54 protein-coding genes and 1 pseudogene (1 of these 55 only partly in view) are annotated in these 56,130 nt (G+C 56.8%); 33 read left to right on the top strand and 22 right to left on the bottom strand.

All coding sequences use genetic code 11. From position 1 onward, the window contains the following. Positions 1-160 precede the first annotated feature (160 nt). Entirely contained in the window at positions 161-766 is a 606-nt protein-coding gene (locus GVJ63_RS00005) for a hypothetical protein (protein ID WP_010670695.1), read from the bottom strand. A gap of 694 nt (positions 767-1,460) precedes the next feature. Here GVJ63_RS00005 and GVJ63_RS00010 point away from each other — a divergent pair. Beyond that, entirely contained in the window at positions 1,461-3,101 is a 1,641-nt protein-coding gene (locus tag GVJ63_RS00010) for a methyl-accepting chemotaxis protein (protein ID WP_159226244.1), read from the top strand. 131 nt (positions 3,102-3,232) lie between these two features. Here GVJ63_RS00010 and GVJ63_RS00015 read toward each other — a convergent pair whose 3' ends face one another. From GVJ63_RS00015 to GVJ63_RS00025, 3 genes are read right to left on the bottom strand one after another with little or no spacing between them, the layout of a single operon-like run. After that, positions 3,233-4,093 carry an SMP-30/gluconolactonase/LRE family protein gene (locus tag GVJ63_RS00015; protein ID WP_159226245.1) on the bottom strand — a complete coding sequence of 287 codons (861 nt, stop codon included), beginning with the start codon at positions 4,091-4,093 and terminating at the stop codon, positions 3,233-3,235. Between the two features lie 57 nt (positions 4,094-4,150). Beyond that, positions 4,151-4,618, bottom strand: coding sequence for a DMT family transporter (locus GVJ63_RS00020; RefSeq protein ID WP_010259088.1), 468 nt, complete (start codon positions 4,616-4,618; stop codon positions 4,151-4,153). A gap of 14 nt (positions 4,619-4,632) precedes the next feature. Then, the gene (locus GVJ63_RS00025; RefSeq protein ID WP_010259087.1) at positions 4,633-6,030 is read right to left on the bottom strand and encodes an amidohydrolase family protein; all 1,398 of its coding nucleotides are present in this window, start codon (positions 6,028-6,030) and stop codon (positions 4,633-4,635) included. A 130-nt stretch (positions 6,031-6,160) separates the two neighbouring features. On the opposite strand from GVJ63_RS00025, the gene GVJ63_RS00030 reads away from it, so the two are divergent. Next, entirely contained in the window at positions 6,161-7,078 is a 918-nt protein-coding gene (locus tag GVJ63_RS00030) for a LysR family transcriptional regulator (RefSeq protein WP_010259086.1), read from the top strand. Between the two features lie 94 nt (positions 7,079-7,172). On the opposite strand, the gene GVJ63_RS00035 is transcribed toward GVJ63_RS00030, so the two are convergent. Next, complete coding sequence (locus GVJ63_RS00035; protein WP_029519302.1) at positions 7,173-8,363, bottom strand: MFS transporter; 1,191 nt, start codon at positions 8,361-8,363, stop codon at positions 7,173-7,175. Between the two features lie 87 nt (positions 8,364-8,450). Between GVJ63_RS00035 and GVJ63_RS00040 the strand changes: the two genes are divergently transcribed. The 7 genes and pseudogenes from GVJ63_RS00040 (at position 8,451) to idi (ending at position 14,744) form a co-directional block, all read left to right on the top strand. Continuing rightward, positions 8,451-9,245, top strand: coding sequence for a helix-turn-helix domain-containing protein (locus tag GVJ63_RS00040; protein WP_010259082.1), 795 nt, complete (start codon positions 8,451-8,453; stop codon positions 9,243-9,245). A 154-nt stretch (positions 9,246-9,399) separates the two neighbouring features. Further along, positions 9,400-9,630 (top strand): EexN family lipoprotein, encoded by a 231-nt coding sequence (locus GVJ63_RS00045; protein WP_159226246.1) that lies wholly within the window; start codon positions 9,400-9,402, stop codon positions 9,628-9,630. A gap of 222 nt (positions 9,631-9,852) precedes the next feature. Then, a pseudogene (locus GVJ63_RS00050) lies at positions 9,853-10,298 on the top strand (DUF2778 domain-containing protein). A gap of 2 nt (positions 10,299-10,300) precedes the next feature. Continuing rightward, on the top strand, positions 10,301-10,528 hold the full coding sequence (locus GVJ63_RS00055; protein WP_010254235.1) for a hypothetical protein: 228 nt from the start codon (positions 10,301-10,303) through the stop codon (positions 10,526-10,528). A 330-nt stretch (positions 10,529-10,858) separates the two neighbouring features. Continuing rightward, complete coding sequence (locus GVJ63_RS00060; protein ID WP_159226247.1) at positions 10,859-11,968, top strand: suppressor of fused domain protein; 1,110 nt, start codon at positions 10,859-10,861, stop codon at positions 11,966-11,968. A gap of 191 nt (positions 11,969-12,159) precedes the next feature. Further along, a complete protein-coding gene (locus GVJ63_RS00065; RefSeq protein ID WP_022625996.1) occupies positions 12,160-14,055 on the top strand; it encodes a methyl-accepting chemotaxis protein in 1,896 nt (631 codons plus the stop codon). A 146-nt stretch (positions 14,056-14,201) separates the two neighbouring features. After that, positions 14,202-14,744, top strand: coding sequence for an isopentenyl-diphosphate Delta-isomerase (idi, locus tag GVJ63_RS00070; protein WP_010254245.1), 543 nt, complete (start codon positions 14,202-14,204; stop codon positions 14,742-14,744). Positions 14,745-14,880: 136 nt separating this feature from the next. On the opposite strand, the gene nadS is transcribed toward idi, so the two are convergent. The 3 genes from nadS to GVJ63_RS00085 all read right to left on the bottom strand — a co-directional run bounded on the left by nadS (position 14,881) and on the right by GVJ63_RS00085 (position 17,138). Beyond that, positions 14,881-15,174: a NadS family protein gene (gene nadS / locus GVJ63_RS00075; protein ID WP_010669711.1), complete on the bottom strand. Its 294-nt coding sequence runs from the start codon at positions 15,172-15,174 to the stop codon at positions 14,881-14,883. Next, positions 15,174-15,485, bottom strand: a complete 312-nt coding sequence (locus GVJ63_RS00080; RefSeq protein WP_010669712.1) for a type II toxin-antitoxin system RelE/ParE family toxin — start codon at positions 15,483-15,485, stop codon at positions 15,174-15,176. The genes nadS and GVJ63_RS00080 overlap by 1 nt, the downstream gene beginning before the upstream one ends. Positions 15,486-15,662: 177 nt before the next feature. Beyond that, positions 15,663-17,138 (bottom strand): MFS transporter, encoded by a 1,476-nt coding sequence (locus tag GVJ63_RS00085; RefSeq protein ID WP_159226248.1) that lies wholly within the window; start codon positions 17,136-17,138, stop codon positions 15,663-15,665. Positions 17,139-17,444: 306 nt separating this feature from the next. Here GVJ63_RS00085 and GVJ63_RS00090 point away from each other — a divergent pair, with 306 nt between their 5' ends. Genes GVJ63_RS00090 through GVJ63_RS00105 form a run of 4 tightly spaced genes read left to right on the top strand, consistent with a single transcriptional unit; the run spans position 17,445 to position 21,194 of the window. After that, a complete protein-coding gene (locus GVJ63_RS00090) occupies positions 17,445-18,356 on the top strand; it encodes an ABC transporter substrate-binding protein (protein ID WP_062758107.1) in 912 nt (303 codons plus the stop codon). Positions 18,357-18,359: 3 nt separating this feature from the next. Then, positions 18,360-19,535, top strand: a complete 1,176-nt coding sequence (locus GVJ63_RS00095) for an ABC transporter permease (protein ID WP_159226249.1) — start codon at positions 18,360-18,362, stop codon at positions 19,533-19,535. After that, positions 19,528-20,475, top strand: a complete 948-nt coding sequence (locus GVJ63_RS00100) for an ABC transporter ATP-binding protein (RefSeq protein ID WP_132498871.1) — start codon at positions 19,528-19,530, stop codon at positions 20,473-20,475. Before GVJ63_RS00095 ends, GVJ63_RS00100 begins: the two co-directional genes overlap by 8 nt. Beyond that, on the top strand, positions 20,463-21,194 hold the full coding sequence (locus tag GVJ63_RS00105; protein WP_159226250.1) for an ABC transporter permease: 732 nt from the start codon (positions 20,463-20,465) through the stop codon (positions 21,192-21,194). The genes GVJ63_RS00100 and GVJ63_RS00105 overlap by 13 nt, the downstream gene beginning before the upstream one ends. 175 nt (positions 21,195-21,369) lie before the next feature. Here the strand turns inward: GVJ63_RS00105 and GVJ63_RS00110 are convergent, their stop codons facing one another. Next, a complete protein-coding gene (locus GVJ63_RS00110) occupies positions 21,370-22,104 on the bottom strand; it encodes a MerR family transcriptional regulator (protein WP_010254274.1) in 735 nt (244 codons plus the stop codon). A 149-nt stretch (positions 22,105-22,253) separates the two neighbouring features. Here GVJ63_RS00110 and GVJ63_RS00115 point away from each other — a divergent pair, with 149 nt between their 5' ends. From GVJ63_RS00115 to ybiB, 4 genes are all read left to right on the top strand, one after another. Beyond that, entirely contained in the window at positions 22,254-22,817 is a 564-nt protein-coding gene (locus GVJ63_RS00115; protein ID WP_010254278.1) for a helix-turn-helix domain-containing protein, read from the top strand. After that, complete coding sequence (locus tag GVJ63_RS00120; protein WP_010254281.1) at positions 22,814-23,332, top strand: GNAT family N-acetyltransferase; 519 nt, start codon at positions 22,814-22,816, stop codon at positions 23,330-23,332. Before GVJ63_RS00115 ends, GVJ63_RS00120 begins: the two co-directional genes overlap by 4 nt. Positions 23,333-23,523: 191 nt before the next feature. After that, the gene (gene dinG / locus GVJ63_RS00125) at positions 23,524-25,692 is read left to right on the top strand and encodes an ATP-dependent DNA helicase DinG (RefSeq protein WP_159226251.1); all 2,169 of its coding nucleotides are present in this window, start codon (positions 23,524-23,526) and stop codon (positions 25,690-25,692) included. Between the two features lie 26 nt (positions 25,693-25,718). Beyond that, positions 25,719-26,687: a DNA-binding protein YbiB gene (ybiB, locus tag GVJ63_RS00130; protein WP_010254284.1), complete on the top strand. Its 969-nt coding sequence runs from the start codon at positions 25,719-25,721 to the stop codon at positions 26,685-26,687. Position 26,688: 1 nt separating this feature from the next. Here ybiB and GVJ63_RS00135 read toward each other — a convergent pair whose 3' ends face one another. The 3 genes from GVJ63_RS00135 to hutH (GVJ63_RS00145) form a co-directional block, all read right to left on the bottom strand. Continuing rightward, entirely contained in the window at positions 26,689-27,846 is a 1,158-nt protein-coding gene (locus GVJ63_RS00135) for a M20 aminoacylase family protein (RefSeq protein WP_010254287.1), read from the bottom strand. A 200-nt stretch (positions 27,847-28,046) separates the two neighbouring features. Beyond that, positions 28,047-29,732, bottom strand: coding sequence for a urocanate hydratase (gene hutU, locus GVJ63_RS00140; RefSeq protein ID WP_010254290.1), 1,686 nt, complete (start codon positions 29,730-29,732; stop codon positions 28,047-28,049). Between the two features lie 15 nt (positions 29,733-29,747). Next, a complete protein-coding gene (gene hutH, locus GVJ63_RS00145) occupies positions 29,748-31,298 on the bottom strand; it encodes a histidine ammonia-lyase (RefSeq protein WP_159226252.1) in 1,551 nt (516 codons plus the stop codon). 326 nt (positions 31,299-31,624) lie between these two features. Between hutH (GVJ63_RS00145) and hutC the strand changes: the two genes are divergently transcribed. Further along, a complete protein-coding gene (gene hutC / locus GVJ63_RS00150; RefSeq protein WP_010254300.1) occupies positions 31,625-32,380 on the top strand; it encodes a histidine utilization repressor in 756 nt (251 codons plus the stop codon). Here hutC and GVJ63_RS00155 read toward each other — a convergent pair. Together GVJ63_RS00155 and GVJ63_RS00160 are read right to left on the bottom strand one after the other, a co-directional pair. Further along, a complete protein-coding gene (locus GVJ63_RS00155; RefSeq protein ID WP_159226253.1) occupies positions 32,364-32,906 on the bottom strand; it encodes a HutD family protein in 543 nt (180 codons plus the stop codon). The two genes, hutC and GVJ63_RS00155, sit on opposite strands and share 17 nt — an antisense overlap. After that, positions 32,903-34,258, bottom strand: a complete 1,356-nt coding sequence (locus GVJ63_RS00160; protein ID WP_159226254.1) for a formimidoylglutamate deiminase — start codon at positions 34,256-34,258, stop codon at positions 32,903-32,905. Before GVJ63_RS00160 ends, GVJ63_RS00155 begins: the two co-directional genes overlap by 4 nt. Before the next feature lie 81 nt (positions 34,259-34,339). On the opposite strand from GVJ63_RS00160, the gene hutI reads away from it, so the two are divergent. Both hutI and hutG read left to right on the top strand, forming a co-directional pair. Continuing rightward, a complete protein-coding gene (gene hutI, locus GVJ63_RS00165; protein ID WP_031293039.1) occupies positions 34,340-35,557 on the top strand; it encodes an imidazolonepropionase in 1,218 nt (405 codons plus the stop codon). After that, positions 35,554-36,345 (top strand): N-formylglutamate deformylase, encoded by a 792-nt coding sequence (gene hutG / locus GVJ63_RS00170; RefSeq protein ID WP_159226255.1) that lies wholly within the window; start codon positions 35,554-35,556, stop codon positions 36,343-36,345. Before hutI ends, hutG begins: the two co-directional genes overlap by 4 nt. Here the strand turns inward: hutG and GVJ63_RS22455 are convergent. Then, positions 36,332-36,466, bottom strand: coding sequence for a hypothetical protein (locus tag GVJ63_RS22455; protein ID WP_255456246.1), 135 nt, complete (start codon positions 36,464-36,466; stop codon positions 36,332-36,334). The two genes, hutG and GVJ63_RS22455, sit on opposite strands and share 14 nt — an antisense overlap. A gap of 194 nt (positions 36,467-36,660) precedes the next feature. On the opposite strand from GVJ63_RS22455, the gene GVJ63_RS00175 reads away from it, so the two are divergent. From GVJ63_RS00175 to hutH (GVJ63_RS00195), 5 genes are read left to right on the top strand one after another with little or no spacing between them, the layout of a single operon-like run. After that, entirely contained in the window at positions 36,661-37,509 is an 849-nt protein-coding gene (locus GVJ63_RS00175) for a transporter substrate-binding domain-containing protein (protein ID WP_010669726.1), read from the top strand. A gap of 12 nt (positions 37,510-37,521) precedes the next feature. Then, positions 37,522-38,241 carry an ABC transporter permease gene (locus GVJ63_RS00180; protein ID WP_159226256.1) on the top strand — a complete coding sequence of 240 codons (720 nt, stop codon included), beginning with the start codon at positions 37,522-37,524 and terminating at the stop codon, positions 38,239-38,241. A gap of 8 nt (positions 38,242-38,249) precedes the next feature. After that, positions 38,250-38,981, top strand: coding sequence for an ABC transporter permease (locus GVJ63_RS00185; RefSeq protein WP_010254311.1), 732 nt, complete (start codon positions 38,250-38,252; stop codon positions 38,979-38,981). A 2-nt stretch (positions 38,982-38,983) separates the two neighbouring features. Further along, complete coding sequence (locus GVJ63_RS00190; protein WP_022625980.1) at positions 38,984-39,778, top strand: ABC transporter ATP-binding protein; 795 nt, start codon at positions 38,984-38,986, stop codon at positions 39,776-39,778. Beyond that, entirely contained in the window at positions 39,775-41,292 is a 1,518-nt protein-coding gene (hutH, locus tag GVJ63_RS00195) for a histidine ammonia-lyase (RefSeq protein ID WP_159226257.1), read from the top strand. Before GVJ63_RS00190 ends, hutH (GVJ63_RS00195) begins: the two co-directional genes overlap by 4 nt. A 3-nt stretch (positions 41,293-41,295) precedes the next feature. Here the strand turns inward: hutH (GVJ63_RS00195) and GVJ63_RS00200 are convergent, their stop codons facing one another. Beyond that, on the bottom strand, positions 41,296-41,928 hold the full coding sequence (locus tag GVJ63_RS00200; protein WP_089414434.1) for a flavin reductase family protein: 633 nt from the start codon (positions 41,926-41,928) through the stop codon (positions 41,296-41,298). Between the two features lie 141 nt (positions 41,929-42,069). Between GVJ63_RS00200 and rlmF the strand changes: the two genes are divergently transcribed. Then, complete coding sequence (rlmF, locus tag GVJ63_RS00205) at positions 42,070-43,002, top strand: 23S rRNA (adenine(1618)-N(6))-methyltransferase RlmF (RefSeq protein WP_159226258.1); 933 nt, start codon at positions 42,070-42,072, stop codon at positions 43,000-43,002. 78 nt (positions 43,003-43,080) lie between these two features. Here the strand turns inward: rlmF and glnQ are convergent, their stop codons facing one another. The 5 genes from glnQ to rhtA form a co-directional block, all read right to left on the bottom strand. Then, entirely contained in the window at positions 43,081-43,803 is a 723-nt protein-coding gene (gene glnQ, locus GVJ63_RS00210) for a glutamine ABC transporter ATP-binding protein GlnQ (protein WP_010254327.1), read from the bottom strand. After that, complete coding sequence (gene glnP / locus GVJ63_RS00215; protein WP_010254329.1) at positions 43,800-44,459, bottom strand: glutamine ABC transporter permease GlnP; 660 nt, start codon at positions 44,457-44,459, stop codon at positions 43,800-43,802. Before glnP ends, glnQ begins: the two co-directional genes overlap by 4 nt. Positions 44,460-44,537: 78 nt before the next feature. Then, on the bottom strand, positions 44,538-45,284 hold the full coding sequence (glnH, locus tag GVJ63_RS00220) for a glutamine ABC transporter substrate-binding protein GlnH (RefSeq protein WP_010254333.1): 747 nt from the start codon (positions 45,282-45,284) through the stop codon (positions 44,538-44,540). A 319-nt stretch (positions 45,285-45,603) separates the two neighbouring features. After that, entirely contained in the window at positions 45,604-46,107 is a 504-nt protein-coding gene (gene dps / locus GVJ63_RS00225; RefSeq protein WP_010254336.1) for a DNA starvation/stationary phase protection protein Dps, read from the bottom strand. A gap of 326 nt (positions 46,108-46,433) precedes the next feature. Beyond that, a complete protein-coding gene (gene rhtA / locus GVJ63_RS00230; protein ID WP_010254339.1) occupies positions 46,434-47,348 on the bottom strand; it encodes a threonine/homoserine exporter RhtA in 915 nt (304 codons plus the stop codon). 368 nt (positions 47,349-47,716) lie between these two features. Here rhtA and ompX point away from each other — a divergent pair, with 368 nt between their 5' ends. Continuing rightward, positions 47,717-48,229, top strand: a complete 513-nt coding sequence (gene ompX / locus GVJ63_RS00235) for an outer membrane protein OmpX (protein ID WP_010254344.1) — start codon at positions 47,717-47,719, stop codon at positions 48,227-48,229. A 240-nt stretch (positions 48,230-48,469) separates the two neighbouring features. On the opposite strand, the gene GVJ63_RS00240 is transcribed toward ompX, so the two are convergent. Next, positions 48,470-48,661, bottom strand: coding sequence for a hypothetical protein (locus GVJ63_RS00240; RefSeq protein WP_122458979.1), 192 nt, complete (start codon positions 48,659-48,661; stop codon positions 48,470-48,472). Between the two features lie 253 nt (positions 48,662-48,914). Here GVJ63_RS00240 and mntR point away from each other — a divergent pair, with 253 nt between their 5' ends. The 6 genes from mntR to GVJ63_RS00270 form a co-directional block, all read left to right on the top strand. After that, positions 48,915-49,373, top strand: coding sequence for a manganese-binding transcriptional regulator MntR (mntR, locus tag GVJ63_RS00245; RefSeq protein WP_010254350.1), 459 nt, complete (start codon positions 48,915-48,917; stop codon positions 49,371-49,373). Positions 49,374-49,393: 20 nt separating this feature from the next. Next, complete coding sequence (locus tag GVJ63_RS00250; RefSeq protein WP_159226259.1) at positions 49,394-50,503, top strand: SLC13 family permease; 1,110 nt, start codon at positions 49,394-49,396, stop codon at positions 50,501-50,503. Positions 50,504-50,653: 150 nt separating this feature from the next. Beyond that, positions 50,654-51,799 carry an HlyD family secretion protein gene (locus tag GVJ63_RS00255; RefSeq protein ID WP_010254357.1) on the top strand — a complete coding sequence of 382 codons (1,146 nt, stop codon included), beginning with the start codon at positions 50,654-50,656 and terminating at the stop codon, positions 51,797-51,799. Next, a complete protein-coding gene (locus tag GVJ63_RS00260) occupies positions 51,796-53,364 on the top strand; it encodes a DHA2 family efflux MFS transporter permease subunit (protein ID WP_010254360.1) in 1,569 nt (522 codons plus the stop codon). Before GVJ63_RS00255 ends, GVJ63_RS00260 begins: the two co-directional genes overlap by 4 nt. Position 53,365: 1 nt before the next feature. Then, a complete protein-coding gene (locus GVJ63_RS00265) occupies positions 53,366-54,895 on the top strand; it encodes an efflux transporter outer membrane subunit (protein WP_159226260.1) in 1,530 nt (509 codons plus the stop codon). Positions 54,896-55,760: 865 nt separating this feature from the next. Next, on the top strand, positions 55,761-56,130 hold the 5' portion of the coding sequence (locus GVJ63_RS00270; RefSeq protein WP_003850507.1) for an H-NS family nucleoid-associated regulatory protein. It continues 32 nt past the right edge of the window; 370 of the gene's 402 nt are visible here — the first part of the coding sequence; it begins with the start codon at positions 55,761-55,763; the stop codon falls past the right edge of the window.

Here is a 56,130-nt window from a genome sequence, read left to right on the forward strand (position 1 = left end):
CGTTCCCACGCGTAGCTGAAATGGGTATGATTGCTCCAGAAAATGCAGGTCTGTTCTTATCTATAAATATATCCGCTCTTCGCTCATAGCGGACCCTGGCCTGCCGTCAGTCCGCTTTGTGCCAGAATCGGACGCTTGCTTTCACGGCTTACACGGTTGCTTACCACGATATCGCATCGCACTTACTGAATTCAGTATTTGGAACAATGAGCGCCATATGGTTTTCTGCCATGCACTGTTTAAAAACTTGCTCTTTGTAACGTCCCACCTGTAAACCCAGCATGGTGCCGGACCGTTCCGCTGCGTTTTTTTCAACGTAATAGCCACAAAATTCCTTAAAGTTCTGGGGATTATCGCTATAAGTCACCGACCATCTCAGCTGAGCTTCAGCTGATTCATCTGACCGATGCTGAGGTGCCGCTTTTGCTGTTGTAGAGACAGAAAAGAGTGGATTGCCCAGTAATTTCTGTGCAAAGCGTTGGTTTTCACCGGTTATATGGCCGGTTTTACACAGCTGCAAATAGGCCTGCGAAAGGCGTTGCTCTTCAGCATCGGCAGCATGAGTGCATTCCTCCAGAACTTGTTCATTGGTCTTAGCCGGTTTTTTTTCAGTGGATATCCAGTAACTATTTTTAAAGTCCGGAACCGTGCCTTCAGTGCTGCCAAAAGGGCAAAGTGCACTGGCGCAACCCAGTAAAAGTATTGGCACGCACGTCAACGTCAGAACACGTAGCACGGAAAAGGCTTTAAGACTGCTTTTGTTCATTTTATTTTCACTTTAGTCAGCTGCAGATATGGGGTCTGAACAATGCCATTTTTTAGTGTACATAGTGCAGATGATACTCGGTCTGCTGCACAAGGTATTCTAAACTCAGTGTTTCTGGTGCTGTACTCATCGGCTGGCCACAAGTCTAAAAATTACTCATTTTCATTGGAAGCAAATCCTTATTATATTTTCCACACCATGCTGCCTGACATACCCCTTGGTAGTCCGCTTTTCGCTCAAAGCGAACATCAATAGAGTTGCATATCACGGAACCGGCAGAAGCACTCATCCTTTCCCAATGGAGATGCATACACTCACTCAGGCGTAATCTTTCATAAGAAATAAAGTTTCTGATAAGCGAACCGATAAAAGCTATGCCTGTCGGTATGATTGCCTCTGTCACTGACAGCGTTTGTGCTTTTAGAAGTGGTTCCCGGCTTTGCTTCCCCTGTGCCGGGATTTTTTATTTCTGTCACCAGACCTGCCGGAGAAACACCGGTTTAATCTTCAAAAAATCATCACAGCATGAATAGGTAAGTGCATCGATATGCATTCCCTGTAGTCCAACATTTTGCGCAAGCCGCATACAGCAATAACCCCCAACTGCCTCTGAATGACCCTACAAAAATAAAAGATAAGCATTAATCCACATGTAAAGCTCTATTAATTAAACGTTATTTCAGCTAGGAACCTTATGAACAACATCAGAATCGGCACGCGGCTTGGCGCTGCGTTTGCCTTCATCCTTCTTCTTCTGGTTATCGTTGCGTTTACCGGATTTACCCGCATTCAGTCTCTGGGAGAGACGGCGGATACGCTTGCAGGCAGCCGCTATCAGAAGGCCTCGACTGCAACCAATCTGCGTTACTATTCAACTGACCTTAGCCGGCTGGTCCGTAACGTTGTCCTGGCGGATGCACCTGACCGGAAGGCCGTCTTTAAAAAAGATTATGACAGGGTACATGATAAAATTACCGCTACGGTTGATCAGGTTGATGCCCTGCTGAAGGCACCCAAAAGCCGGGAGCTGATTGCGCAAATCAGGAGCACCGGCAGTCAGTATCTTGCCTTTTCTGATGACGTTGTCGCGCTGGGAATGGCAGGCAAGCGGGACGAGGCCGCACAACTTCTTCTTGGTCCGCGCTACCAGACCCAGGTTGACTATCTGAAAACTATTGCAGACCTGGTATCTTTTCAGGAACAACAGATGCAAACGGCGCGTAGTGCTGCTGAAGATGAACAACATGCGGCCACCATTCTGCTGACTTCGCTGAGTGCTGCCGCAATTCTGCTTGCCGTCGCCGCAGCCTGGCTCATCACCCGCAGCATTACCCGCCCACTGAGCATAACGCTTGCCGCCGCACAACGCATCGCACGCGGAGACCTGAGTCAGGCCGTCCCTGTCAGCGGACGGGATGAAACCGGTATGCTGCTCACCGCAGTTGCTGAGATGCAGGACTCGCTGGCGCAGACGGTCAGCACAGTACGCCGGAATGCCGAGAGCGTTGCCGCAGCCAGCCTGCAGATTGCGCAGGGGAACACAGACCTGTCTCAGCGCACCGAGGAGCAGGCCAGTGCACTGGAGCAGACCGCTGCTACCATGAGCGAGCTCAGCGTCACAGTCAAAAACAATGCCGACAATGCCCGTCAGGCGGCACAGCTTGCTTTTAACGTGAGAGAGGTCGCCCGTCAGGGCAGCGAGGTGACTTCCGACATTTTCGGAACCATGAAATCTATCGGCGAAAGTTCTGGCCGGATTGCGGACATCACATCGGTGATTGACAGCATTGCCTTCCAGACCAACATACTGGCCCTTAATGCGGCGGTAGAGGCGGCGCGTGCGGGTGAGCAGGGGCGTGGTTTTGCCGTCGTCGCCGGTGAGGTGCGCACGCTGGCTAGCCGCAGCGCCACAGCAGCCGGTGAGATCCGTCAGCTGATTGAGGCAAACTCTGCAAGCGTAAGTGCAGGCAGCACCCTGGCGAGCCGGTCTGTGACCACGATGGCGGATATAGTGTCATCGGTCGGTCAGTTAAGTGATACCGTTGAGGAAATTACTGCTGCAAGTGCCGAACAGGCCCGCGGTATTGAGCAGGTCGGCATCGCCGTAACGGAGATGGATGGTGTGACGCAGCAGAATGCGTCACTGGTCGAGGAATCAGCTTCAGCCTCGCAGAGCCTGCGCGAACAGGCATCCCTGCTGCTGCAGTCGGTGTCGGTGTTCACGCTTGCTGCAGTCTCTCATCCTGCAGCCACCCGGCATGCAATTGTATCTGTACCAGCCGTAGTGAAGAAAGATGCGCCTGCTGATACAGACGGAAACTGGACGACCTTCTGATATCTGGCTGCGTCCTGCAGAGCGCAGCCTCTCTCCTTTTCCGTATTGACTCTTAAGAATGTCCGCTTTGTGCCAGAAGCGGACATTTTCTTTGAGCCTGAACTGGCAAAATTCTGTCAGAATCAAAACCGTTAAACTGTGTGTGCCGCAAAGCGATTTTCAGGTAAGCCGGGGCTGACATCAGATTCAGCTTTCAGCAATGCACCGTCATATTCAGACAGCGCAGTGAGTCCCACTGTAGCCGTGGTGCAATAGAGACGGGTAAAACCCTCACCGCCGAGTGTCGGACAGGTGCTCTGGATTCCAGGTGACGTCAGAATAGCGTCTGTGGTCCCAACCGGGCGGTAACGGACAACACGGTTTCCTCCCCATTCAGCATTCCATAGATAGCCCATGTCATCCACGCAGGAGCCGTCAGGCGCGCCGCTGCCTTCGATTTCGGCGAACACGCGCTGGTTCTGCAGCAAGGGGTAATCACAGCACATTATCCGACCCTGCATCGAGTCACAGTAATAGAGCGTACCACCATCGGGGCTGAAACAGATGCTGTTCGGTATAGCGACATCGGGCAGTGCAAGCGTCTCAACAGTCAGCGTTGCCGCGTTGAGTCGATGAAACTTACCGATGACTTTAACGGGATAACCGTCATCCATCGTCCCGAAGACAAAATTACCGGCACGGTCACATCGTCTATCACCTATGCGGGTCCCGATGTCTCCCGGTGAAGCGGCCACTGGGGTAATTAAACTGCTGTTGAGATCATAGAAAGCCAGCCCTGACGCGAATCCCATCAGCAGAATGTTACTCTTTTCGGTCAGTGCAAAGGAGCCAAGGCGTTCAGGCAGCGACCAGCGCATCACTGCATCATTGCCTTCTTCTATGGCGAGCAGTTCACTGGCTTCAATGTCAGTCCAGTAGAGTCTGCGGGTTCTCTCACACCAAAGCGGGCACTCTCCAAGCGTATTCCTGACTTCAGCTGCAATTGAAAACATGTTAATCCTCCGGATATAAAAGGTCGAACTGCACGATGGCAAAAGTGGATAACGCAGTTACTGCAGAAAACGTGCAGAGAGCCGATCGCCGAAAAGCATGACGGCAAGTCCGATCAGCATGACAACCATCCCCCCCAGCCTGAGTAACGAAACCGGTCGCCGCATAGCACCCAGCAACCCATAGTGGTCAATCATCTGCGAGGAAAGTAACTGTCCGACAATCGCCAGCCCGAGCAGAGCTGAAAACCCGATTTTCGGCGCAAGCACGACATAGCTGAACAGGGCACATGCGCCTATCATTCCACCCGTCAGACTCCAGAGGGGTTGCGACGGGATCGCCGCCAGCGATGTCATCAATCCTCCCCTCAGCAGCGCGTAAACCCCCAGACTTAACGCGCCCGCCGTAAAGGAAAACAGCGCCGCAGTGACCGGGTCGCCGCCCAGTCCCTTTGCCAGCTGGCTGTTCAGGGTCGTCTGCAGAGTGATCCCCAGACCTGCGGCAAAAGCGATTACGTAATAGATCATGCTTTTCATTCCTTTCAGTCTGCCTGCTCCAGCGGCAGGAAGGTGTCAGCAAAATTGTCGGGCTGGTAGCCAGAGGCGGCAAACAGGTGCTCACGTGACTCATCAATCGCCGCCCGCAGTCGCGTGCTGTCCACGCCCAGCACCTTACCGTTCTGCTTAACGATGCGTCCGCCGATCATGACGGTGTCGATATTGCTGCGCTCGGCGGCATGAACCACCGTACCAAAGGCATTGCCGGACGGGTAAAGATTGATATCACTGGTATTAATCAGCACCAGGTCAGCCTGTTTGCCTGGCGTCAGGCTGCCCACTTTGTCCTGCATCCCTGCACAGGCCGCGCCATCAAGAGTCGCGGCTTTAAGGAGCTGCGCCGCCGGAAGCGTTTTCAGCGCATGTTCAGAATCGCAGCACTGCTGCTGATGCATGCCCATCACGCGCTGCAGGTAAAAGGCGACGCGCATCTCCATAAACATGTCGGTGCTGTACGACGTTTCATTGTCTACGCTCAGGCCAGGATTGATGCCATGACGCTGCGCGGCCTCAATGGCGAACATTCCGCTTTCGATGCCATAGTGCGAATCTGAGCGCGGGCAGACGTTCACCCGGACACCGGCTTCGCGCAGAATTTTCCATCCCTCGTCAGGCAGCGCCGTGCAGTGATTAAAAATATTGTCCGGACCCAGCAGCCCCTGCTGATGCAGTGATTTAAGTTCAGCTCCCATCTCCGCACCAAAGAACTCAGTGACAATCGACAATCCCAGTCTGCGGGCCTCGGCCCACAACTCCGGCTCCAGCTGCGCCATGACGGCGAGAGAGACCAGGCTTTCAGGGTTGTCGTTGAAATACTTGTCCTGCAGACGCTGCCAGTTTCCCGGCCAGTGCGCTTTATCCCATTCGCCAGCTACCGGTGCGCCGGAAGCATGAATGGCACGAATGCCGGTATCAAGCAGGGCCTCGACGGCGGCATCGGAATGCGCTGCGGTTCGGCTGTTGTGCGAGTTATCGATCATCGTGGTGATGCCCGCGTCAATAGCGCCAAGCGCCGTCAGCAGGTTGCCAACATAGATATCGGCAGGACGGTAATATTTAGCGAACGAGAAGTGTGTGGCATTGCTGTAGTCGTCCAGGCAGGTAGCGTTTGGGTTAATGCGGCGCAGCTGTCCTTCCCATGCGTGACGATGAGAATCGACCATTCCCGGCATGGCGATCATGTTAGTGGCATCAATGACATGCGCACCCGGTACATCAAGGTTCTGGCCAACGGCGGTAATCGTTGAGCCGTTGATGAGAATATCGCCACGCTCAATGTTACCGACGTTCTCGTCCATGCTCAGTATCGTCGCGCCACGAATCAACGTAGCCTGTAAAGTGACATTCTGATTGTTAACAATATTTCTGATGTAGTCGGTCATTAAACCTGCCTCTTTCCTGATTAATGGGGAAACGATACGTCACGTAATTACCCTGAAAAAGATGCTTAAAGCGTTTTCATAATTCATAATTAGCGAATAATCAGACTCACTTTTACCCAGGAGCAGGACGATGGATCGGATTCAGGCTATGCAGGTTTTCACGCGGGTTGCTGAAGCCGGGAGTTTTGTACGCGCGGCAGAAACCCTGTCGCTGCCTTCTTCCACCGTCACCAGCACGATTAAAAACCTGGAGAAATACCTGCAGGTGCGTCTGCTGAACCGCACGACAAGGCGGGTCAGCCTTACTCCTGAAGGCCTGCAGTATCTGGCGCAATGCCGGGAGATCCTGTCGCTAATTGAACATAGTGAATCCAGCCTGACTGAATCCATCAGACGCCCTCAGGGGCGGCTGCGGGTTGATATGCCTGGTGGAATTGCCCATTTCATCGTCATGCCCAATCTGAAAGACTTTTACCGGCATTATCCGGATATTTACCTGATGATTGGTGTCAGCGACCGGCAGGTCGATCTTGTTCAGGAAGGAGTGGATTGCGTCATCCGAACCGGGGAATTAACTGACTCCACACTGGTTGCCCGTCCGCTTGGCCGGTTTCGCTGGGTAACCTGCGCCTCTCCGGACTATCTCAGGGAGTATGGTGTCCCTGAGACGCCGGAAGCGTTGTCGCAGCATCGGGCGATTCATTACTTTTCCGGTTCGGTAAGGCGCACTAATGAACTGCGTTTCACACGAGGCACTGAGCCCTTCTCTGTTCAGGTTGAGGGGGATGCAGCCGTTAACGAAACGGGACTCTACATCAGACTGTGTCTTGAAGGTTTTGGGCTGGCACAGCTTGCTGAGAATGTGATTTCGGAGAATCTGCAACAAGGCAAACTGATCGAAGTTCTGGCGGACTGGCAGCCACCCTCCGTGCCGGTGACGATGCTCTATCCGCATCAGCGTTTTCTCTCTCCTGCCGTGCGTGCTTTTGCTGACTGGGTTGCCGGACTTTTCAACGAAGGAGCAGGTGAGAAACGGTCTTCCCGGTAAAAGACGGCTCCGGTAACAGGTAAACGCTTCAGAACGACAATTAATAGCATCCTCAGCAGAGAAACCGATCGTTTCCCCTGCTGTGTCAGCTAATTCACCCCGGCTGCTGTACAGGTTCCAGGTGAGCGTTTCGTCCGGCAGCCATTCCGGTGCAGGCACCTGCGACTGCGATTGCTGCGGTTATCAGTAATGGTACCGTCCAGCCTCCGGACAACTCCTGTACTTTGCCCAGCAACAGCGGACCCATCGCCGCCATCAGATAACCGACACTCTGCGCCATGCCTGACAACGCGGCAGCATCACCGGCGTTTTTAGTACGCAGCCCGATGAAGGTCAGACCCAGCATCATGCTGGCACCTGAGCCAAAGCCGAGAAGCGCAGCCCAAAGCATCGCCAGATTCGGCAAATACAGGATGCCGATAAATGACACCCCGGTTAACAGGCTGACGCCAGCAGCAGCTAATTTCTGATCGTTAAGACGACGCAGCGTGGCTGCCAGAATCAGGCCGGGAATGGCGGTGGTAAGCTGAAGGATGCCATGTACCTCACCAGCCTGAGCTGAAGAGAGTCCACTGTCCGTAAGAATGGCTGGCAGCCAGCCGACAGCAACATAAAACGGCATCGCATTCAGGCCCATAAACAAGGTGACCTGCCATGCCAGAGGCGAGCGCCACACCGCGACGGTCGCCGCTTTTTTCTCACCCGCTACTGGCAGCTGATGCTTCTTCTTTAACTGGGGCAACCATAAAAGCAACGCAAGCAGCGGTGCTAAAACCAGCATGGCTAACGCGATGTTCCAGCCCCAGATCTGCGTCAGAGGAATGACAATGGCAGAGCCAATGGCGCCAGCGGCGCCCATGGTGATGGAATATGCCCCTGTTACGGAAGCCACGTTGCCAGAAAAGTCACGCTTTATAAGGCCAGGCAGCAGGACATTGCCCAGAGCAATCCCGATACCTATCAATATGGTTCCGCCATAAAGCGCCCAGACACTGCCTGTGGAGCGAAGCAGGATACCCCCCGAAATCACGGCCAGGGCACCAAAAAGGGTGCGCTCCAGACCGTACTTCCGGGAAATTGATGCACTCAGGGGAGAAAATGCGGCAAATGCCAGTAAAGGCAGTGAGTTAAGCAACCCAACGGCAGTGATACTTAGCCCAAAATCATGGCGAACGGACTCTAAAACGGGTGCGATAGCGGTAAATGGAACTCGCAGGTTAATGGCAATAAAAAGGATGCCGGTCGCAAGTATGATTGAAGACCACCTGTTCGTAGTGTAGGACATAAATTTTGCGTTCTCTGGTAAAAAGAAAGACTTTAAAGGACGCATGAGTTACACAATATAGATAACCTGACAACATATAACTAAATCATGCCAGTTAATAAAAAACCGGTGACCTCACCGGATGAGTTTAATGCCGATGCTTTCAGTCAGGCTGCTATCGCGCTGCATGTATCATCGTCAGGCGAGTATGCAGGTCAGAGTCCGCACGCTCACCGTAAGGGACAACTTATTCTCTCTTTGCGCGGTGCAGTGAGCTGTAAGGTTCAGGATGCGCTGTGGCTTGTTCCACCGGGACATGCTGTCTGGGTTCCGGGAAAAATCCCCCACAGTTGTCGGGTCACGAAGAATGCAGACACCTGCTTTTTATTTATTGAGCCCGGCGCGGCAGCGATGCCGGAAACCTGCTGTACCCTTGCTATTACTCCTCTGGTCCGCGAGCTGGTTCTTTTTCTGGCAGAGCAGGAACATGCTTATTCGCCTGACAGTAAAACCGCGAGGCTGGCAGCGGTGCTGCTGGAACATATACCGGATGTGCCGGTTAAAGCGCTCCACCTGCCTGTATCCGACCATCCTAAAATCCGGAATATGGCTGAGGCACTTTTTAATGATCCTGATGACCGGAGAACGCTAAAGCAGTGGGCTGCGCATCTGGCTACCAGCGAACGATCTCTGGCCAGGCTGATAAAAGATGCGACAGGAATGAGCTTTGGTCGCTGGCGTCAGCAACTGCATTTAATGGTTGCGCTGAGCCATCTGGCAGAAGGCCAATCCGTGCAGCACGTAGCCGGAACGCTGGGATATGATTCGGTCAGCGCGTTTATTACAATGTTCAGGAAAGCGCTGGGTAAATCGCCGACACAATATTTTTCGTCCCTAAACTAATGCAACCCAACACAAACCGGATTTTTACAAAGAACGCCAGCGTCCGCTTTTCGCTCTTAGCGGACAGAGTTTTTTTACAGTGCCTGCTTCATTCGTTAGAGCGCACTACTGGTCTATAACTGCGTTCGCATTTAATTCTCAAAAGGGAGATCTGATGAAAACAGGACTACTTTCACTGGTTTTGCTGGCCACCACGCTGCTTACCGGTTGGGATGCTGGCGCGAAGGGTATTGATTGGTATAAAGCGCATGACGCGGAGCGCAAAGCTAAATATGAGGAATGCACGAAAGCCTCTAATCCACGCGGTACCGAAGACTGCCGCAATGCCATTGATGCCACTGTCTACGGCGGCTCTTTTACAAAGAGTCCCAATAAAAGTTGGTAAATTCAGGCGAGCCGCCGCCTGGCGGTTTTTTTTGCCCTTCTGCGGGAACAGGTATAACGTTCCTTCTGTCAGCCACTCAAAGGCAGATGCCGGGCACAATTGACATTACACTACCAAAAGGCAATAGTTAATTTTTAGAATCAAGTGGATCTACTATATTCGCACATAAGGAATGGATTTCTCATGTCATATAGCTGCTATTTACTTCTCAACCGGCGTGAAATGACCAGCCTGAGCTGCCCTGGTATTGGTACATTTCCTGCTTTTCCTGGTCAAAAAGAAAGCCGCAATAATCCAGAAAAAACAAACGTACCCGATATAGGCCCAATAGTTCGTGGCCGTTACTTTATTGTAGAACGACCTTCAGGCGGAAGATTAGGACCGTTTAGAGAACGCTTGTTGAAAGACATATACGGTACGGATCGCTCAACATGGTTTGGACTATTTCGTGACGATGAAAAATTGATGACTACACGTTTGTACAAGGCATCAGGCGGGGTAATTTCCGTCTGCACCCTATTAGGCCATTAGGGCTGAGTGAAGGCTGCATCACACTTCAACATCCTCTTCAGTTCAATTACATGCGCGACATGTTCCTTAAATCTGGCCCAACGCTTAACATCCCGGGCAGCCAGCTCAAAGCCTATGGAACGGTAAAGGTATACTAACGATGCGCTTTATTTTAACTATTTTTCTGTTTGTTTTTTGTGCGATTGCTATTTCAAAAGCTATTGCTGTCATAGTGCCGGTAACATTCTTTTATGCCATCGCAGGTTTTTTCAATATTAATGGCGATGAGGCAACCATCGACTTTGTAATGTCAGCCAATATCCTTATTTCTATTATTATGTCTGTTGCGCTTTTATGGGTGCTGAAAGCTGTTTTCAAAAAGCATTAAACAGGACTGTATGAGTACCATTGATTAGAAAAGTCAGTCTTCTGGCTTTAGTGAACGCTACAATCAACACCGTATCCGGTTAACTTTATGGGGCAGTGCCTCGCGCTCCTTCGCTGCATCCACCCGTTACTGTAAGAGCATTATCAGACCGTGATGGTATGAGTATGCTGCCGGATGGGCCTCTGCTCCCGCCAATTGCGCCTGCTGTACTCTTCACCACCCCTCCAACCCCCACACTTTGAGACTATTACCCTTGTCTCAGATAGCCGCAGCCAGGATCCTGCTCTATTCTCGGGGAAAATGGATTCCTCCAGGCTTTGTCGAGGCACTATGACGTACAAATCCCTGATTGCTGAAGTCCACAATCAGCAGCGCACCCTGACCGCTATTGTCGAACAGGATGAGCGCACTGCCTATTTTTACATCTGGCCAACCGACCTGTTCCGCAGCCAGTATGCGGTACGCGGCTGCTGGCTACGAAACCTGCTGCCGGCACCGGCGCAGGAAGATCGCGAGGCGATGGAGCAGGGCATTGCGCCGCTGCTCAGCGCCGAGTATTGCCGTAATCTGGAAGCGGAACCCGCGCTGGATCCGGCGGGTCTGCAGGTGCTGTGGGAGCAGAGCGATGATGGCGCGGCGCTGTGGTATTACGGCCAGCTGCTGGCGGTGATCCCCGGCTGGAGCCTCTATCAGGAGAAGCAGGTGAGCTTCTCCGCGGGCTGCATCAAAAAGAACCGGCTGACGGCACCGCTGGGATCGGCATCAACCAATGACTACTACGCCCGTGCAGAGCATCAGCGTCAGTTCTGGCGCGAATGGCACGACGGCAGCGAGTGGGATAAGGTGCAGAACGATCTGATGGCCTGCTATCAGGCGCGCTTTGGCGAGTCAGTGAAGTATTACGCTATCGATCAGGGCAGCTGGCCGCCGATGGCAATCTCCCAGCACTGGCATCAGGGCGTCTGGTATTTCCTGACCATCGGCATGAGCATCCGGCCGATGCCGCAGGTCGATTATCTGTTTGATGAACTGGCACCGCAGTATCGCCGCATTGAACTCGGCATGGCGGTTGACGGTGAAGTCATGACCGAAGGCAACGCGGTGCAGATGGCCAGCGCGCTGGCGGAGTTCGTGCATCTGCCGTGGGCGCGTCTGGCCTGGCTGGGCGAGGGCCATACGCTGGCGTCGGAAGTGGCTCCCGTCGGCTTTGAAAGCTTCCTGCTTGCCAATGAGCTGGCAACCGATCAGGCGCAGTTCTCGCTGCCAAAACGCGACGGCGATCGCCCGACTCTGCTCTGGACTACGCCGATTACGGAAGCGGAACGGCAGTTCGCGCAGGCGGATGAACATGGCGGTCAGAAGTTACGGGAATTGTTAACGGCGGATGGCAATAATCACATCTTCCGTCCGCGCCAGCAGGTCGTCAGTTCAGAAGAGTAGGCCAGCAATAGTGCGCCTGTTCGCCCATTCCCCGGCGCCCGCCGGGGATGTGATAGTTTCCATGTGAAATTAAATTTTTACAAAAATCAAACATTTCTTAAATATGTGATCCTGCTCATCTCAAGTTCCCGCTTGCCGCGCCGTTAAACCCGATCAGGCAATCGCGCCGCACCAGGTTCAGGGGAACGAAGATGTTTAAAACAACACAATCCCGCTTCACCGCAACAATGATCGCGTTCTTTGTTGCGCTTTTACTCGTTACAGTCTGGGTTATTAATCAGTTTGTCGCGCCACAGCTGGTCGATAGCGAAAGCCGTCTGGTTCGCTATCAGGTGGATTCGCTGGCTTCCGGTATCGTTGAACAGATGAACCGCGTTCAGGCCCAGCAGCGCGCCATTACCGAAGCCGCATCCGTCATGGACAGCGCCACTATCGACACCCTGTTACCGACGCTGGTTAACCAGTATCAGGACAGCAATGTGTTTGGCGGCGGGATCTGGCCACTACCAAATCGTCGTGACCCGGCCAAAGAGAAGGACAGCAGCTTCTTTGCCCGTAATGCCAGCAATGAACTGCAGGTGAACACTTACTGGAACTCCGACGCCGCTGACAAATACTGGGAGCAACCCTGGTACAAAGATGGCATGGCCGCTCCAAAAGGCCAGTGTGCCTGGGCAAAAGCCTATCAGGATGCCGCCAGCCCGCAGCCGCGCACCAACTGTGCTATGGCTATCTACAAAAACGGCACGGCCTGGGGTGTCGCCACCATCGATGTGACGCTGGGGTTCTTTAACCAGCTGGCGAAGCAGATGGGTGAAACCATTCAGGGCAACGTCCTGATCGTCGAAGCCGATGGTAAAGTCGTGGGCAATGGTGCACTGGTGAATGCCGCACCGAAGCTGGAGAACCTGGCTGACGTGCAGATGCCGATGGCAGCACCGCTGAAAACGCTGCTTAACGGTGTTGGCAATCAGCCGCTGGAAACCACCTATGACAGCAGTGAAGGCGAGCAGACGCTGTTCGTGCAGGCCATTCCAGGCAGCCCGTGGTATCTCGCCAGCAGCCTGCCAACCAGCCTGCTGAAAGCGCAGTCGCATAACATGCTGACCCGCCTGGGTCTGGTGCAGATCCCTCTGGCGGTGATCCTGCTGCTGGTGTCGCTGGGCTTTGTTCGCGCCATGATGAAACGTCTTAACGTGCTGAACAGCAACATCGAAGCGCTGTCGACCGGTGGTGCCGATCTGACTCAGCGTCTGCCAGCCAGCAACAGCCCGGAATTCAACGCCGTCGCGCAGAGCTTTAACCAGTTCATCAGCTATCTGCAGGGGCTGCTCCAGCAGGTGGGCGACAGCGCGCTGGCGATCACCGCCGCGTCGCGTGAAATTGCCAGCGGCAACGCTAATCTCTCTTCCCGTACCGAAGATCAGGCCAGCTCGATTGTAGAAACGGCCGCGTCGATGGAGCAGCTGACCGGCACCGTGCGTCAGAACGCCGACAACGCCACCCACGCTAACCAGCTGGCGGGTGACGCCTCGCAGGTGGCCGCACGTGGCACCGAAGTGGTCCGTCAGGTGGTGACCACCATGGGCGAGATTCATCACTCATCCCGTAAAGTGGTCGATATCATCAGCGTGATCGACAGCATCGCATTCCAGACCAATATCCTGGCGCTGAACGCCGCAGTAGAAGCCGCACGGGCCGGTGAACAGGGTCGCGGTTTTGCGGTGGTGGCATCGGAAGTGCGCAACCTGGCACAGCGTTCAGCCAACTCGGCGCGTGAGATTAAAAAGTTAATCGAAGAGTCGGTGGCGAACATCGATACCGGCAGCGCGCTGGTCGAGCAGGCGGGTCAGACCATGGATGAGCTGATGAAGGGCGTGAGCAGTGTGACGACTCTGATGAGTGAAATCATGTCAGCCAGCCGCGAACAGAGCCTGGGCATCGAACAGGTTAACGTTGCGATTACCCAGTTGGATGGCACCACGCAGCAGAACGCCGTGCTGGTGGAGCAGGTTTCTGCTGCCGCGCAGGCGATGGAATCGCAGAGCACCCAGCTTGAGCGGGTGGTTCAGAGCTTCCGACTGTAATCCCTCTCCAGGCCAGCCCTGCTGGCCTGATTTTCTCTCTGCTTCATCCGCTTATCTCCGCCTGACCCGGGTAAAAAATCCTCGATGATCCGCCCAAACCGATAATTCTGTGCCAGAATAGTTGGGAATAATCTCAAGGAAACGCCATGTCTGCTATTGAAGTTATCCTCGTTGACCACCTCGATCGTCCCACCGGCAAGATGGAAAAGCTGGAAGTGCATGAAAAAGGATTACTGCACCGCGCGGTGACGGTCTACGTCTTCAATTCCCGGCAGGAGCTGTTGCTACAACGGCGTGCCAGCGATAAATATCATTGTGGTGGCTTGTGGAGTAATACCTGCTGTGGTCATCCTTATCCCCATGAATCAACCCGCGACGCCGCCGAGCGCCGCTTGCGTGAAGAGATGGGGATGGTGGTGACGCTGACGCCGGTGTTTGAGCTGAGCTACAACCTGAAACTGAGCAATGGCCTGACTGAACATGAGTATGGTCACGTCTTCTTTGCCGTCTGCGACAGCCTGCCGCAGCTGAATCCGCAGGAAGCGGATGCCTGGGATTATCGCCCGATGGCGCTGATTGAGCAGCAGATGCAGCAGCAGCCACAGCAGTTCACACCGTGGTTTTTGCACACCTTCCCGCGCATCCCGGACTATCTGGAGCAGTTTCCTTTCCCGCAAGTTACCGCATAAAAAAACCGCACTAAGGTGCGGTTTCAATGCTGGCCGGAGAAGTCGGGCCGGTGTAAACAATGCGCCAGGGTTATGAGCCCGTTTGCTCCCGCTCTTTATCCCTGCTAACCGGCAGAAAGACCGGTTTCTTCAATGATTATTTATCAGCAAGAGCTGGGATCACATGCTGCGGATCGCGTTCTATGGCCCGGAGTAAAGCTTTAGCCGGGCCGGTTGGCTCACGTCGTCCCTGTTCCCAGTTTTTTAGCGTGTCTACATTCACGGAAATCAGCTTAGCGAACCCGCTTTGCGAAAGACCAGTAGCGTTTCTGATAGCTTTGACTTTAACCGCAGTCACTGTGCTTTCGCGGGCAGGTGCTCGGGAGCCTTCGACGATCTCATTCATCTGAGTCATGCTTTCTTTCAAACGCTCAAACAGTTTTTTGTCCATTACCAGCCCTCGTTCAACGCCCTTAACAGATGTTTTTCATCCTCGGATAAATCATCCTGGACGCCTTTTTTATAAATCAGCAACAGCCTGATTTGTGATTCAGAGACTTTGTAATAGTAAATCACCCGAACGCCGCCACGCTTACCTTTGCCTTTGGCCGCCCAGCGAACTTTACGCAGGCCACCCGTATTCTGGATAACATCACCCCAGCCTGGATTGTCAGCCATGAATTGTTGAAACTCGCGATATTCATCATCGCTGAGTAGTTCCTTTACATCTTCCGTGAATACAGGAGTTTCAATGAATAACATGTCTGTACGTCATTGGCGTAGGGTAGAGTCATATTATCATGTAAGGAGGGTAAGTCAATGGCGTACAGTGAGGTGCGTAATCGCCCGCGCTGAGCATGCCTTAGAGGGCATTTTTTGCGTCTTTGCGGAGGATGTTTGCTCCCTGAGCCTGCGCGCTATCCACGCCCTGACCATTGATTATCGCTGCAGCTCGAAATCTTCCGCATCCACATCATAACCCGACGGTTCCCAGCGGATCGCCAGCAGCGCCAGCAGGCCCGCCAGTGGTGCCAGGAAGATCACCCAGAATACGCCGGTGCCCAGCGCCGCGACCAGCACCGGAAACAGAAACAGCGAAACGGTAGAGCTGCCGCGCATCAGCGTCTGGTTAAAGCCGACACCCACGCCGCGCAGCGACGTCGGGTAGCTCAGCGAAGCAAAAGTCATGGTATGGGAGCCAGGCCCGAATCCCTGTCCAAACAGGAACAGCGCCAGCATGCCGATCGCCAGCGCGGCTTCCTGACCGCCTTCCGGACGACCAATCAGCGCCAGCCCGAGCAGCGCCACGCACTGACAGGCATAACCCGCCACCGACATCTTCCACGCCCCGAGGCGCGGCACCAGTCGCACCGCCAGTATCCCGCCGACAAAGGCGAACAGCAGATTCAGCGCCAGCGACACCAGAATGGTGGTAAGCATTGACTGGGCAAAGAAGCTGGAGATGATCACCGGCAAGCCAAACGCCACTGCGTTATAAGCAAAGGATGAGGCAATGGAAGTGATGGTCGCCAGCAATGTACGTCGGCGATAAACACCCTGTAACAGCGCGCCATAGTTACGCCAGCTCGCCTTGCGCACCGGCATGGCAGGCGTCAGCGCGGCGTCGGCTGCCACCTGGGCATTAATATTCCACGCACTGCGTAAAATCGCCGCGGCACCTTTCAGGTCGCCCTGATTCGCCGCCCAAACCGGGGATTCGCTCATGTAACGGCTACGGATGGCGATGATGATAATCGCCGGAACGGCACCAAAACCAAGGATTAGACGCCAGAGCCAGTCGGTGTGGCTTTCGGGTAACACGGCATAGAGCAGCAGCACCAGCAGATAAGAGATGCTGATCGCCGCATACCAGGTTGGGCACCACATCGCCACGCTGGCCGCTTTATTCCCCTTGCCACGCAGCCTGGAAAACTCCGCCAGAAACGCCATCGCCACCGGCAGATCGATTCCGACCCCTAGGCCCATCACAAAACGCGCGCCGGCCAGCACATACTCATTGGGGGCAAACGCACAGGCGATAGCCGCCACCACGAAAAAGAACATATCAGCCATAAACACCCGATAACGGCCAATTTTATCCGTGAGATAGCCGCCGATCAGCGCGCCGATAATGGCCCCGAAGGTGATTGCCGAGGCGACCATGCCGGTGCCGGTCGGGGTGAGATTAAATTCGCGCGTGATGTCTTTGATGCCAAAGGCCAGCGCACCCAGGTCGTAGGCGTCAAGGAAGACGCCCCCCAGCGCAATCGCCACCACAATGCGGGCATTATTACGGGCGCTGTCGCCACTGTTCACTAATCGGGAGACGTCAGCTGCGCTGCGGATCCACTGTGTTTCGCCACCGGGCGAACTCCCTGTTGTTGCCACGTGGGCGGAAGAGGTCAGGTCGGACATGATGTTGTGCGTCTTTTATTATAAAAACAGATTTCCGAGAATAGCCGTTTAGACGCCCAGACGTAAATTCATTTCGGTTATATGAGATGAATTTATAATCTCAAATCGTTATCAATTTGCGATAAAGTCAGCTACATCGCCGCTGCGCCAGGCTACGCTTTTAAGGCAGATAATTTCCGCTGCACGCCTTGCCAGCCTCCCGCAGAGTGGCAGGAGGGCAGCCTGAACGCGCAGGCGCACAACGCCTTGTGAATCATCACGCAAGAACAAAACGTAAAAACAACACACTGCGATAAGGAAAAAGCCATGGTCAGAATTCGGGGTTGGATGGGCGTCAGCGCTTTGCTGCTCAGCATGGGGATAGCACAGGCGGCAGACCCGGTGCGGGTCGGCTCGAAAATTGATACCGAAGGTTCACTGCTGGGCAATGTGATTCTTCAGGTGCTGGAAAAGCACGGGGTAAAAACCGTCAATAAAATTCAGCTCGGCACCACGCAGGTGGTGCGCGGTGCCATCACGGCGGGCGAACTTGATATCTATCCGGAATATACCGGCAACGGTGCATTTTTCTTCAATGATGAGAAAGACAGCGCCTGGAAAAATGCCACCGAAGGCTACGAGAAAGTGAAGAAGCTGGATGCGGAGAAAAACCATCTGGTCTGGCTGACGCCCGCTCCGGCTAATAACACCTGGACCATCGCTGTGCGAAAAGATCTGGCTGAAAAAAATCAGCTAAACTCTCTGGCGGACCTCAGCGCCTGGCTGAAAAAAGGCGGCACTTTCAAACTGGCGGCCTCAGCAGAATTTATTGAACGCAGCGATGCCTTACCCGCCTTTGAAAAAGCCTATGGCTTTGACCTCAAGCAGGACCAGCTGCTGTCGCTGGCTGGCGGCGATACCGCTGTCACCATCAGCGCAGCGGCACAGCAGACTTCCGGCGTAAACGCGGCGATGGCGTACGGCACAGACGGTCCGGTGGCGGCATTAGGTCTGCAGACGCTCAGCGATCCTAAAGGGGTTCAGCCGATTTATGCGCCGACGCCGGTGATCCGTGAATCGGTACTCAAAGCCTATCCAGAGATTGCAGAGTGGCTGAAGCCGGTGTTCAGCGCGCTTGATGAGAAGACACTGCAACAGCTCAACGCCAAAATCGCGGTCGACGGTCAGGATGCCAGCAGCGTAGCGACCGAATGGCTGCAGCAGAAAAAGCTGCTGTAACCGATGCAGATATCGCGGGAAGCGATACGCCGTCCGGTTGAGCAGCCGGTGGCACTGCTGCTGCTGACGCTGCTGACTCTGGCGCTGGTGGCATTGCCGTTTCTGAACTTCGCCCCGAACCGTCTGGTGGCGGGTGAACCGCTGATGGGCTGGCAGATTAGCCGCTTCGGGCTGTTGCTGCTGCCGCTGTTGACGCTGTGGCTGCTGCTGTGGCGGCATCCGACCCGCATCACGCTGATGCTGGCGCTGCTGGCGGCAGAACTGATGCTGGCGGCGATCATCTGGCTCAGCGGTCATCAGGCCACTTTACTCAGCCAGCAGGGCAGCCGTCTGGCGCGCACCAGCTTTGCCAGCGGATTGTGGTGCAGCGGCGCGCTGATCCTGCTGCTGATCACCGATCAGGTGCGGCAACTGACCCGCCATCGGCTGGCACAGCTGCTGCTCAATCTGCAGGTCTGGCTGTTGCCGCTGCTGCTGCTGTTCAGTGGCCAGCTCAGCGATCTCTCCCTGCTGAAAGAGTATGCCAACCGCCACGCGGTGTTTGATGCCGCGCTGAGCCGTCATCTCACCCTGCTGGCGGGAACGGTGGTGCCTGCGCTGATGATTGCGCTGCCGCTGGGCGTCACGCTGTTCCGGCGGCCTGGCTGGCAGGGCGGGGTGTTCGGTGTGCTGAATGTGATTCAGACTGTGCCCTCGGTGGCGCTGTTTGGTCTGCTGATTGCGCCGCTGGCCGGACTGGCTCAGCAGTTTCCGTGGCTCGGCGACTGGGGCATCAGCGGCATTGGGATGGCTCCGGCGCTGATCGCGCTGGTGCTTTACGCCCTGCTGCCGTTGGTGCGCAGCGTGGTGGTGGGGCTGCAACAGGTGCCGCACGAGGTGCGTGAGAGTGCACGTGGCGTCGGCATGAGTGGCTGGCAGCAGTTTATTGCGGTGGATGTGCCGCTGGCGCTGCCGGTCTGGCTGGCGGGCCTGCGGGTAGTGGTGGTGCAGACGCTGGGCATGGCGGTGGTCGCGGCGCTGATTGGCGCGGGCGGCTTTGGCGCGATTATTTTCCAGGGACTGTTAAGCAGTGCGCTTGATTTGGTGTTGCTGGGGGTGATCCCGGTGATTGGGCTGGCGGTGGTCATTGATGCGCTATTCCGCCTGCTGATCTCACTGCTGGAGAGAAAAGATGATTGAGTTTGACGGCGTTTCCCGCGCGTTTAACGGTAAAGCGGCGGTGAAAGATCTGTCGTTACAGGTGGCGAAAGGGGAGTTTTGCGTGCTGCTTGGCACCTCCGGCTCGGGCAAATCGACCACCCTGAAGATGATCAACCGGCTGGTGGAGTTTGACAGTGGTGAAATCCGCTTTGCCGGAGAGTCGATTCGTCAGCTCGATGCCCGCACGCTGCGGCGGCGCATGGGCTACGCGATCCAGTCGATTGGCCTGTTCCCGCACTGGACGGTGCGGAAGAATATCGCCACGGTGCCAGTGCTGCTGGGCTGGCCCCGGGCACAGGTCAATGAACGTATCACGGCGCTGCTGGCGCTGCTGAATCTCGATGCGCAGCTGCTGGACCGCTATCCGCATCAGCTCTCGGGTGGGCAGCAGCAGCGCATCGGCGTGGCGCGGGCGCTGGCGGCGGATCCGGAAGTGTTACTGATGGATGAGCCGTTTGGTGCACTCGACCCGGTGACGCGCGGGGTGCTGCAACAGGAGATGTTGCGCATTCATCAACTGTCGGGCCGCACCATCGTGCTGGTGACGCACGACATCGACGAAGCGCTGACGCTGGCAGACCGTATTGTGCTGATGGATAACGGCGAGATTGTTCAGCAGGGCAGGCCAGCCGAGCTGCTGACCCAGCCGAAAAATGATTTTGTGCGCGACTTCTTTGGCCGCAGCGAAATGGGAGTACGGCTGCTGTCGCTGGAGCAGGTTGGTAATGCCGTGCGGCGCGGCGAGTGGCTGCCGGGCGAACCGATAGCTGCGGCACTGACGCTGCGCGATGCCCTGTCGCAGTTTATCGCCCGGCGTACCGATAAACTGCCGGTCATTGACGATCAGCAGCGGCCGCTGGGCGTGCTCCACTTTGGCGATCTGCTGCAACTGCGCGAGGATTTAACATGCGCAGGCTAAGGGATCCGCTGCTGTGGCTGGTGCTGTTCTACGGCGGGCTGCTGACCCTGATGCCTTACAGCGGGCCGCTGTTTCACCGCTGGTTTCCCGAACTGGCGCGGCCTCTCTATCAGCAGGAGAGCTTCTGGCAGCTGACGCTGGCGCATCTGTTTCTGGTGATCACCGCCAGCCTGCTGGCGATTGTGATTGGCATTGGCAGTGGTGTGCTGGTGACGCGGCGGGCGGGGCGGGCCTTCCGGCCGCTGATGGAAACCATTGTGGCGGCAGGGCAGACGATTCCGCCGGTGGCAGTGCTGGCGATTGCGGTGCCGGTGATGGGATTTGGCGCCTGGCCCGCAGTCGTGGCGCTGCTGCTCTACGGATTGCTGCCGATTTTACAGGGGACGCTGGCGGGTATTGATAGCGTACCGGCCAGCAGTCGGGAGATCGCCATCGGGGTCGGCATGAGTAGCTGGCAGCGACTGTGGCAGATTGAGCTGGCGCTGGCTGCGCCGGTCATCATCGCCGGGATACGCACCTCGGTGATCATCAACATCGGCACCGCTGCCATCGCCTCGACGGTCGGCGCGAAAAGTCTGGGATCGCCGGTGATTATCGGCTTAAGCGGCTTTAATACAGCCTATGTGATTCAGGGGGCATTACTGGTGGCGCTGCTGGCGATAGTCAGCGATCGCCTGTTTGAACGCCTGCAGCGCTGGCTTAGCGTGAGTGAACGATGAGAGAGTATCCCACCAGCATCAGACCGCCGGTGCCACCTGCCGCCATAATAAAAAACAGCGTGGCGAAGAAAGCTTTTTTACAGTTCATGGGTACAACCTGAGCTCGTTAACAGTGAGGCGGGGATAATAGCGCGCGCAAGGCAGCAGGCAAAGTGCCCGGCGTGCGTTTTTGTTATCAGGCGGGATCGTGCAACCGCACGGCATAGCCCTGTTCCTGCCAGTGTGACAGCTGTTCCTGCTGGCGGCGGGTCAGTTTTTTACCGGTAAAGACAAACATATTCATGCCGGGAAAGAGTTCAGGACGCGGTAAATCCAGCGGTTCTGCCAGCACATCAATCCGCCAGCCATGCTGCGACAGACGCCAGCCTTCCAGCCAGATTCGGGTACGATCGTCGATACCCCAGCCAATAATCAGCGCATCTTTACCCGATTTTTTGCGGCTGCCGGTCAGGCAGAACGCGACATAATCGATCAGCAAACCATCCAGCAGACTGCACATGGTGCGGGCGGTGTTCTGATCCAGACTCAGCTTCTGGCGCACCGGCATAAAAACATGATCGATCAGCGCATCAATCGGATGTTCGCGACCAATCGCGGCAATTTTATTACGAAGTTTAGCGGGTCTGACGTGACGCAGGACGCTGATCAGCTCATCCTGGAGTGTGGTCCAGCCGTCATGGGCATCAACATCGCCACCTTCCAGCAGTGCCTTAACTTTACCGACCGGCACGCCGCTTTCAATCCAGCGCATGATCTCTTCGATGCGATGAACATCCTCTTCGTCAAACTGACGATGTCCGCCTTCGGTACGTTGCGGCTTCAGTAAGCCATAACGACGCTGCCAGGCGCGCAGGGTGACTGGGTTTATGCCACAGCGCTCGGCGACGTCACCGATACTGTATAAGGTCATAAATTCCTCTTTCGATTGGTCTGAGTGCAATTACCATAACGAAGCCGACTAAGTTGTACAATACATTTCTCGATGTACAACTTGACTGATACGCCGTTTCTCCGTTATATCTCATAAAAGAGAATTTTTCCCAAATATGAGAAATCACCATGTCAGAGCTGAATACGGAGCAACGACTGGCGGTGAGGCTGGCAGAATTACGCCTGCAACGCGGCTGGTCGCTGGATGAACTTGCTGTCGCAACGGGCATCAGTCGTGCGTCATTATCGCGCATTGAGCGAAGCGAGACCAGCCCTACTGCTGCGCTGCTTAACCGTCTGTGTGTTGCCTACGGATTAACGATGTCGCGCCTGCTCAGTGAAGTGGAGGAGGAGTCCAGTTTGCTGATCAGAGATGACCAGCAGCCCGTGTGGCAGGATGAATCCAGCGGATTTATTCGCCGGAATGTCTCACCCCCTGCGCTTCATTTCCGATGCGAACTGATTGAGGGCAAATTACGGCCTGGTGCACGTATAGATTACGATGCGCCACCCATTCAGGGTCTGGAGCAGCATATCTGGCTACGCGAGGGCGGCCTCATCGTCACGATGGGGGCGCAGCAGTGGGCGCTGAAGCCCGGTGATTGCTTACGTTTTCATCTGGTCGGGAAATCGGCTTTTGAGGCGCACCTGACTGACGGCGCGCGCTATTTACTGGTGGTGGCGAAACCATGATCGATTACACAATACTTCGCGCCGACGAAGCGCAACCGCAATTGGATGAACTCACGGCGGTGCTGCAGGCCTGTGTGGCAGACGGCGCCAGCGTCGGTTTTATTGATGCTGAAGACGAAGAGGTGATAACGCGATTCTGGCAGCAGCGGATCGCCGGTCTGGCAGACGGCGACAGCGAACTATTCGTTGCGCGGCAGCACGGTCGCATCGTGGGCACGGTCATTCTCAGTGGCAGCGCCATGCCTAATGGCCGACACCGGGCGGAGATCAGCAAACTGCTGGTGCATCCGCAGGCGCGCCGTCAGGGCATCGCGCGTGAGCTGATGCAGCGCGCTGAGCAGCAGGCCCGTGCGCAGGGCAAAACGCTGCTGGTGCTGGATACGCGCAGCGGCGATGTCGCCAGCGATCTCTATCGCTCGCTGGGCTGGCAGGTAGCGGGGTCGATCCCGTTTTATGCCGAATCCACCGCAGGCGTGCTGGATGCCACCACCTATATGTACAAAGTGCTGGCGTAGCCAGCCGCTAGCTCATGCGGCTGGCCTTTCTTCGTGCCGGACCGGCCCGGGTTGACGGGCTGCCCGCACGACCCTGAAACGGGCAACTGCTGAAATTTACGACGTCGCACGAAAAATTCGGCGCGAAAGCTGACGCCAACAGGATACTGTGTAAAAATACAGGCCATATTTTCGGTGTGGTAACGCAAATCATGGCCCTGACAGCCGCAGTAAAAAGCCAGATAGCGCAGTGGTATAAAGCGCTTCAGCAGCAGGTGCCTGATTTCATCCCGCGTGCGCCGCAGCGCCAGATGATCGCCGAAGTGGCGAAATGCCTGGCGGGCGACGATTCGCGCCATCTGGCGGTTGAAGCGCCAACCGGCGTGGGCAAAACCCTCTCTTATCTGATCCCGGGCATCGCCGCCAGCCGCGCCCAGGAGAAGCGGCTGGTGATCAGCACCGCCAACGTGGCGCTGCAGGATCAAATCTTCACCAAAGATCTGCCGCTGCTGAAAAAAATCATTCCCGATCTCACCTTTACCGCCGCCTTTGGTCGCGGGCGCTATGTCTGTCCGCGTAATCTGGCGGCGATGGCGGCTGATGACGATGAGCAGGGCGATCTGCTGCTTTATCTGGACGATGACGCCGTCAGCAGCACTAAAGAGGAGCAGACGCAGTGTGGCCGGTTGCAGAAATCGCTGGATCGCTATCAGTGGGACGGCCTGCGCGATCACAGCGACGAGAACGTCAGCGACAGCCTGTGGCAGCGGCTCTCCACCGACAAAGCGAGCTGCCTTGGCGCACACTGTCGCTGGTATCGTGAATGCCCGTTCTTTGTGGCGCGGCGCGAAATCGAGCAGGTGGATGTAGTGGTGGCGAACCATGCGCTGGTCATGGCCGCAATGGAGAATGAGTCGGTGCTGCCACCGGCAAAAAACCTGATGCTGGTACTGGATGAAGGGCATCACCTGCCGGAAGTGGCCCGCGATGCGCTGGAGATGAGCGCCGACATCACGCCGGGCTGGAGCAGCCTGCAGCTTGACCTCTTTATCAAGCTGGTAGAGAGCATTATGACGCAGATGCGGCCAAAATCGCCGCCGCTGCTGGCTAACCCGGAGCGGCTGAAAGCGCACTGCGATGAGCTGCGCGAACTGCTGACGATTACCGCTCAGGCGCTGAATCCGCTGCTGCCACCGCATAACCAGCCGGGCGAATTCCGCTTTGTGCTGGGCGCGTTGCCGCAGGAGCTGCTGGATCTCTGCGCCCGGCTCTTTAAGCTCAGCGATGCGCTGCGCGGCCTGAGTGAAGGTTTGATTAATGCGCTGAGCGAGCAGACCGGCAAGGTGGATGTGGTGCGACTGCATCGCAATCTGCTGCAGCTCAATCGCCAGTTTGGCTGGTTCGAATCGGTCAGCAAACTGTGGCGGCTGGCGGCGATGGAAAAAGCCTCTGGCGCGCCGGTGTCAAAGTGGATCACCCGCGAGCTGCGTGAAGGTCAGGCGCACCTGCTGTTTCACTGCGCTGGCATCCGCGTCAGCGACCAGCTGGAGAAGATGCTGTGGCGTAAAATTCCGCACGTGGTTGTGACCTCCGCCACGCTGCGATCGCTTAACAGTTTCAACCGCCTGCAGGAGATGTCGGGACTCAGCGAGAAGGCGGGCGACCGCTTTGTGGCGCTGGACTCCCCGTTTAACCACGTGGAGCAGGGCAAGCTGGTGATCCCGCAGATGCGCTATGAGCCGCTGATGACGCACGAAGCGGAGCATATCGCGGAGATGGCCGGTTTCTTCCGGCAGCAGATGGCGGAGAAAAAGCACAAAGGCGTGCTGGTGCTGTTTGCCAGCAACCGGGCGATGCAGCAGTTTGTCGCCTGTCTGCCCGACCTGCGCCTCTCAATGCTGGTTCAGGGCGATCAGCCGCGCAGCCGCCTGGTCGATCTGCATCGTCAGCGCGTCGCCAAAGGGGAAACCAGCATCCTGATTGGCCTGCAGTCGTTTGCCGAAGGGCTGGATCTTAAAGGCGATCTGCTGAGTCAGGTGCATATCCATAAAATCGCTTTTCCCCCGGTAGACAGTCCGGTAATTTTGACCGAAGGCGAGTGGCTGAAAAGCCTGAAACGCTATCCGTTTGAGGTGCAGAGCTTACCCAGCGCCTCTTTTACCCTGATTCAACAGGTCGGACGCCTGATTCGCAGCCATCAATGTTATGGCGAAATCGTCATTTACGACCGCCGTCTGCTGAGCAAATCTTACGGCAGCCGGCTGTTAGCGGCGCTGCCGATCTTCCCGATTGAGCAGCCGGAAACGCCAGAGCCGGCAGCGATACCGGCCACCGTGGTGCCAAAAAACACGGTGCGTAAACGACGTCCCACGCGGCGCTGAGCCGCGCACTTAACCGGAAGCGAGTGATGGAACTGAATAAAATCATTAAAGAGATTGGTCGCGGTAAAAATCATGCCCGCGATATCGACTTTGATACTGCCGTGGCGCTCTATGGCGCGATGCTGGCGGGCGAGGTGCCGGACCTGGAGCTGGGCGGCATTCTGATTGCGCTGCGTATCAAAGGCGAAGGCGAAGCGGAAATGCGCGGCTTTTATCAGGCGATGCAGGCGCAGATGATGCAACTGCAGGCGCCGGAAAACCGCCCGATGCCGGTTGTGATCCCCAGCTACAACGGTGCACGTCGGCAGGGCAATCTCACGCCGTTGCTGGCGCTGCTGCTGGTAAAACTTGGCTTCCCGGTGCTGGTGCATGGCGTCAGCGACGACGCGACGCGCATCACCAGTGAAGCGGTGTTTGCCGCGCTGGGTATTACCCCCGTCACCACCGCAGAGGCGGCGCAGGCAAAACTCGATCAGGGCGAACTCGCCTTTATCACCATCGATCATCTCTGCCCGCCAATGGCGAAACAGCTGTCGCTGCGCTGGCGAATGGGCGTGCGTAACAGCGCGCATACGCTGGCAAAACTGGCGACCCCGTTTGCCGAACGTGCGGCGCTGCGTCTGTCGAGCGTGTCGCATCCGGAGTATGTGCCGCGTGTGGCGAAATTCTTCAGTGACATCGATGCGCCTGCGATACTGCTCAATGGCACCGAAGGGGAGGTCTATGCCAATCCACAGCGCTGCCCGGCGATCAGCATGATTCAGGGCGCAGGCGCGGAAGCGGAAGTGTGGGTTGAGCGTCAGCCCGAAGTGGCCGTTGAACTGCCGGCCGATAAGACGGCAGAGGTAACCGCGCGCTGGATTGAGCAGGTGCTGAATCAGCAGCGGCCGGTGCCCGCATCACTGCGACTGCAGCTCGCCTGCTGCCTGCGTGCCAGCGGCCAGTGCGACTCGCTGGCGGCGGCAGAGCAGCAGATCCTCGCCGCCGGTTACTGACTCAGGCTGCTGGCAGCGCCTGTTCAACCAGGTTCTGCCAGAAAGTAATGCCAATTGGCAGCAGCGCGTCGTTGAAGTCATAGCGGGCGTTGTGCAGTGGGGCGGAAGGCGTGTCGCCATCCGCGCCCAGCCAGAAGTAAGCACCTGGACAGGCCTCCATCATGCAGGCAAAATCTTCAGACGCCATCGACGGATTGACCTGCCACTGAACCTGTTCGGCCCCCAGCGTCGCCAGCGCCACCTCGCGCACCTGCTCAGCCGGGGCAGCATGGTTGGCGGTCACCGGATAGCCCGGTAACCACTCAATCTCACCGCTCACGCCAAACGGACGTGGCAGGGTAGCAACAAACTCATCAATCAGCCCGCGCACTTTTTCGCGCACGCTGGTCTGCAGGCAGCGCACCGTGCCGCGCAGCACAATCTGTTCCGGGATCACGTTGATTGCTTCGCCACCGTGGATCTGCGTCACGCTGACCACCGCCGAGGCGAGCGGCGAGAGCCGACGTGACGGAATCGTCTGCAGCGCCAGAATCAGCTCAGCCGCCACCACCATTGGGTCGGCACCGCTTTCCGGCATCGCCGCGTGGCAGCTTTTGCCGTGCAGGGTAATCTCAAACGAATCCAGCGACGCCATCATGGCGCCAGGGTTAACCGCCAGTGACCCCAGCGGCAGGCCCGGCCAGTTGTGCATCGCATAGATCGCATCCATCGGGAAGCGCTGGAACAGTCCCTCTTCCACCATTTTGCGCGCACCGCCCAGGTTCTCTTCGGCAGGCTGAAAAATGAAATGTACCGTGCCGCTGAACTGGCGTGTGGCGGCCAGCTGTCGGGCGGCGGCCAGCAGAATGGCGCTGTGACCGTCGTGCCCGCAGGCGTGCATCACGCCGGGAGTGGCGGAGCGCCATTCAGTGTCGCCTTTTTCCGTAATCGGCAGCGCATCCATATCCGCACGCAGCCCGATAACCGGGCCGGGACCGTTTTCCAGCGTGCCGATCACGCCGGTGCCCGCCAGACCACGAAACACCTGCAATCCCGCCCGCTCTAACTCATCAGCGATAAACTGGCTGGTTTGCTGTTCCTGGTAACCTAATTCGGGGTGGCGATGAAACTCACGGCGCCAGCGCAGGGCATCTTCAAGCAGGGCAGGGGAAAGGGTCATGCAGAGTCGCGCTCCATACAGAATGAGAAGATTTCACTTTAGAGGTCGGGTGGCGCTGCGTCTATCGCCGGCAGGACGAAATCTGGCTATAGGCTAAATCAAAATGGAATAAGTAATAAGGAAGTGATGTCCGGGCAGGGCTTCAGAAGGGAAAAAAGCGAAGAAAACGGGGCAAGTCGCTGCCCGCCCCGTTCAGCGTATTACTTCTGCATCGGCAGATTCAGGTCATGCTCTGCCGCGCAACTTTGTGCCAGCTCATAACCCGCGTCGGCATGACGCATCACGCCGGTGGCCGGGTCATTCCACAACACCCGACCCAGACGCGCATCCGCCTCTTTGCTGCCGTCACAGACAATCACCATACCGGCGTGCTGCGAGAAGCCCATACCGACACCGCCGCCGTGATGCAGGCTGACCCAGGTCGCACCGCCTGCGGTATTCAGCAGCGCGTTGAGCAGCGGCCAGTCTGAGATTGCATCCGAGCCATCCTTCATCGCTTCGGTTTCACGGTTAGGTGAGGCAACAGAGCCGCAGTCGAGATGGTCGCGGCCAATCACCACCGGCGCTTTCAGCTCGCCGTTGCGGACCATTTCATTGAACGCCAGACCGGCAAGATGCCGTTCGCCCAGTCCCAGCCAGCAGATACGTGCTGGCAATCCCTGGAAGGCGATGCGCTCCTGCGCCATATCCAGCCAGCGATGCAGCGTTTTGTGGTGCGGGAACAGTTCCTTGAGTTTCGCGTCGGTCTTGTAGATATCTTCCGGATCGCCGGACAGCGCCACCCAGCGGAACGGGCCTTTTCCTTCGCAGAACAGCGGACGGATGTAGGCCGGTACAAAGCCAGGGAAGTCGAAGGCGTTGCTGACACCCTCATCCAGCGCTACCTGACGGATATTGTTGCCGTAATCCACGGTCGGGATGCCCATATGACAGAAGTCGAGCATCGCCTGCACGTGGACCGCCATTGAGGCACGCGCCGCTTTCTCCACTGCCTTCGGCTGTGAGACGCGCTCCTGCTGCCAGCGCGCCAGATCCCAGCCAGCCGGCAGATAGCCATTAATCGGATCGTGCGCCGAGGTCTGATCGGTGACGATGTCCGGTTTTGGCCCGCCCGCCCGGGCGCGTTTCACCAGCTCCGGCAGGATCTCGGCGGCATTGCCCAGCAGCCCGACCGAAATCGCTTTTTTCGCCGCGGTCGCTTCGCTGATTAACGCCAGCGCTTCATCCAGCGTAGTGGCTTTGTAATCTACATAGCGGGTACGCAGGCGGAAATCGATGCGCGACTCCTGACACTCAATCGCCAGCACACAGGCCCCGGCCAGAACGCCCGCCAACGGTTGCGCGCCGCCCATGCCGCCCAGCCCGGCGGTGAGGATCCAGCGTCCGCTGAGGTCGTTGTTGTAGTGCTGACGTCCCGCTTCCACGAAGGTTTCGTAGGTGCCCTGCACGATGCCCTGCGCGCCGATATAGATCCAGGAACCGGCGGTCATCTGGCCGTACATCATCAGACCCGCTTTATCCAGCTCATGGAAGTGATCCCAGGTCGCCCAGTGCGGCACCAGATTGGAGTTTGCCAGCAGCACGCGGGGTGCATCCGCGTGGGTGCGGAAGATGCCGACCGGCTTGCCGCTCTGGATCAGCAGGGTTTCATCCGGCTGCAGTGCCCGCAGTGAACGCAGGATCTGCTCGAAGCACTCCCAGTTACGCGCCGCCTTACCGATGCCGCCATAAACCACCAGATCTTCCGGCCGCTCGGCAACATCGGGATCGAGGTTGTTCTGAATCATGCGGTAAGCGGCTTCAATCAGCCAGTTGGCGCAGTGCAGCGTGGTACCGTGAGGCGCGCGAATTTCACGTGCCACAGCCTGAGAAAGAGTTTCGCTCATGAAAGATTCCTTAATTCAAGAAGTTGGGCGCATGCTCGGCAGCAGCGCTGTCAATGACTGAGGCCAGTCAGTGCGACTTGCCCACTGACGCATTGCCTCGATATCGGGAGCCAGCAGGCGATCCTCCTCAAGGAAGGCGACCTGCTCGCGAATGGTGTCGATGGCCTGCTCAATCAGCGCAGAGCTTTTCAGCGGCCGGTTGAATTCAATGCCCTGTGCGGCGGCCATCGCCTCAATGCCCACGACTGCGGCGCTGTTAAAGCACATGCTGCCGAGACGGCGGGCGGCGTAGGTCGCCATCGAGACGTGATCTTCCTGATTAGCGGAGGTCGGCAGGCTGTCGACGCTGCCCGGATGGGCCAGCGATTTGTTCTCAGAGGCCAGGGCTGCGGCGGTCACCTGGGCGATCATAAAGCCGGAGTTTACGCCGCCGTCGCGCACCAGGAAGGGCGGCAGGCCCGACAAGCCGCTGTCCAGCAGCAGCGCCAGCCGCCGCTCGGAGATGGCCCCGACTTCGGCAATCGCCAGCGCCAGGATGTCCGCAGCAAAAGCCACCGGCTCGGCGTGGAAGTTGCCGCCGGAGATCACATCGCCGCTGTCGCTGAACACCAGCGGGTTGTCAGAGGCCGCGTTCGCTTCGATTTCCAGAATCCGCGCGGCGTGGCTGAAGTTGTCCAGGCAGGCACCCATCACCTGTGGCACGCAGCGGATGGAGTAGGGATCCTGAACGCGGCCGCAATGCGTATGCGACAGCACTATTTCACTGCCCTCAATCAGGGTGCTGACGGCAGCGGCGACCGCAATCTGACCATGCTGACCGCGCGCCTGATGGATACGGGCGTCGAACGGTTTTAGCGAGCCTTTAATCGCCTCCAGCGACAGCGCACCGGCCATCAGACCAGCGGCAAACAGGTTTTCACCCTCAAACAGGCCGCGCAGCGCCAGCGCAGTTGAGACCTGGGTGCCGTTAAGCAGCGCCAGTCCCTCTTTCGGGCCGAGTACAAACGGCGACAGACCCACGCTTGCCAGGCCTTCGGTTGCCGGGATCAACTCACCCCTGAGCCGGACCTGACCTTCGCCCAGCAGCATCAGGGACATGTGCGCCAGCGGCGCCAGATCGCCGGAGGCACCGACCGAGCCTTTTTCCGGGATGCAGGGCATGACACCCGCATTGAACAGCGCCAGCAGCGCCTCAACCAGTTCGATTCGCACGCCAGAGTGACCGCGTGCCAGGCTGATGATTTTGGTGGCGACCACCAGGCGGGTAACATTGTCGGGCAGCAGATCGCCCAGCCCGACGCTGTGTGACAGCACCAGATTACGCTGCAGATCCGCCAGCCGACTGGCCGGGATTTGCGTCTGCGCCAGCTTGCCGAAGCCGGTATTAATGCCATATACCACGTTGCCAGAGGCGACAATCGCATCCACGGTCTGCTGCGCCGCCGCAATTGCCTGACGCGCGGGCTCATCAAGCGTCAGCGTGACGTTGCCCTGATAGATAGCGCGTAATGTGGCGAGGTCCACCTCGCCTGGCACCAGGCGCAAAACCTGAAACGAACCTGACATAGTCTACTCCTGTCTATACAAGTGTGCTGGTGTGGCTAAACTGCTCTCCTTGCCCTGATCCAGCGGAATAATACGAGTGAAACATAAGCGTTAATTCTTGTCTATGCTTGTCTATACAATCAAAGGAAGCAAGCAAGTGCCGTGCCAGGCCGATCACAAAAATCGATTGCCCGTCCGCTGCGGGTTGACTATTTAGCGCTACTCAGAGGCTGCACCATCAGGATGCGCAGGCTGCACCATTGGGGCACCGCGCAGCGTACTGGATGTATATACATTCACACGGTGAGACAGTAAACTTAGGGGACTTTCAGCATAAGGAACAGCAAATGGTTGAGCATACGGCACTGGCACAACTGGCGGCGGCAATGAGTGATGAGCCTGCCCCGATTTATCAGCGGGTGAAGCAGGCCATCGTCAGCCAGATCCGTGAAGGGTTGTGGAAAGCGAATCAGCGTGTGCCATCAGAAAGTGAACTGGTTAATGAACTGGGCGTCAGCCGCATGACCATTAACCGGGCGCTGCGTGAACTCACCAGCGAAGGCTTTCTGGTGCGGATGCAGGGCGTCGGAACCTTCGTGGCGGAGATGAAAGGCTACACCGCCATGCTGGAGGTGCATAACATCGCCGATGAGATCGCTCAGCGCGGCCATCAGCACAGCTGCAAAATTCTCGCCATCGGCCAGGACAAAGCCGATCCTGAGCAGGCGGCGGTGCTGGGACTGACCACCGGGCAGACGCTCTATCATTCGCTGATTGTGCATTACGAAAATGATCTGCCGGTGCAGCTGGAGGACCGTCTGGTCAATCCGCTGGTCGCGCCCGATTACCTGACGCAGGATTATCAGCAGATGACGCCTTACACCTATCTGATGCGCGTTGCGCCGCTGACGGCGGGCGAGCACATTGTTGAAGCGGTGTTGCCCGATGCGCGTCAGCGTAAACATCTGTCGGTGGATGAGCACGAACCCTGCCTTCTGATTCGCCGTCAGACCTGGAGCGACACTAAAATCGTGACCTATGCGCGGCTGCTCTATCCCGGCTCACGTTACAAACTGCTGGGCCGCTTCAGAGGACACGGTTAAGACGGGTAAACAGCAGCCGGGCATCGGTATCGCACGGGCTGAGTGCTGTTTCTTCATCGACCCACCACGCGCCCTGCTGCGCGGTCAGCCGTTCCCCGTCAGCCGTCTGCCAGGCGCCGGTCAGCACCCACGCGACGCCATGCAGAGTGCTGACCGGCGTGGTCACCACCTCCACCGCTGCATGCCATTCCCCGCGCCGCGTCATAATATTAAAATCTTCGCTGACGCTGCCCTGCAGCTTTGCCGTTAAGGCGAGTTCGCCGGCAAACGCCCAGGGCTGCTGAGGTGTCAGTAAGTGCTGCACGCCCGGCGCGGTGAGCAACACCGGATCGCCATGCAGCAGGGTAATCACCCGATCAATGTCAGAAAAGGCTGAGAAGGGACCATCCTGCGCCAGCGTCGCAATGCTGGCGCGCCAGCCGAAGCGCTCCTCGCCGGGTGGAAAGCTGATGATTTCGCGGGTTTCGCCGCCGCCGTTGCGCCAGCGGCTGACCGCCAGCTCCGCGTATGTGAACCTTGCGATCATCGCAGCGTCTCCATCGCCTGAGCAAAGCGGGCGGCACACGCCGTCTGGTGCGGATGCACCCCATCTTCTACCACGGCTTTACCCGCCACATAAACGTCCCGAATCTGATCGCGTTGCCCGGCAAAGAGCCAGCGGTTGAGGACGGCGTGCGACCCGACGCTGCCGAGCCACGCCTCATCCCGCAGCACCAGCCAGTCGGCACGTTGTCCCACCGCCAGCGTGCCCTGCTGAATGCCACACGCCTGCGCACCGCCTGCTGCTGCCTGTTGCCACAGCAGATCGCCTACCGACGGCTGGCCGGGCAGGGTAATCCGGTTGCGACGCTGGTCGCGCAGTCGCTGAGCATACTCCAGCCAGCGCAGCTCTTCCTGGGCGCTCAGCGAAACGTGACTGTCAGAGCCGATGCCCCAGCGTCCGCCCTGCGCGATGTACTCCACTGCCGAAAAGATGCCGTCACCGAGGTTGGCTTCGGTGGTCGGGCAGAGACCCGCCACTGCGCCGCTGCGGGCGAGACGCGCCAGCTCACTCTCATCCAGATGGGTGGCGTGGATCAGGCACCAGCGCGCATCCACCTCAAAGCGGTTCAGCAGCCAGGCCACCGGACGCTCGCCGCTCCACGCCAGCGAGTCATTCACCTCTTTCTGCTGTTCAGCCACATGGATATGTACCGGCAGTGTCAGATCACTGGCCGCCAGCACGTCCTGCATCTGGCTTTCACTCACCGCCCGCAGTGAATGGAAACAGAGGCCACGGTTCAGCAGTGGCCTTTGCTGCTGCCACGTATCAAGCCGCGCCTGCTGTTGCAGATAGCGGTCGGTCTGCTGGATAAAACGCTTCTGACCCGCCGACGCTGGCTGGCTGCCGAAGCCGCTGTAGCTGTAGAGCACCGGCAGCAGCGTCTGGCCGATACCGGCGATCTCCGCCGCTTCAATCAGCTGTTGCAGCATCGCATCATCACTGTAGGGCGCACCCTGTGTGTCGTGGTGCAGGTAGTGAAACTCTGCCACCTGGGTGTAGCCGCCTTTCAGCATCTCGATGTAGAGCAGGGCGGCAATATCGCCCACCTGTTGCGGCGTCAGGCGCTGCACCATGCGGTACATCAGATCCCGCCACGTCCAGAAACTGTCCTGAGGATCGCCCGCCACTTCAGCCAGACCCGCCATGGCACGCTGGAAGGCGTGCGAGTGCAGGTTGGCGATTGCCGGGATCACCTCGCCGTTGAGCCGGATAGCCTGATCAGCGTGGCTATCCGGAGTAATAGAGTCGATAAAACCGGCCTGATTGACCGTGATACGCACCTGCTGCTGCCAGCCCTCCGCCAGCAGGGCACGCGAGGCAAAAAAAGTCGCCATGGTTGATCCTCATCGGATGTGGTTGTATATACATATACATACTTTGAGGCACAGTGTAAACGGCGGAGGCATGAGGCAGCGATGGCAGAAGAGATGCGCGTAGAGACGGTGTGGACCGGGGCTGACCTGGTCACCATGCGTGACGGAAAGTACCATCTTATCCCGCAGGGGGCGCTGGTGGTGCGGGCGGGCAGGCTGGTGTGGGTCGGGCCGCAGGCGGAGATGCCCGCGTTCGTCGCCGATCAGCATCATCATCTGCCGGGCGGCATCGTGACCCCGGGGCTGGTGGATTGTCATACCCATCTGGTGTTTGGCGGCGACCGCAGCCAGGAGTTTGAACAGCGCCTGAATGGCGTCAGCTATGCAGAGATTGCCGCGCAGGGCGGTGGCATCCTCTCAACCGTGCGCGCTACCCGTGCCGCCACTGAAGAGGAACTGGTGGCATCGGCTCGCTGGCGGCTAAACCGCCTGCTGGCCGAGGGCGTCACCACCGTGGAGATCAAGTCCGGCTATGGCCTGGATGAAGAGAGCGAACTGCGGATGCTGCGGGCGATTCGCCAGCTGGGAGAGAGCGTAGCTGCTGACGTGCGCGCCACCTGTCTGGCGGCACATGCTTTTCCGCCGGAGTTTAAGCACGACCCGGATGGCTGGGTCGATATCATCTGCGAACGGCTGCTGCCGCAGGTGCAGGCACTGGGACTGGCGGATGCGGTGGATGCGTTCTGCGAGCATCTCGCCTTTTCACCGCAGCAGGTGGCGCGGGTGTTTGATCGGGCGGTGGCGCTTGGCATGCCGGTGAAACTGCATGCGGAGCAGCTCTCGGCGTCAGGTGGCGCAGCACTGGCGGCGCGCTATGGGGCGCTCTCTGCCGACCACCTTGAATATGCCACCGAGGAGGATGCCAGAGCGATGGCACAACATGGCACCGTGGCGGTACTGCTGCCTGGTGCATTTTATCTGCTGCGGGAGACGCAGCGTCCGCCGGTGGATCTCTTCCGGCGCTATGGCGTGCCGATGGCGCTGGCCAGCGATGCCAATCCCGGCACCTCGCCTGCGCTGTCGCTGCGTCTGATGCTTAATATGGGCTGTACCCTGTTTGGCATGACGCCGGAAGAGGCGCTGGCGGGCGTCACGCTGTGGGGGGCAAAAGCGCTGGGGCTGGCTGACAGTCACGGCTCGCTGGAGGCGGGAAAAGTGGCGAACTTCGTTCACTGGCCGCTGGCCCGTCCGGCAGAACTGGTTTACTGGCTGGGTGGTGAACTGCCCTGTACCGTTATCTATCGTGGAGAACCGCAATGAACCCTTTCCATTTTACCCAGGGTAGTCTGCCGCTGCTGGTCAGCATTCCCCACGCCGGTACCGAGCTGACGCCCGACGTGGAAGCCGGACTGAGTGAGGCCGCGCGCGGCTTACCCGACACCGACTGGCATATTCCCCTGCTGTATGATTTTGTGCGTGATCTCGGGGCCAGCGTGTTAATCGGCCGCTACTCCCGCTTTGTGGTCGATCTCAATCGCCCGCCCGATAACCAGCCGCTCTACACCAGCGCCACCACCGGCCTGTTCCCGGAAACCCTGTTCGACGGTACACCGACCTTTGCGCCAGGCAAAACACCCGACGACACGGCGCGTCAGGGCTACATCGATCAGATCTGGCAGCCCTATCATCAGCAGATTCAACAGGAGCTGGCGCGGCTCAAAGCGCAGCATGGCTATGCGCTGCTGTTTGACGCCCACTCTATCGCCAGTGAAATTCCCCGCCTGTTTGACGGCCGTCTGCCCGATATCAACATCGGCACCAACGACGGCGCAAGCTGCACGCCTGCAATGAGTGCGGCGCTGGAGGCCGTGTGCGCGGCGCAGAACGACTACAGCTGGGTGATTAACGGGCGCTTTAAAGGCGGTTACATCACCCGTGCCTGCGGTCAGCCGCAGCAGCAGATTGAGGCGGTCCAGCTGGAGCTGGCGCAGCTCAACTATATGGATGAAACCCCGCCTTACGCCTGGCAGCAGGCGCGTGCCGCCCGGTTGCAGAACGTGCTGAAGGCACTGATCCACGCCATGCTGGCGCAGGCTAAATCGCAATAAAACTCACCAGAGCGATGCGCCACTCCGGTGCATCGCTGCCCTGATTGGGTGCAGCGGCGGGCAGGTCGCCTGCCCGCTCCCAGACTCCCGCCGCCTTTTTCCGCCTCTGAAGAGCTGGCATAACCTTTGCTTGGTTGTATGTACAAGTGCAGCAGCACCGCCATCTGCGTAATAAATTCTGTCTGGCTCACAAAACGATAAAGCCGGCAATGAACTGCGCTGCGTTAACTTGTATATACATGACATATCATCCTGTGAAATTTATGTTAAATCTCGTCAGGGCGATCACCAGGCCGCTACTTTCAGGAGAACCGTATGACGCACCCTCTGACTCTTCGTCGTTTATGTCTCACTACGCTGGTTTCCAGCCTGCTGCTCTGTGGCGTCAGCGCCCAGGCCAAAGAGTGGAAGTCGATCACCATTGCCACCGAAGGCAGTTATGAACCCTGGAACCTCACCCTGCCAGGCGGCAAACTGGGCGGTTTTGAACCGGAGCTGATGGCCGATCTCTGCCAGCGTATGGCAATACAGTGCAAGCTGGTGGTGCAGAACTGGGATGGAATGATCGCCGGTCTGAATGCCGGAAAATATGATGTGATCATGGATGCAATTGTGATCACCCCCGAGCGCAAGAAAGTGATCAATTTCACCGTGCCCTACGCCTCAACGCCCGCCACCTTCATCACGGTGAAAGGGTCGTTGCTGCCTGCCGACAGTAAGATCATCAAACTCACCGACGATGAGAAAACCGTGGAGCCTGCCATCGCACCCCTGAAAGCGGCGCTGAAGGGCAAAACCATCGGTATCGCCTCCGGCACCGTCTACACGCCGTTTATCGACAAGTACTTCAAAGAGGTGGCGGATGTGCGGGAATACACCAGCTCAGCCGATGCGATCCTCGATTTGCAGGCGGGGCGTATTGACGCAGTGTTTGACGATGTGACCTTTGCGCAGTCGATGCTGGCGCGACCGGATAACCGTAACCTCAGCTTTAGCGGTCCGCAACTGGGCGGCCCAATCTGGGGTGAGGGCGAGGCGATGGGCGTGCGCATGGCAGACAACGATCTGAAAGCCCGGCTGGATCAGGCGATCAAAGCCGCGCTGGCCGATGGCACAGTGAAAAAGCTGAGCGAGAAGTGGTTCAAAACTGACGTCACACCCTGAGTGAGGTAACTGATGATAAGCCTGCTGAGTTTTGGCCCGGAGGGCTGGGGACGGTTGATTCTGAGTGCCACGCTGACGACGTTGCTGCTCTCATTTGCCGCGCTGCTGGTCGGCGCGGTGGTGGGATCAGGCGTTGCCGCTGCAAAGTTATCCCCGCACCGCGCGGTGCGCTGGGCAGGGGAAGGCTACTCGGTGATCTTTCGTGGCATTCCTGAGCTGCTGGTGATCTACCTGTTCTACTTCGGCGGATCGGGATTGATCACGCAGATCGGACAACTGTTTGGCGCGGACGGTTTTATCGAAGCGCCGCCGTTTCTGATCGGGGCGCTGGCCATCGGGCTTATTTCCGGCTCTTACCAGGCGGAAGTCTATCGTGCCGCACGGCTGGCCCTGGCGAAAGGGGAGATCGAAGCCGCTATCGCTATTGGTATGCCGCGCTGGCGCATCCGGCAACGCATCCTGCTGCCGCAGGTGGCGCGCTATGCGCTGCCCGGCCTGTCAAACGTCTGGCAGATGAGCCTGAAAGACTCGGCGCTGGTGTCAGTGACCGGCATTGTCGAGCTGATGCGGGCCAGCCAGATTGCGGCCGGCTCCACCCGTGATTACTTCTCCTTTTATCTGGTGGGCGGTGCCTGTTATCTGCTGCTGACGCTGCTGTCGAACCGCGCCTTTCTGCGGGCTGAATCCCGTCTTGGTCGCGCCTGGCAAAGCCGCACCGCTGCGCAGCATTAAGGAGATTTATGATCGATTTCGCGTTCCTCACTGACACCTTCCTGAAACTCAGCGCCGCGTTGCCGGTTACGCTGGGCCTGTTTATCAGCGCCTTCCTGTGCGGCGGCGTGCTGGCGGTGGGTATTCTGGCGCTACGCATGAGCCGCTGGCGTCTGCTGAGTGCTTTTGCCCGTGGCTACATTCTGGTGTTTCGCGGCTCGCCGCTGATGATCCAGCTGTTTCTGATCTACTACGGTCTGGGGCAGTTTGGTGTGATCCGGCACAGTCTCTTCTGGCCGTTTCTGCGTGAGCCCTTTACCTGTGCGGTGCTGGCACTGTCGCTCTGCACCGCCGCCTACACCGCGGAGATCCTGCGCGGTGCGCTGCTGGCTGTGCCGCCCGGTCAGGTGGAGGCGGGGATGGCGTGCGGCATGTCGCGCGGGCTGCTGCTGCGGCGCATTATCGCGCCGGTGATGCTGCGTTATGCGCTGCCCGCTTACTCCACCGAGGCGATTCTGCTGGTGAAGTCGACCGCGCTGGCCAGTCTGGTCACGGTCTGGGATGTCACCGGGGTGGCGCAGCAGATTATCCAGCGTACTTACCGCACCATGGAGGTGTTTCTCTGTGCGGCGGCAATCTACCTGATCCTCAACTTCATCATTGTGCAACTCTATGCCCTGCTGGAGCGGCGTCTGACGCCGGTTCATAAACCGGAAAAAAAGCCGTTACCGGCCGCTAAGCCGATTCCTGGAGGAAAATAAACATGTCTGAACTGCCACCCGTCACGCTGTCGGCCAGCGATATCCATAAATCCTTTGGCGCCATGGAGGTGCTGAAAGGCATCTCGCTGCAGGCGCACCAGGGCGATGTTATCTCAATACTCGGTGCCAGCGGCTCGGGCAAAAGTACGCTGCTGCGCTGCATTAATCTCCTTGAGACGCCTGACGCGGGCGTGGTCAGCGTGGGCGGTGAAACCATTGAGATGAAGCGCCATGCCCGGGGACACCAGCTGGCGGCTAATCCGCGTCAGATTGAGCGGCTGCGCTCCCGGCTCGGCATGGTGTTTCAGAGCTTTAACCTCTGGTCGCACCTGACGGTGCTGCAGAATGTCATTGAAGGGCCGCACTACGTCCTCAAGCGCGATAAAAAAGCCTGTATTGCCCAGGCGGAACAGCTGCTGGATCGGGTCGGTCTGCTGAATCGCAAAGATTTCTATCCCGCCCAGCTTTCAGGCGGTCAGCAGCAGCGGGTGGCGATCGCCCGGGCGCTGGCAATGGACCCGGAGGTGATGCTGTTTGATGAGCCAACTTCGGCACTCGATCCGGAACTGGTGGGCGAGGTGCTGAAGGTCATGCGCAGCCTGGCGGAAGAGGGCCGCACCATGCTGGTGGTGACCCATGAGATGGGTTTTGCCCGCAACGTCTCTAACCGGGTGGTGTTTATGCATCAGGGCACCATTGATTGTCAGGGCACGCCAGAGGCGATGTTCGGCGAGGCGGGATCGGCGCGCTTTAAGCAGTTTATCTCCAGTCATCATCAGGTGGAGCCGGTGGTATGAGCGACGTAATACGTCAGACGCTGGTCTGGGGCGATGGCCCGCTGAAATGGCAGGCGCTGGTGCAGGTCGCCCGGCACGGCGCCACCCTGACGCTGAGCGACAGTGCCTGGCAGCGAATTGCGCAGAGCCGAGAAATCGTCGGGAATATCGTGGCGGCGGGGCAGGTGGCTTACGGCATCAATACCGGGCTGGGGGCGTTGTGCAACATCACCCTGTCTGAAGATGAGCTGAGCCAGCTGTCGCGCAATACCCTGCTGAGTCATGCCTGTGGCGTCGGGCCGGTGCTGGCAAAACCCGAGGTCCGCGCCATTCTGTGCGCTGCGATTGCGAACTACAGCCACGGAAAATCAGGTGTTTCAGTGGCGCTGGTGCAACATCTCCTGGCGCTGCTAAACCTGCAGATTACGCCACAGGTACCGTCGCAGGGATCGGTGGGATATCTGACCCACATGGCGCATATCGGCCTGGCGCTGATTGGCATCGGCGAGGTGGAGTGGCAGCGTGAAATCATGCCCGCGCAGCAGGCGCTGGCCCAGGCGGGATTAGCCCCTTACCGGCCTGGTGCCAAAGAGGGGCTGAGCCTGGTCAACGGCACGCCCTGCATGACCGGCTTAGCCTGTCTGGCGCTGGACGATGCCGAACGGCTGCTGGACTGGGCAGACGTTACCGGTGCGATGAGCTTTGAGGCGCTGCGCGGTCAGATGGTGGCGTTTGACCCTGAGGTGCTGGCGCTGAAGGCCAGCCCGGGGATTCAGCGCAGTGGCGAACGCCTGCGCCAGTTGCTGAGTGACAGCCCGCTGCTGAAAGCCAGCGTTGGCATCCGGACTCAGGATGCACTCAGTCTGCGCTCGATGCCGCAGGTGCACGGCGCCTGTCGCGATCAGTTTAGTCACGCTGTTCGTCAGGTGGAGACCGAACTCAACGCCTGTACCGACAATCCGCTGGTGCTGGGGACGCCGCAGGCCTGGCGCGTGGTGTCACAGTCCAATCCGCATGGCGAGTCGGTGGCAATGGCCTGCGACCTGCTGGCGATTGCGATGGCGGAGCTGGGCAGCATCGCCGAGCGGCGGCTTGATCGGCTGGTGAATCCGCTGGTCAGCGGCCTGCCGCCATTTCTGGTCGCCGAGCCGGGCGTCAATTCCGGCATGATGATTGCGCAGTACGTGGCGGCATCACTCTGCGCGGAGAACCGTCAGCTGGCGCAGCCTGCGGTGCTTGATAACTATGTCACTTCAGGATTACAGGAGGATCATCTGAGCCTCGGCACCGGCTCGGCGCTGAAGCTGCTGAAACTGGTCAGCAATGTTGATCACATTATCGCGATTGAGTATCTGCTGGCGGCGCAGGCGCTGGAGTTTCACGGTGAATCACAGCTGGCAGCAGGCACGCGGCGCGCCTGGCAGCATTTGCGGCAGGTTGTTGAGCGCTGGCAGCAGGATCGCTGGCTGGCACCCGACATCGCCCGCGCGGTAGCTCAGATTAAAGCGCACCGGGCCGATGCGCTTGTGGGGTGAGGATTACCTGCGGCGTGCGTCCGGACGGACTAAATCAAAACGTTGCGCTTCGCTGATGCCGTAATAGGCGCTGGGGCCGCCCGCGCGCAGAATTGGCTCGGCTTTAGCGGTCTGATAAATGCCCTCTTCCAGCAGCGATTCATCGATGTGAATCGCCACCGCTTCACCCAGCACCAGCCAGCTGTCGATCAGATTGCTGCTGGCATCCTGCAGCTGAATCAGTTGCGTCAGTCGGCACTCGAAGTTGACCGGGCTCTCTGCCACCAGACTGGCGCTGACCTGTGAAGGCGCCAGCGGCGTTAAACCGGCAAAGGCGAACTCATCCTGATCGGCAGGTAGCGAGGCGGAACTCTCGTTCATCGCTTCCGCCAGCGGACGGGTCGCAAGGTTCCAGACAAACTCTTTTGTCTCAGCAATATTTCTCACGCTGTCTTTCCAGCCACTACTGGCGAAACCGATAATCGGCGGATGATAGTTGAAACAGTTAAAGAAGCTGTAAGGTGCCAGATTGCGCTGGCCGCTGCTGCTCACTGAGCTAATCCAGCCGATCGGGCGCGGCCCGATAATGGCGTTCAGCGGATCGTGCGGCAGACCGTGACCAGCACGGGGTTGATAGGAATAGCGTTTCCGGGTCATAACTTCTCCAGCAGGGAATTTTATTTATCTTAGCCCGACAGCATCGCCCGACGGAATCGGAAAGAGGTAAGCGGATGGTGCGGGTTTATTTTCCGCCGCCTACAGCGTATTGTACGCGCGCCTGAATAATTGAGAGAACGTATGAAAAAGTCAGCCAGCTCGTCGCCCTTCCACGCCCGCAATCGCCATCAGGGCGAATACGATTTTGCCGCGTTAACCGCTGCCCATCCGCCGCTGAAAGCCAAAGTCCGGCCCAATGGGTATGGCGTGCAGTCCGTGGATTTCGCGGACCCGGAGGCGGTGATGCTGCTGAACCAGGCGCTGATCAAACTATTTTACGACATCGACTGGCAGCTGGCTCCCGGCTCACTCTGCCCGCCCGTGCCGGGACGCGCCGATTATCTGCACTACCTTGCCGATCTGCTGGCGCTGGATAACAACGGCGTGATCCCGACGGCGGACGTTCTGGATGTCGGCTGCGGTGCAAACTGCATCTATCCGCTGATTGGCGCGGCAGAATATGGCTGGCGCTTTACCGGCACCGAAGTCGATGAAGCCGCCATCAAAGCCGCTAACCGCATTGTTGCGGCCAATCCGCGCCTGACGCGCCAGATCCGTCTGCGTCGTCAGAAAAACAGCGATGCAGTACTGGCTGGTGTGGTCAGTAAAACTGAATTTTTCAGTGCAGTGATGTGTAACCCGCCATTCCACGCGTCGGCGGAAGAGGCGGTATCGGGATCGCAGCGTAAGGTCCGCAATCTCGGACTGGATAAGAGTGCGCCGCTCAACTTTGGCGGCCAGCACAATGAATTATGGTATCCCGGTGGCGAAAAGGGCTTTATCGGCAAGATGATCGCCGAGAGCGTGGCGTTTGGTCGTCAGATCGGCTGGTTTACCTCGCTGGTGTCGCGCAAAGAGAACTTACCGGCGCTGGAAAAACAGCTGCAGGCGCTCGACGTGGCGGAGATGCGGGTGGTTAATATGGCGCAGGGTCAGAAGCAGAGTCGCTTCCTGGCGTGGAGTTTTATGCCTGCCGCCCAGCGCACTAAACTGCTGAGTCGCCTGGGGAACTGAGGTGTCGCTTTACATGGTAACAGGTGTATCTGTGGGCGAAGAGTAAAATAGAACGGGCCGCGATGCGGCCCGTTTTGATCAGGAGACGTGCTGCAGGAATTCGCGCAGACGCTCGCTCGGTGGGTTGCTGATCAGGCTGTCGGGATCGCCATCTTCCGCAATCCGGCCTTTATCGATAAAGATCAGCCGTGAGGCCACCTTCTGTGCGAAGCCTACTTCGTGCGTCACAATCACCATCGTCATGCCTTCTTCCGCCAGATCCTGCATCACCTTCAGCACTTCGTGACGCAGTTCCGGGTCGAGCGCTGAGGTTGGCTCATCAAACAGCATCATTTTCGGCTTAACTGCCAGTGCACGGGCAATCGCCACGCGCTGCTGCTGACCGCCGGAAAGCTCAGACGGAAAGTGGTGCGCGCGCTCGGCGAGGCCCACTTTGCCCAGCAACTCACGCGCCAGCTGGCGTGCCGCCTCTTTGCTGGCACCGCGCACACGGATAGGACCAAAGGCGACGTTATCCAGCGCACTCATCTGTGGGAACAGATGAAACTGCTGAAACACCATGCCCGCTTCCTGACGAATCAGGCGGTCATCGACTTTCGGATCATTGACGCGCAGGCCATCGACAATCAGTTCGCCACTGGTGATCTCTTCCAGCTTGTTAATACAGCGCAGCAGGGTTGATTTACCGGAACCGGATGGGCCGATAATCACCACCACTTCGCCCTGGTTAATCTTCAGGTCAATATTGTGCAGCACCTGGGTCTGGCCAAAATGCTTGGAGACATCTTTAAATTCAATCACAGGATTTTCACCCTTTTCTCAATGCGGCGCAGCACAAAGCTCAACACCAGCGTAATAACCAGATAGATAATCGCGACGGCGCTCCAGATTTCCAGCGCGCGGAAGTTACCGGCAATAATCTCCTGACCCTGACGAGTCAGTTCAGCCACACCAATAACGATAAACAGCGAAGTATCTTTGATGCTGACAATCCACTGGTTGCCCAGCGGTGGCAGCATACGGCGCAGCGCCAGCGGCATAATCACGTAGCGCAGCGTCTCGCGGCTCGACAGGCCAAGCGCCAGTCCGGCTTCGCGGAAGCCCTTGTTGATCGACAGCACGGCACCACGAGTAATCTCGGCAATGTAAGCGCCGGAGTTAATCATGATGGTTACCACCGCCGCGCTGAAGGGATCAATACGCAGGTCGGGGAACGCCATCGGCAAAGCAAAATAGATAAACATCACCTGCACCACGATAGGGGTGCCGCGAATGATTTCGATAAACACCAGTGCGATGTTATTGGTGATCCAGCCACCGTAAGCGCGGGCAAAGCCCGCTACCAGGCCGATGAAGAGGCCGCCAATCAGTCCAATAATTGAGATAATTAAGGTCAGTTTAGCGCCTTCAAGCAGCGCTGGCATGGCGGGCCAGATGACGCTCCAGTCAAACTCCATGGTGTCACTCCAGATATGTTGCGATGGAAAAAAGCAGGGAAAAAGTTCCCCTGCTGAAATCAGATAACGGGCAAATTATTATTTAGGTTCGGTGCCAAACCATTTTTTATAGAGCGTGTTGTAGGTGCCGTTCTCTTTCAGGGTTTTCAGTGCGCCGTTTACTTTTTCACGTAAATCGTCGCTGCCTTTCGGGAAGGCGATACCATACTGCTGCGCTTCAATTGAATCGCCTACCGCTTTAAAGCGGCCTTTACCGGCGGTATGGATGAAGTAAAGGATGTTAGGCGTGTCATGCAGCACGGCGTCCGCACGGTTGGTGCCCAGCTCCATATAGGCGCTGTCGATATTCGGGAACTGACGCAGATCTTTGGATTTGATGTTGGCTTTCGCGTATTCCACGGAGCCGGTGCCGCTTTTCACTGCGACCACTTTACCGTTCAGATCGCTGATGCCTTTGATGTCGTTTTCATTGTTACGCACCATCACCTGCAGACCGCTTTTGTAATAGCCGTCAGAGAACTCAATCGCTTTTTTACGTTCTTCGGTAATGGTGATACCCGCCAGTGCCAGATCGACATTGCGCGTTTGCAGTGCAGGGATAATGCCGCTGAAGTCCATTGGCTTCAGGGTGTAATCGAGCTTCAGCTCTTTCGCAATGGCATCCCACAGATCCACATCGAAGCCGACATATTTATCACCCTGTTTAAATTCAAACGGAACAAAGGCGGTATCCGTGGCGACGACCAGCTTCTTGTCTGCTGCAGTGGAAGAGAGAGAGAAGGCCAGCGCCAGCGCGGCCACAGAAACTTTTAACAGTGACTTCATCATTTTTCCTTTTTTTACTACCAGGCGGCAGGGCCTGCGTTTGCGGCTTGTCATATGAAAGAATTATGCCAACTTTGCAAAATCCGCGAAATCAGAGAGTTAAATAACATAGCTGACACGATTTTGCAGTTAATTCTGCCATTGCACTATTTTGGTGCTCAGTTTTGGTGCAGGTGGCTGTTTTGGTGCAAGCGGTAGTGTGCCTCAGATGTTAAGGCTGTGAAGCGGAGGAGGGAAGAACTGTTAACAGGGTCATAAAAATGCGGTAACACAGACGTAAAAAAGGCGGGTTTCCCCGCCTGACAGACTGCATTGAGTCTTATTCGATGTTCGCTTCGATAAACCACAGGAATTTATCAAGGTCACGTGATGCCGCAGTAAAAATATCAGCGGTATCTTCGTCTTTCACTTCAGTGATTGCTTTACGGGTGTCATTCGCGACAACGCTGTAACGGTCTGCCAGCGCTTTCAGATGATCCTGAACGCTGTGAATATTCAGCGGATAGCTTTTCAGCGGAGTCGTATCGTTAACGACCTGCGTGGTGCCCAGCGCCACGCCACCCAGCTGAACCACACGCTCGGCAATAGTATCCTGATGATCGGTAATCGCGGTGCGGAAGCCGTCCAGCATCTCATGCACACCGATAAAATTAGCACCGCGCATGTTCCAGTGCGCCTGCTTAGTGATCAATGACAGGTCAATAAACTCGACTACCAGACGGTTTAACACCGCGATGGTGGCTTTTTTATCGTCTTCGGCCACATCATTGCGGGTATAAATCAGGTCAGAAGATTTAGTTTTAACCAATTTAGCGGTACTCATCGTTTCAGTCCTCTCTTTGATGGTTGTCCTAATCAAGTACCGGATAAGTATAGCAGCGCTTTTCAGCTTTGCAGAAACGACTTTGTCGATGGATGAAATAGCGTGCGTCTTTAGTCAGAGCAGAGCTGGGCTAAGAAGGTTAATGCCATGTTAAAATATAAAATAAAATAAATAGCTATTTAAATCATGTTGTTATTCTATTATGTAAATAACTGGTAAGTGTCTGTTTCAAAATAGGCAACTCAGGAAGGAGCGAAGATTAGGAATAATTCTCATGATGAGCATGATTATTATTTAGCCCCGCCAGCAGGCGGGGCGGATAGCGTTTATTTTTGGATATCGTCTGATAATTCAACGCTGTTTAACTGACTCTTTTTCGGCCGCATGGTCAGCGTTGAACCTGCCGAGGCGATGATGATCGCCAGCAGCGCCAGCCACTGAAGCCCGGTCAGGGTTTCCCCCAGAAACAGCATGCCGGAAAAGGCAGCCATGGCGGGTTCCAGACTCATCAGCGTGCCGAAGATGCGCGCCGGTAAGCGGGTGAGGGCGATCATCTCCAGCGAATAGGGGATGGCGCTGGAGAGCAGGGCAACCAGCAACGCGATCGGCATAACGGCCCATGTCCAGATACCACTTTCTGCGAACGTCAGCCCCAGCGGTACAAAAATCACTGAGGCAATCAGCGACCCGATAGCCACTGTCGCCGGGCCATGTTCTGCGCCTGCCCGCTGTCCCGCCAGGATATAGATCGCCCAGCAGGCGCCTGCACTCACTGCCAGCGCAGCGCCCAGCGGATCAATCGCAGTCATGCCTGTGCCAAAAGGCAGCAGGAACCATAGACCAATCACGGCCAGCAGCACCCAGACAAAATCCAGTGGCCGGCGCGATCCGAATAGCGCCAGCGCCAGTGGGCCGGTAAATTCCAGTCCCACCGCCACACCCAGCGGCACGGTACGAATCGCCAGATAGAACGTGAAATTCATTGTGCCCAGCGCCAGTCCATACATCAGGAGTGGCAGACGTTGTTCCCGGCTAAAGCGTAAACGCCAGGGTTTGAAGATAATACAGAGTATCAGGGTGCCAAAGCCCAGACGCAGCGCGGTGATGCCGGTAGCGCCAACGGCAGGAAACAGGCTTTTCGCCAGCGAAGCGCCGCCCTGAAGCGACAGCATCGCAATCAGCAGCACGGCAATCGGCATCACTATCGGGGCAAGGTTTTTAGAAGCGGGAGAGGCAGACATCCTGTGTACTTTTCCTGGTCATCAACGTAATGAGTCAGCCAGTGTAAAGGAAATAGCGGGTAAAAAATCACGGAATGGGGTTTTAAATTTCTCTCAACTGAGCGATTTTTGGCCAGAATCAGGGCCATTTAGGTAAAGAAATGTCAGGTTTTTTTAGGATTTAACTTAAAGAACGAAATGAGCACAAAATGATTATTGCAGAAAGATGACGGATTTTATAAGAAAAATGAATGACATAGGTTGTCGCATTAACTTCCTGTTACACCAAACATTCTGTTAGACAACAAAATCCGGGCAGAGTTTCTCGCTATTTTTTGTTATATTTTCAGCGTTGTCAGGAGAGAAGTATTTTCACATTTGAGGTGGTTATGAAAAAAATTGCATGTCTTTCAGCATTAGCCTGTGTACTGGCAGTATCTGCAGGTTCAGCAATGGCACAGAGCACCGTAACTGGTGGCTATGCTCAGAGCGACTATCAGGGCGTAGCTAACAAAGCTAACGGCTTCAACCTGAAATACCGCTACGAAGACGGTTCTAACCCACTGGGTTGGATCGGTTCATTCACCTACACAGAAAAAGATAACACCGATTCTGGCATTTATAACAAAGGCCAGTACTACGGTGTGACCGGTGGTCCTGCTTTCCGTCTGAACGACTGGGCAAGCATCTACGGTGTTGTGGGTATCGGCTACGGTAAATTCCAGCAGAACGATACTTCATCACGCGATAAAACTGATTCAAGCGACGTAGGTTTCTCTTACGGCGCAGGTCTGCAGTTTAACCCAGTTCAGGACTTCGCAGTTGACGTTGGTTACGAGCAGAGCCGTATCCGTAACGTTGACGTTGGCACCTGGATTGCTGGCGTAGGTTACAGCTTCTAAGTTTAGCTTAGCTGACCTGCAAAAAAGCGGCCCCTTGTGGGCCGTTTTTTATGGTGCTGATTTACTCACCCTTCTCTCGTGCCTGCACGTTTCCCGACTTTTCCGGATCGCTGTAGCCGATCAGCAGCCATGCTGGTTGAAGCCGCAGGTCATATTGATTCGATGGGGAAACAGGAAAAAAAGAGAGCATAAAGGGAGAGTGCGCCTCTCAGCCAGCGGCTGAAAGGCATAGAATCAGGATTAGCCGCGCCAGATGAGATTCTCACAGCGACGATCGTCAGACTTATGGCCCAGCAGTTTTTCCAGCAACATCAGACGCAGTGTGAACGGTGAACGCGTCAGCAGGCACAGCCAGGATTTCATCTCCGTGGTTGTTTTCTTCTCAGCCTGGAAGCATTTACTGCAATCTAAGCAACATTTCAGGGTGCTCATAGAATCACCTCCCAATCATTGTCGACGCGGTAGTCAGCAGCCTGCGGTGAGAGGCGTCATCATCACCGGAGCAACAGAGGATCACCAGGGATCGCTCTTTTGCTGCTTACATTATCGTCAAATATAGCACTGGCTATATCCTTTAGCCAAGGCTAATGACGAAAAATTTGAGCTTCTTTGCGGCTGGTTTACAATGAGCGCAGCTAAATCCGTACAGCAGTGACAGTACGGGAAAAAATAATGAGGAAGCTGAATGAGTCGTCGTGCTAAAAGCGTGGTTTCTGCGCCAAAAGGACCACTGAAAGATATTGAAGAGCATGTCGAAGGTTTTCGGCAGGTGCGTGAAGCGCATCGTCGGGAATTAATTGATGACTACGTTGAGTTAATCTCTGATTTGATTGGTGAATTTGGCGAAGCGCGTCAGGTTGATATGGCGGCCCGCCTGGGCGTTTCACAACCGACCGTAGCGAAAATGCTGAAGCGGCTTGGCAGTGCCGGGCTGGTTGAACAGGTGCCTTACCGCGGTGTCTTTCTGACTGGTGAAGGAGAGAAACTGGCAGAGGAGAGTCGCGCCCGTCATCACATTGTTGAAAGTTTTCTGCTGGCGTTAGGCATCAGTCCCGAAACTGCCCGACGTGATTCAGAAGGTATTGAGCATCACGTCAGTGATGAAACGCTGGCCGTATTTAAGAAATTCTCCGAAACCCGCTAACGCTAAGGCGTACCTTCATCATGCCTCAACTGCTTCGATCTTTTTTGCATGACTCTGTTTTGCATTTATTAATCGTGATTGGTGTAGTTCTGGCATTTCTGGCGGATTTTCGCTGGGCCAATCTGCCCGGTGCCGTAGACTGGCATACCATTATTACGCTCACCGGGTTGTTGATCCTGACCAAAGGGCTGGAAACCAGTGGCTACTTTGACGTGCTGGGGGGACGACTGATTGCGCGTTTCCGGCACGAACGTGCGCTGGCGCTGTTTATGGTGCTGGCTGCCGCGTTGCTCTCTACGTTTCTGACCAATGATGTGGCGCTGTTTATTCTGGTGCCGCTGACGCTGACGCTGCGAAAGTTCTCTCACTTACCCATCTCGCGACTAATCATCTTCGAAGCGCTGGCGGTCAACGCCGGATCCCTGCTGACGCCGGTCGGCAACCCGCAAAACATTCTGCTGTGGAGCCACGGCAAACTAAGCGTTGTCGCGTTTATTGTGCAGATGCTGCCGCTGGCCGCCTGGCTGCTGCTTAGCCTGATGGTATTAACCTGGTTCAGCTTTTCAAAGCGCTCGATTGATAAGCATGACAACCCGGAACAGCCGCAGTGGCAGAAGCCGCTGTTTATTGTCAGCGTGGTGCTATACCTGCTGTTTATCGCCGGCCTGGAGCTGGAAATCACCGGTTGGGTCCTGCTGCTGATTCTTGCCACGTTCCTGGTGATGGCGCGTCCGGTGCTGCTGCGCATCGACTGGAGCCTGCTGGCGGTGTTTATCGCCATGTTTATTGACGTCTTCCTGATGACGCGTCTGCCGGTGATGCAGGCTCACTTTGATGCGGTTTCTCATTTCGGTCAGGGGCAGCTCTACCTGCTGGCGATTGGTCTGTCACAGGTAATCAGCAACGTTCCGGCGACGATTCTGCTGCTGCAAAAAGTCCCGCCTGGCGATGTGCTGGCCTGGGCGGTCAATATTGGCGGATTCGGCCTGCTGCCGGGTTCGCTCGCTAACCTTATTGCCCTGCGTATGGCGAAAGATCGGGCCGTCTGGTGGCATTTCCATCTCTTTTCTCTCCCTCTGCTTGCCTGGTCGATGGCCAGCGGCTGGCTGCTGTTGCGGCTGCTCAATTAGGCCCGACGCATCCTGCTACCCGCCACAGGTGGCAGGATGTGCGCCATTTCTCAAGTTTCGTAAAGTTGCGCTGGATTTTGTCAGTTTCCGATATAAGGTTAACAGGACCTTTATGCCCGGGAATTAGGGCCTTAGCCAGTGATGGGAACTATGAGCGAGAATAACCAACGCGATCCACACCAGCAGGACGCAGAGAATGCGACGGATAAAAACCGTCAGTCAGAGGAAAATCAGGACAACGACCAGCAGCCTGAGCGTAAACGCCCCGGTAAAAAGCCGCTGATTATTCTGGCGGTAGTGGTGGTGATTATGCTGATTGTCGGCTTCTGGTTCTGGTTCACTACCCGCAATATTGAAACCACCGACGACGCCTTTACCGAAGGCGATGCCGTTACCATTGCGCCTAAAGCCTCCGGCTATGTCGTGAAGTTGCTGGTGAAAGATAACCAGCGGGTGAAGAAGGGCGATCTGCTGGTGGAGATCGATCCCAGCGACAATCGTGCCCAGCGTGAGCAGGCTAATGCGCAGCTCGGTTTAGCTGTCGCACAGCTGCATCAGGCGCAGGCTCAACTGGCGCTGTCAAAGGTACAGTATCCGGCACAGCGCGATCAGGCGCTGGCGGATCAGGCGAAAGCCGAAGCGAATCTGCTTAATGCGCAGGCGGATTATCGTCGCCAGCGCGGCGTCGATCCGCGTGCGACCAGTCAGCGTAATATCGACAGCGCGTCCGCGCAGTTACGTTCGGCGCAGGCGCAGTTACAAAGTGCGAAAGCACAGGTTGAAGTGGCGTCACAGGTTGCTCTGCAGATTCGCCAGCAGGAGACCAATGTTGAAGCGCGTCAGCAACAGGTTGAGCAGGCGAAGGCGCAGTTAAGCACGGCCGATCTTAATCTCTCCTATACCCAGGTTCGCGCGCCCTATGACGGGTTTGTCACCAAGCGTAACGTTCAGCTGGGCACACTGGTGCAGGCGGGATCGTCGCTGTTTTCACTGGTCTCGCCTGAGATCTGGGTCACCGCAAACTTCAAAGAGTCTCAGCTGCAACACATGAATCCTGGCGACAAAGTTGAAATCAGCGTTGATGCCTGGCCGGATATGAAGCTGGAAGGGCATGTCGATAGTATTCAGATGGGCTCTGGTTCACGCTTCTCGACTTTCCCGTCAGAAAACGCCACCGGTAACTATGTGAAAATCGTTCAGCGCGTGCCGGTGAAAATCGTCATCGACAAGGGCCTTGATCCGAACCATCCTCTGCCGCTGGGTCTCTCTGTTGAACCGAAGGTAACGGTGGAATGAGTACGGCGCAGAGCTGGAAACCCGCCAGTAATCCGTGGTTAGTGGCGATCACGGTCACGCTGGCGGTGTTTATGGAGATCCTCGACACCACCATTGTTAACGTGGCGCTGCCGCATATCGCCGGTTCGCTCTCCTCCAGTTACGATGAGTCAACCTGGGTGCTGACCTCTTATCTGGTGGCGAACGGCATTGTGCTGCCTATCTCTGCGTTCTTCAGCCGACTGTTTGGCCGTAAACAGTTTTTCCTGATCTGCATCGTGATGTTTACCATCTGCTCCTTCCTGTGCGGCATCGCTACCGAACTGTGGCAAATCATTCTGTTCCGCGTGCTGCAGGGCTTTTTTGGTGGCGGATTGCAGCCGGTTCAGCAGTCTGTGCTGCTGGACTACTTCAAGGCGGAAGATCGCGGCAAGGCATTTGGGCTCTCCTCTATTGCCATTATTGTCGCGCCGGTGATTGGCCCGACATTAGGTGGCTGGATTACCGACAACTACAGCTGGCGCTGGGTGTTCTTTATCAACATTCCGGTCGGCGTGCTTACCGTGCTGGCGATCTATCAGCTGCTGGAAGATCCACCGTGGGAGCGTAAATGGGCCAAAGGTAAACTGAAGATCGACTATATCGGTATCAGCCTGATTACCTTAGGACTGGGTTGTCTGCAGGTGATGCTGGATCGCGGAGAGGATGAGGACTGGTTTGCCTCGCACTTTATCGTGCTGTTCGCCATTCTGGCGCTGATTGGCATCGTCGGTGCCATCTACTGGCTGATGTATGCCCGTAAGCCAGTGGTCGATATTCTGGTGATGAAAGACCGCAACTTCTGGGTCGCCGGGCTGTTGATGGCGGGGATGGCGATGATTCTGTATGGCAGCTCCGTAGTGCTGCCACAGCTGGCGCAGCAGGATCTGGGGTACACCGCCACCTGGTCAGGTCTGGTGTTGTCGCCTGGCGCGGTGCTGATTGTGCTGACCATACCGCTGGTGCTGAAACTGATGCCAATCGTTCAGACGCGCTACATCATTGCCTTTGGCTTTAGCTGTCTGGCCGTGGCGTTTCTCTACTCCGCCACCTTAACGCCCAACGTCGATTTCACCACGCTGGTGTTGATGCGCAGCGCACAGTCAATCGGGCTGGGTTTCCTGTTTGTCCCGCTGACGACTATCGCTTTTGTCACCATTCCGCAGCGGCTTAATGCTGACGCCTCGGCGCTGTTTACCATGTTCCGTAACGTTGCCGGATCGATTGGGATTTCACTCTCGACCGCTGCCATTACCGAGCGCGAACAGGTGCGGTCAGCGCACATGGTGCATAACATGACGCCGCTGAATGAGCCGTTCAACATTACGCTTCAGCACTGGGCGCAGGCGATACGCGACTTTACCTCGGCGGTGGGCGATCCCGTCACGCTGGCAACCGGTCAGCTCTATCAGGAGATGATTGCGCAGTCGCGTATCCTCGCTTACATCGATGTCTTCTCAGGCCTGAGTATTGTCGCCCTGATTTTGATTCCATTTTGTTGGCTGCTGTCGCCGATTAAGAGCGAAGGCAGTGCAGGAGCACACTAACATGAAGGTTTTTTACTCTCATCGCCTGAAACCCCTGAGTTTACTGCTGGCCCTCGGGCTGGCGGGCTGCGCTGTCGGACCTGACTATCAGGCGCCGAAACCTGCCGTGCCGGGTGGCTACAACACCCTGGATTCGCAGGAGGCGTCAAAGCCACAAAACGCCGCGATTAATTCACGCTGGTGGCGCAGCTTCAATGATCCGCAGCTCGACAGCCTGATTGAGCGGGCGATTGCGGGCAACCTGAGCCTGCAGCAGACGGTGCTGCGCATTGCCGGGGCACGTGAACAGCTGACGCAGGCGCAGGGCAGCCTGTTCCCCACCCTGGGCGGTTCAGCCAAAGTGACGCGTCAGCAGCTCGGGCTGGAAGGCTTGCTGAAATCCAATGGCGCAACCGATCAGCTCGACAGCAACGTGGCCAGCCAGCTCAATGGATTGACGCAGCCGGTTACCCTCTATCAGGGCAGCTTCGATGCCAGCTGGGAGCTGGATCTGTGGGGCAAAGTGCGCCGTCAGGTTGAGGCAGCCAATGCCCAGCAGCAGGCAGCGATAGAACAGCGCAACGATGCGCTGGTCTCACTGGAGGCCGAAGTGGCGCGTGCCTGGCTGCAGCTGCGCGGCGCGCAGAGCACGATTCAGACGCTGCAACAGCAGATTGAGGTGGCGCAGCAGACGACCGAGCTGACCCAAAGCCAGCAGCGTAATGGCCTGGCCCCGCTGACCGATGTGGAAAATGCGCGTGCCCAGCTCAGCACGCTGCAGGCGCAGCTGCCGCAGTATCAGTCGCAGGCACGGCAGGCGATGAATGGGTTAGCGGTGCTGCTCGGCAAGACACCGGGGGCGCTGGATGCTGAACTCAGTACGCCAAAAGCGTTACCCCCGCTGCCACAGTTTGTCCCGGTAGGCATTCCTTCTACGCTGGCACGTCGTCGTCCTGATATTCGTCAGGCTGAAGCGATGCTGCATGCACAAACCGCTGAGATTGGGGTTTCTGTCGCGCAGCTTTTCCCGAGCCTGTCACTGACCGGCCAGCTGGGCGTGCGCAACACCGATGTCAGCTATCTGGATAACTGGAGCAGCCATTTCTACAGTTATGGCCCGTCGTTATCGATTCCGATTTTCCAGGGCGGACAGCTGGTGTCGAGCGTGAAGTTAGCGCGGGCGCAGCAGGCCAGTGCCGCGCTGGATTATCGCCAGACGGTGCTGACGGCGTTGCAGGATGTGGAGAATGCGCTGGTCAGCTATCGCGCCGATCAGCAGCGGGTCACCGCGCTGGATGAGACAACCGGTGCGCTTCAGCGCGCGTTTGATCTCGCCAGCGACAGTTATCGCCAGGGGCTCTCGACCTTCCTGGAGGTGCTGGATGCGCAGCGTCAGCTGGCTCAGGCAGAGGAGCAGGCGACACAGGCGCGGATGCAGAGTGCACTCGATTTAGTGGCGCTCTATAAAGCACTGGGCGGCGGCTGGGAGACTTACCAGAACGTGGATATGCCGCAATATCCGGTATTTGGCCCGGCCACGCAGGCGAATTAGTCATCCGGCGGTAGCTGCCTCTGTGCAGTTACCGCTTTATCTCTCCTCCGGCAGCGTTAAACCGATGCTGCCTGTCTCTCCATGTTGTTCATCATGGTCTAACCCGTTGATAATGAGAGCTTCCCAGCATCACTGGAACGGGCGCAGCCAGCAGAAAATAAAACAGTGATAATCGCAGGGTTATTATCAGCGCCTCCGGCGAGCGATTAATTTTATGTTGCAGGCACTTTCCGGATTCAGGTTTTTGAGCTCTGTCACCTTTCTCAGTTTATTTCTTTGACGTTTTTTTAAGGCAACTTACGACTGAACGAGTGGGGGCGCGTGAGGCTATTCAGTCAGCCTGAGCCGGGCGGAACTGTTATTGCGCAGCTAAGCGATCTGCGAATAATCCGACTCTGCTATAAATCGCAGCGGCAAAAATGGTTAACAGGTGGCAAAGGGCATAATTAAAAAAGCCACCAGAGCGTTAATTCTTTTGCGCTATTTAACGGTGCCGGGGGGGGCTTTTTAAGCATAATCTGTAAGCTGGTGTGACTGGGGTCACGGGCAGGCACATTTTTAATCTGTTATCTCCGGCCCGTAAACGTAAATAATGAGGCTGCATGGCCCGCATTTAGTTGATAGCGTTAACTGCCTTATGCCGGGATAATCTGCCTGAAATCGTTTTCAACTCCTGAGTAAAAGTGCCATTTGTTGTTAATTCAGCGTTAATAAAAGGTCAGGCACGCCCGATTTTAATAGCTCTGTTTTGCCCGAATTAATACTTAGGAATTATCTGTAGCGTAAAAATAATTTATTTTTTTATTTGAATTAGGTAGTCTTGGCGCTACAGTTTTATTAACCCCCCTTAATCAAGGACATTGTGATGAGTGACGCATTTAAGGTACTGAACAATATTCGCACATTACGTGCCCAGGCTCGTGAACTGCCACTGACCGATCTTGAAGAGATCCTGGAAAAATTAACTGTTGTTGTTACTGAGCGCCGTGAAGAAGCAGAAGCGGAAGAGACGCAGAATCGCGAAAAAGAAGAAAAGCTTTCTAAATATCGCGAAATGCTGCTGGCTGACGGCATCGATCCTAATGAATTATTAGGTGCACTGGAAAGCGGAAAAAAACGTACCAAGCGTGCGCCGCGTCCGGCTAAATATTCTTACACCGACGAAAATGGTGAGCAGAAATCCTGGACTGGCCAGGGCCGTACCCCGGCAGCGATTAAAAAAGCGCTGGATTCCG

This window comes from Pantoea sp. 18059, from assembly GCF_902706165.1.
GTDB lineage: Bacteria > Pseudomonadota > Gammaproteobacteria > Enterobacterales > Enterobacteriaceae > Pantoea > Pantoea agglomerans.

Bases quoted from the DNA above. Each gene is read 5' to 3' on its own strand.
- hutG (WP_159226255.1), top strand. From the start codon at position 35,554: ATGAACCCTTTCCATTTTACCCAGGGTAGTCTGCCGCTGCTGGTCAGC.
- GVJ63_RS00105 (WP_159226250.1), top strand. From the start codon at position 20,463: ATGCGCAGGCTAAGGGATCCGCTGCTGTGGCTGGTGCTGTTCTACGGC.
- GVJ63_RS00255 (WP_010254357.1), top strand. From the start codon at position 50,654: ATGAGCGAGAATAACCAACGCGATCCACACCAGCAGGACGCAGAGAAT.
- GVJ63_RS00035 (WP_029519302.1), bottom strand. From the start codon at position 8,363: ATGTCCTACACTACGAACAGGTGGTCTTCAATCATACTTGCGACCGGC.
- GVJ63_RS00010 (WP_159226244.1), top strand. From the start codon at position 1,461: ATGAACAACATCAGAATCGGCACGCGGCTTGGCGCTGCGTTTGCCTTC.
- idi (WP_010254245.1), top strand. From the start codon at position 14,202: ATGTCTGCTATTGAAGTTATCCTCGTTGACCACCTCGATCGTCCCACC.
- GVJ63_RS00095 (WP_159226249.1), top strand. From the start codon at position 18,360: ATGCAGATATCGCGGGAAGCGATACGCCGTCCGGTTGAGCAGCCGGTG.
- GVJ63_RS00200 (WP_089414434.1), bottom strand. From the start codon at position 41,928: ATGACCCGGAAACGCTATTCCTATCAACCCCGTGCTGGTCACGGTCTG.
- GVJ63_RS00020 (WP_010259088.1), bottom strand. From the start codon at position 4,618: ATGATCTATTACGTAATCGCTTTTGCCGCAGGTCTGGGGATCACTCTG.
- GVJ63_RS00240 (WP_122458979.1), bottom strand. From the start codon at position 48,661: ATGAGCACCCTGAAATGTTGCTTAGATTGCAGTAAATGCTTCCAGGCT.
- rhtA (WP_010254339.1), bottom strand. From the start codon at position 47,348: ATGTCTGCCTCTCCCGCTTCTAAAAACCTTGCCCCGATAGTGATGCCG.
- GVJ63_RS00190 (WP_022625980.1), top strand. From the start codon at position 38,984: ATGTCTGAACTGCCACCCGTCACGCTGTCGGCCAGCGATATCCATAAA.
- GVJ63_RS00005 (WP_010670695.1), bottom strand. From the start codon at position 766: ATGAACAAAAGCAGTCTTAAAGCCTTTTCCGTGCTACGTGTTCTGACG.
- GVJ63_RS00060 (WP_159226247.1), top strand. From the start codon at position 10,859: ATGACGTACAAATCCCTGATTGCTGAAGTCCACAATCAGCAGCGCACC.
- GVJ63_RS00160 (WP_159226254.1), bottom strand. From the start codon at position 34,258: ATGGCGACTTTTTTTGCCTCGCGTGCCCTGCTGGCGGAGGGCTGGCAG.
- GVJ63_RS00030 (WP_010259086.1), top strand. From the start codon at position 6,161: ATGGATCGGATTCAGGCTATGCAGGTTTTCACGCGGGTTGCTGAAGCC.
- ybiB (WP_010254284.1), top strand. From the start codon at position 25,719: ATGGAACTGAATAAAATCATTAAAGAGATTGGTCGCGGTAAAAATCAT.
- rlmF (WP_159226258.1), top strand. From the start codon at position 42,070: ATGAAAAAGTCAGCCAGCTCGTCGCCCTTCCACGCCCGCAATCGCCAT.
- mntR (WP_010254350.1), top strand. From the start codon at position 48,915: ATGAGTCGTCGTGCTAAAAGCGTGGTTTCTGCGCCAAAAGGACCACTG.
- GVJ63_RS22455 (WP_255456246.1), bottom strand. From the start codon at position 36,466: ATGCCAGCTCTTCAGAGGCGGAAAAAGGCGGCGGGAGTCTGGGAGCGG.
- GVJ63_RS00025 (WP_010259087.1), bottom strand. From the start codon at position 6,030: ATGACCGACTACATCAGAAATATTGTTAACAATCAGAATGTCACTTTA.
- hutU (WP_010254290.1), bottom strand. From the start codon at position 29,732: ATGAGCGAAACTCTTTCTCAGGCTGTGGCACGTGAAATTCGCGCGCCT.
- GVJ63_RS00100 (WP_132498871.1), top strand. From the start codon at position 19,528: ATGATTGAGTTTGACGGCGTTTCCCGCGCGTTTAACGGTAAAGCGGCG.
- glnH (WP_010254333.1), bottom strand. From the start codon at position 45,284: ATGAAGTCACTGTTAAAAGTTTCTGTGGCCGCGCTGGCGCTGGCCTTC.
- nadS (WP_010669711.1), bottom strand. From the start codon at position 15,174: ATGGACAAAAAACTGTTTGAGCGTTTGAAAGAAAGCATGACTCAGATG.
- GVJ63_RS00115 (WP_010254278.1), top strand. From the start codon at position 22,254: ATGTCAGAGCTGAATACGGAGCAACGACTGGCGGTGAGGCTGGCAGAA.
- GVJ63_RS00065 (WP_022625996.1), top strand. From the start codon at position 12,160: ATGTTTAAAACAACACAATCCCGCTTCACCGCAACAATGATCGCGTTC.
- GVJ63_RS00040 (WP_010259082.1), top strand. From the start codon at position 8,451: ATGCCAGTTAATAAAAAACCGGTGACCTCACCGGATGAGTTTAATGCC.
- GVJ63_RS00080 (WP_010669712.1), bottom strand. From the start codon at position 15,485: ATGTTATTCATTGAAACTCCTGTATTCACGGAAGATGTAAAGGAACTA.
- GVJ63_RS00175 (WP_010669726.1), top strand. From the start codon at position 36,661: ATGACGCACCCTCTGACTCTTCGTCGTTTATGTCTCACTACGCTGGTT.
- GVJ63_RS00135 (WP_010254287.1), bottom strand. From the start codon at position 27,846: ATGACCCTTTCCCCTGCCCTGCTTGAAGATGCCCTGCGCTGGCGCCGT.
- GVJ63_RS00015 (WP_159226245.1), bottom strand. From the start codon at position 4,093: ATGTTTTCAATTGCAGCTGAAGTCAGGAATACGCTTGGAGAGTGCCCG.
- GVJ63_RS00055 (WP_010254235.1), top strand. From the start codon at position 10,301: ATGCGCTTTATTTTAACTATTTTTCTGTTTGTTTTTTGTGCGATTGCT.
- hutH (WP_159226252.1), bottom strand. From the start codon at position 31,298: ATGTCAGGTTCGTTTCAGGTTTTGCGCCTGGTGCCAGGCGAGGTGGAC.
- GVJ63_RS00250 (WP_159226259.1), top strand. From the start codon at position 49,394: ATGCCTCAACTGCTTCGATCTTTTTTGCATGACTCTGTTTTGCATTTA.
- GVJ63_RS00185 (WP_010254311.1), top strand. From the start codon at position 38,250: ATGATCGATTTCGCGTTCCTCACTGACACCTTCCTGAAACTCAGCGCC.
- GVJ63_RS00110 (WP_010254274.1), bottom strand. From the start codon at position 22,104: ATGACCTTATACAGTATCGGTGACGTCGCCGAGCGCTGTGGCATAAAC.
- hutH (WP_159226257.1), top strand. From the start codon at position 39,775: ATGAGCGACGTAATACGTCAGACGCTGGTCTGGGGCGATGGCCCGCTG.
- GVJ63_RS00155 (WP_159226253.1), bottom strand. From the start codon at position 32,906: ATGATCGCAAGGTTCACATACGCGGAGCTGGCGGTCAGCCGCTGGCGC.
- ompX (WP_010254344.1), top strand. From the start codon at position 47,717: ATGAAAAAAATTGCATGTCTTTCAGCATTAGCCTGTGTACTGGCAGTA.
- GVJ63_RS00260 (WP_010254360.1), top strand. From the start codon at position 51,796: ATGAGTACGGCGCAGAGCTGGAAACCCGCCAGTAATCCGTGGTTAGTG.
- dps (WP_010254336.1), bottom strand. From the start codon at position 46,107: ATGAGTACCGCTAAATTGGTTAAAACTAAATCTTCTGACCTGATTTAT.
- hutC (WP_010254300.1), top strand. From the start codon at position 31,625: ATGGTTGAGCATACGGCACTGGCACAACTGGCGGCGGCAATGAGTGAT.
- GVJ63_RS00045 (WP_159226246.1), top strand. From the start codon at position 9,400: ATGAAAACAGGACTACTTTCACTGGTTTTGCTGGCCACCACGCTGCTT.
- GVJ63_RS00120 (WP_010254281.1), top strand. From the start codon at position 22,814: ATGATCGATTACACAATACTTCGCGCCGACGAAGCGCAACCGCAATTG.
- dinG (WP_159226251.1), top strand. From the start codon at position 23,524: ATGGCCCTGACAGCCGCAGTAAAAAGCCAGATAGCGCAGTGGTATAAA.
- GVJ63_RS00085 (WP_159226248.1), bottom strand. From the start codon at position 17,138: ATGTCCGACCTGACCTCTTCCGCCCACGTGGCAACAACAGGGAGTTCG.
- glnP (WP_010254329.1), bottom strand. From the start codon at position 44,459: ATGGAGTTTGACTGGAGCGTCATCTGGCCCGCCATGCCAGCGCTGCTT.
- GVJ63_RS00180 (WP_159226256.1), top strand. From the start codon at position 37,522: ATGATAAGCCTGCTGAGTTTTGGCCCGGAGGGCTGGGGACGGTTGATT.
- hutI (WP_031293039.1), top strand. From the start codon at position 34,340: ATGGCAGAAGAGATGCGCGTAGAGACGGTGTGGACCGGGGCTGACCTG.
- GVJ63_RS00090 (WP_062758107.1), top strand. From the start codon at position 17,445: ATGGTCAGAATTCGGGGTTGGATGGGCGTCAGCGCTTTGCTGCTCAGC.
- GVJ63_RS00265 (WP_159226260.1), top strand. From the start codon at position 53,366: ATGAAGGTTTTTTACTCTCATCGCCTGAAACCCCTGAGTTTACTGCTG.